Source organism: Prosthecobacter vanneervenii (assembly GCF_014203095.1).
GTDB lineage: Bacteria > Verrucomicrobiota > Verrucomicrobiia > Verrucomicrobiales > Verrucomicrobiaceae > Prosthecobacter > Prosthecobacter vanneervenii.
The window spans coordinates 1,259,248-1,316,918 of sequence record NZ_JACHIG010000001.1 but is presented as its reverse complement, the minus strand read 5'-3'; the positions used below and the strand labels follow the sequence as shown (position 1 = coordinate 1,316,918).

Below are 57,671 nucleotides of genomic sequence, written 5' to 3'. Positions count from 1 at the left end.
AGTCAACGCCCTGCCGATGAGCGCCTGAAAAAGGCCGTGCGTGGCATGGCCTCGGTGATCATCGGCAAATGCACCAACGGCACTCGTGTCAAGATGGGCAGCCAGCCGCAACAGCTCGCAGCCTTGGCGACGCTCGATGAGGAGTGATGCCACACACAGCCGAAAACGTGTCTGATCTTTAGACGCCTGCGCACCGGCTGAGAGGGATCGTTCCGATCCCTCACGCGCACGCAACGCCCAGCGCTCCTGCGCTGCCAACAAACCTTGTTTACCGCATCGCCCAGCGCACTCGCGTCATCACCCCACCAATCCGCGAACACACGCCCTGTGTGGGGATCAAGATGCTCGCCCTCCGGCGGCTCGGGCCTTCGCCCTCACGGTGCGCTCCGCCGCAGAAACTCCAGGATGTCTTTCCCCCGGCTGTGTGAATTCAGCTTTTCCAGCAGCGTGTTCAGAGAGAGCTGCAGCGGCAGCAGCTCAAATCGCTCGCTGTCCTGGCGGAGGTACAGCCCGCCGGTCTTGGACAGGCAGTTTTCAGGCCCGCCGGGGTACAGCGCCAGACGGCGGCTGCTGCCGCTGCCATGCACGGCGGTGTGCGGCGTGCCGGGCTCCGACTCGGCTACGACATAAATTAAATCATCGCCCCGGTAGCCGTACGTCACCGTCACCGTTCGCCCCTCGTCGCTTGTGCTCCACACGCCCACTCCCAGCGGCGTGGGGTTCAGGCACACCGCCAGCACCAGCAGGATCAGCGGCCACCACCCGGCCACTCTGCGCCACAGCAGACCGCGCAGCTGCAGGCGTGAGCGCGTGCGGCGGGCTGTCTCTGGAGCTGCCGCAGGTGCGGTGGCGGTGGTCATGGTTGGGTGGTTGAAAAGCGACATGCGGGTTGGAAAAGTCGCGTGCGTATTTTCTAAATCACCGCCTTGGATGTCTAGCTTTTCCACGGCAGGCAGCCTTGCAGGCCGCACAAATCAGCGTTCGATAGGTTCTATGCCGATGATTTCAGCCGCCGAGACAGCGCATAAGCCATCGGGCCATGTCCGATGATCTCCATTTCATCGAAAATCTTGAACCTGAACGCACAAGCCGCCCCATCGCCGCGCCCGGGCTCAGCCACACACTAAGCCCGCTGCCGGGCCCAGTCATGCAGGCGCTGCGGTGTCAGAGAGGGTCGGCACGACTCCACGTGTCATTCCGCGACGACTCCGCCCTCACCGCCCGGCATGACGCAGGCCTTCGAGAGAGTGAAGCATGCGCGATGAAGGAAAGTCTCAAGCGCCCGCAAAACGCCCCTCAAGCCAAGCCGCTTTTTGCGGCGCTGCCACACCTCACTTTCTGGCCGCCACGCAGACTCATCGCGCCGCCTTCACCTGGTCCCACACACGCGTGTACTTGGCCAGGTCGGCACCGAGATCCTGGATGACCTCGCAGCGGTCGCGGACCTCCGGCGCGATGGTGATGGCCGGGTTTTGCAGGAAGGCGGGGCTCACCTTTTCCAGCGCCGGTTTGTTGGGGCAGTAGTAGCCCATCCACTCCATGTTTTGCGCGGCGGTGGCGGGATCGAGCACGAAATTGATAAACGCATGCGCGAGCTCGCGATGGCGTGCGGTCTTTGGAATCACGAGCGCATCGCACCCGATCGTCACGCCCTCGCGCGGGATCAGGATCTGCACCGCAGGGTTTTCCATCTGCACCTGAAACAGATCCCCGCTGTAGCCATGCACCAGCAGAAACTCCGCGGAGTCGATCCCGGATTTGTACCCCTCGTTGTCAAACAGCGCCAGGTTCTTCTTCCAGCGGATGAGCACATCCCGAGCGGCGTTTAGTTGTGCGTCATCGCGTGTGTTGAGGCTGTAGCCGAGGGATTTGAGCGCGGCGCCGATGCTCTCGCGCATGTCGTCCAGCAGCGTCATGCGTCCGGCCAGGGCGCTGCGGTCAAACATGGCCCACGTGGCCTCCGCAGGCGGCAGGCGGCGAGCCTCCAGCTTGTCCGCACGCACTGCGATGGTGGCAAACGCAAACGTGTACGGCACGCTGTGGTGCATGGCAGGATCTGGCACCTTGGCCAGCACGGCGGGGTCAATGTGGGGCAGATTGGGGATGAGCCGGTGGTCCAGCGCGGAGAGCATGCCCTGCGCGTGCATGATCTGGATCATGTACGCCGTGGGGATGACGAGGTCATATCCCGTGGCTCCGGCCTTGAACTTGGCGTACATGCTCTCATTCGACTCAAAGGTGTCCACCACCACGCGGCAGTGGTGCTGCTGCTCAAACTGCCGCAGCACCTCCGGGCTGATGTAGTCCGCCCAGTTGTAAAGGTGCAGCACCGGCGTCTCCGCATGCCCATGCAGGCCGAGCCCCGCCAGCCCCAGCAGCACGAGCACGGCGCGGCGCAGCAGCGGCAGCAGGGTTCGGTGTTTCCAGTTCATGACAGGTGCAGGGCAGGGGAGCGGAGAGAGCCCCGTACCCTGCCGCGCATCACGCCCCCGCCCAAGGGGAAACTTTTTCAAAATCGGCGCGGCTCAATGCGCACGCGACCCACGCTGCCCCGCCGCAGCCCACCCTCGGGCGGGCTGGGATCTTCCCAATCCCTCAGGCACGTGCGTTACTCTTCACAGCGTCATCCGGTTTCAATAAATCGTAATAAAAAACCACAAATGCGTGTGAACAAAAGAGGCGCGATGTGCTTCCAATCATCATAACCAAGTCGATCAACCAACCACTGACCGATCCTATTCCCGAAACCTCTCAACCCAACCAACCCGTTATGCCTGCTCCAACCCTTCTCGACCGGGAGCCTGAACCTGGCACCTCGCTCTCAGGCGCTCCTGCCACTCCCAAAACCACTGTGGCCGCCATCCATGCAGACGAGCAGTTTTGCAGCACGCTGGTGGACCGCGCCCTGCTCAGCGGGCCGAACCGCCGCCTGAAGGACCTGCAGCTGCTCTTCAGCGTGGCAAAGGATTTCATGCAGGGCTTTCGCGCGCTGCACTTTGTGGGCCCGTGCATCACCGTCTTTGGCTCGGCGCGCTTTGCGGAAGACCACCCCTACTACAAGCTGGCGCGGGACATGGGCGCGGCGCTGGCGCGCATGGGCTTCACCGTGATGACCGGCGGCGGCCCCGGCATCATGGAAGCGGCGAATCGTGGCGCGAAAGATGCTGGTGGGCGCAGCGTGGGCTGCAACATCCGCCTTCCCTTTGAGCAGAGCCACAATCCCTACCTGGACCGGTGGGTGACGATGGATCACTTCTTTGTGCGCAAGACCCTGCTCATCAAATACAGCTACGGCTTCATCATCATGCCCGGCGGCTTTGGCACGATGGATGAGATGTTTGAGGCGCTGACGCTGATCCAGACGCGCAAGATCAAGAACTTCCCCATCGTGATCATGGGCACCGATTTCTGGCCGGAGATGCGGCAGTTCATGGAGCACATGCTGCGCGGCGCCACCATCAGCCCGGAGGACATGGACCTCATCAAATGGACCGACAGTGTGGACGAGGCGGTGGCGCATCTGCAGGAAAAGGCGGTGACGCAGTTTGGCCTGCGCCGCGACCGCGTGCCTGAGTGCAATCCGCTGCTGGGTGAAAAGGCGCTTGAAGGTGTGTGCTGATACAACTAACACCCAAGCGCGCATGTCAGAACACGTCTTCACACTCTCCAACGGCCTCAAGCTGGGCTACAGCGAGTACGGGGATCCACGTGGAGAGGTGGCGTTTTACTTTCATGGGTGGCCGTCCTCCCACGTGCAGGGCAGCCTCTTTGACGAGCCCGCCAAAAAGCACGGCATGCGCCTCATCTGCCCGGACAGGCCGGGCATCGGCCTCTCGGATTTTCAGCCCAAGCGCAAGCTCGCCGACTGGAGCACCACGCTGCAGGAGCTGGCCGCGCATGTGGGCGCGGACAACTACCACGTGATCGGCTGGTCCGGCGGCGGGCCCTATGTGCTGCTGACGGCGCTGAAGCTGCCGAAGAGGCTGCTCTCCGCCACGATCATCTGCGGTGCGCCGCCGCTGAAGTTTCTCGGCGACCGCCAGATGTTCTGGCTCTACCGTTTCATGATCCAGCTGCGGCGCTTTTTCCCCACGCTGCTGGGGCTGGTGCTGCGCCTGGGTGGCGTGGCCGCCAAGGGCAGCCCGGAGAAGGCTCCGCTCTGCTGGCTCATGCGCCTGCTGGGCCCGGAGGACCGCCGCGTGCTGCTGCAGCCGGGCATCTTTGACGTGGTGCGCGCCGCCACCCTGGGCGCGCTGGACCGCGGCCCGCGCCATGTCATCGCGGATGCCGACATTTACCTCACCGAATGGGGCTTTGAGGTCAGCCAGATCAATTTCCCCATCCGCTTCTGGCATGGGAAAGAGGACCGCAACATCGCCTGGACGTATACGAAGCAGATCTCCGAGCTGATCCCCCAGGCCGAGACCCGCTGGACCGAGATCGACGGCCACTACTCCCTGCCCATCACGCACGCCGAGAAGATCATCCTGGCCGCGCTGCAGAAGGAATAGGCGGGGGGGCTGCCAAGGCTACCCCAAGGCATCGGGGTCTCCCGACCCCGTGCGGATGGGGGGCGAATGCGGGCAGACGCTGCGCAGAGTGCAGCCTTGTTGTCTTCTCCATCTTGGAGCAGATACCTCACCGTCTGCGACTCAGAAGTGTCCGTTTTTCCAGACCTCAAAGTCTGCCAGTGTGTCCACTGTGGCCTTAGCCGAAACCACCTCTGCCAGCGCAGCAATGAAATCAGGATGCGGATGCCCGGACTCGCGAGCCACTCGCACATTTTCTTCCAAGTGCCAGCCTTCGGAGTTACCGCCTGCCTCCAGGAGGGTTTTCAACTTTCCAAGGGCATCAGGATGTCTTTCCCACAAGTGAGCGCAGGCATAGAAAAGCAGCTCAGATTGGAGATTTAGTTTTGGGGGATTTTGCTCCCAGGCTTTGGCTAGCATTATCGCCCCATCTTCAAGGCGTTTTTGGATGAATAGCAGCTTCGCATAGTTGCCCAAAGTGTCGGCATCCGTTGAGTTAGCCTCCAGAGCGCGCTTGTAAAAGACCTCCGCTGTGTCGTGATCTTTGCGCACATCGGTCAGTAAGCTCGCATAGTTGCCCAAGTTGTTGGCATCTTTTGGGTCTGCTTCCAATGCACGTTCATAAAATAAACCTGCATCGTCCATGTTCTTTTTATGAAGACGATATGCCAAAATGCCGACAGCCCAAGAATCAGCAGGTAGCGTCGCCGCTAGATATTGGCGGAGTTCACCTGCCTCGGGGCTCAGGCAGAGATTCATCAATTTGTTGGTGACCAAGCCTTCCACAGCCGTCTCTCCGTCGTCCAGCTTTTGCAGCTTCTTCAACAGAAGGATCACCAGATCGAGCCGTTTCTCATCCGCTACTTTAATGATCTCTTTTCGCAACGATGCGGCAGTCAGGCCGAGCATGCCGCTGACGGCGAGCTCAATGGCTACGTAGGCCTCGTACAAATAACCACGGCTGCGGCGGAAGATGTGGGGCTCTTCGGTGAGGGCGAGACGCGGATGGTAGGGGATCTGCAGGAAAGGCTTCAAGGGTTCTTCCCACGCCTCGGACAGAGCTGCCGCGATTTCACCCTCCCGCTTTTCCACCAGTTCATCTTCGCCATTGGGTACGGGGCTGAGGATGACCTGCAGGCTTTTAGGCTTGCCGCCGGCCATGCGCAGGGAGCGCAGAAACTCCTCGGTGCCTTCCTGATTCTGCCGGTTGAAGCCCATGACGACCACGAGGTGGTCTCCGAGATCGCGTGTACAAATGCCGGACTCGTCTGAAAAGCCGGTGCGGCTGTCGATGAAGACAAAGTCAAACATTCCCGAGGATGCGATGACGTGCTTGAACGCGGCGATGAGGGGCTGGCCGCGCCCTTCGCGGTAGAGCTGCCCCAGCGCCAGGGCATCGAGACGCTCCTGATAGTGGCCATCAAAACTGCCTGCGGGCATGATCCTGAGCAGCCCGTCCTCGCTCACGCGGATGCCGTCGGGAATGGTGTAAGGATACGAATACTTTTCGACGACAGCCTGAGGTGACAGGGCAAACAGGTCTGCCTCCATGCCACGGGTACAGGCATCGCTGAGGAGGTCTACAAAGCCGGGGAGAGTCTGCTCCATGAGCTTGGCTTCATGGCGCATGAGGTAGGAGATGCCGGGGGCTTCGAGGTCCATGTCCAGCGCGAGGACACGAAAGCCACGCCCAGCCATGATGCCTGCCACATTGATGAGAGACATGCTGCGCCCCACGCCACCTTTGAAAGAGTAAAAGGTGATGAAGGCCGCGCTGCTTGGCTGGGTGGGGTCAGGCATGGTCAGGCTGCACTGAGCAAAGTTTGTGGCGTTTGCTGCAAGAGACGCGCAGAGGCAGGACGGGGGGCATAGATCGGCCCACCTCTCTGAGCGAAGAATGAAGCCAAAGCAGTATCGAGCAACGGCCTGGAAAAGGAAGTCGTGGCCGCAGGCCTGCTCTCCACGACGGCAGGATTTTCATCCACCCAATCCTGGAGGGCTAGCTGGATCTGCGGCTGACAGGAAGACAGGAATTGTCTGGCAGTTTCCACCATCTTGGACACCTCGTTCGGGTTAAGCAGCTTGGCATGCTGCTTGAGAATAATGTAGAGGGAGTCGGCGACGGATTGCTGGTCTGGCAGGGACGGTAGTACGCACATGGCAGGCTTATACCCATGCCCCAGCAGACCAGAGACGGCAATGAGGCTCATTGCGCCGGGCAGCCTAGCTGCCAGGGATTTCCAGAACTCCAGCGGAAGCGCTGCCCGAAGATCCAGCAGGGTGAAGAGGATGGACTTGACCTGGCTCTGCGGCAGAGCTGACAGGACAGCATGGTTGGCTGCCAGCGTGTAGAGATCTGTGACGAGATCGGTGAGATTCAGCCCTTTGGCCAGACGCAGGAGAGCGGCAACGTAGGCGTCGTCGGCTTCATCCTGCGGCTGCCTGACATAGCGCCGCACCAGCACGCGGCAGGCCTCGCACAAGTCCCGCCTCGTAATCTCCGTGAGGCTCCGCTCCAGGCGCAGAATGGGGTCTTCGGGAGACTCCCCTGGCACGATCATGGGCAACGGCTCCTGAGCATGCAGGGCGCGCGCCATCCATTCAAGCACAGCCTCGAAGGATTTGCCTTCGAGGTGCTTGAGACCGAGATTGGCCAGTTCTGGTACGGACGCGCTCATGGGTTATACAGCCAAATAAAGCGGAAATGTCAGGGTGTCGCCATTGATTTCACGATGAACCATCTCCGGCACGGGGGCGAGCCCAAGAGGATTGGGGGGAAGGGGCTCGGTGAGGCCGTGGTGTGCGGCAGCATCAGGATTGGGGCGGAACCAGCAGTAGCTTCCAGCTTCGCCAATGGTAGGTCGGTGCAGAGGATTGGGCGCTCCGGTGCCGACAGACTGGTAGGTGATGAGGATGAGAGTCTCTGTTTCGGGGCACTCTCCCAAGCCCAAGGCCGTGCGGACGGCGTCAGTCGTTTTGGGAATGTGATCAAACGGGCTTTGCGTGGTGTGTGTGGCGTCAAAGGCTGCCCACATGACATACCGGCCCAGGCGTGCTTGCTGCAGGATTCGGGTCTCACGTGGTGTTGGCATTCCAGAGGCCAGGTGGATATCCCGCAACATCTGTTCGCACATGTCTGGCGTCAGAGTGATCGAAGGAGATTCGCTGATGATCTTGGCATAACCGCCGATGGGAACCGCCCTGCCCAGGTGCGTAGGAAGCGGTGGCGGCATGGCTGCGCCTCTGAACTGGTTTCTACGGCATGCATTGACCCAGCCAGACTCGGGAGAGACGGTGACACCAGCCAGCTCCGTGGCGAAATCCGTGAGCAGGGCGGTGAAATCAGCAAGCTGGAGCGCCACCTCTGCCCGGATGTTTGCAGCCACGCGGCGCCATTTGGGACAGGGGCCGGTATCCCAGGCGGACAGCTGCGTCTCCACAGCCGTTTTGTGGGCTGCAGTCAGTGAATCGAGCGCGGCAGTAAACATAGTCTGTCAGAAGCACCACTCGGGGGAAGAGCAGCACTGGATAAATGATGCAAGAAACGCCCTCAGAACAATTGCCAATTTAACTTTTTACCTAAAACAATCAAAACAAAGACAGAGGGGATAAAGCATGCCTCTGTTCGGTGTCACTTTTACTGCACTTTTAACGAAGCGGTCTTATTCTCAATGCGGCACATCCATGTAGCCACACGCCGCCGCTGGCTGCGGTGTTGCAGTGGTTGTTTCCGGTGCGGGCAGTGATGCTGGGCTTGGCTGACAAGATTTGGTTGCGGCTTTTTTCGATTTATGATTTTCTCGATTTTTTCGCCTCCCTCTTTGTGCCTTCTGACATTTCCTCCAACCGAATCGGCAAGCTGGATGCCCTGCGTGGTGCGGCGGCGCTGATGGTTTTTCTGGCGCACTGTCCGCCCGGTTTCATGGAGAATGTCTGGTGGCTGCAGCCGCTGCGGGATGGCTACGGGGCGGTGCTGATCTTTTTCCTGCTTAGCGGCCATGTGCTGGCGCTGCAGCTGGAGGGCAGGCAGCCGCCGGGCTATGCGGGCTTTTTGACACGGCGCGTCTTCCGCATCTGGCCGGCGTATGCCGTGGTGCTGGTGCTGACCTTTGCGGGACTGTACTGGACCCAGACACCCGTGAAAGGCGGCATGCCGGGTGCCGTGGCCCGGGTGCCGGGCTGGCAGGATCTGGTGGAAAATGGTCTCTTTCTGGGAGATCCCGACGCGATCAATTCCCCGGCGTGGTCGCTGTATGTGGAGATGCGGCTGTCGGTGGTCTTTCCGCTGCTGCTGCTGGGCACGCGGCGGCTGGGGTTGATGGGGTCTCTGGTGGCGGGCACCGTCTTCTCCGTGGCGGCCACACGGCTGGTGCATGTGCCGCTGCCGGGCTTTCTGCTGTCTCTGGCGGAGGCGTCCCGCTATGTGGTGCTGTTTATGGCCGGTGCCGTGCTGGCGCGTCCGCAAAATGCGGTGGAGCAGCTCTACCACAAGCTACCATTCAGTGCCAGGGCCGCGGCGCTGGCTGCGGCGGTGGCCATGATCGGCTGCAAGTTTCATCCGCTGCTTGTGGGCATTCCGTATGTCAACTACGTGGGCTGGGTGGGATATGGCGTGCTGTTTGTCTTCTGCCTGTACTCGGGGCGCGTGGGGAGGCTGCTGCACTGCAGGCCGCTGCTGTTCCTGGGTCATGTCTCCTACGGGCTGTATCTGCTGCACACACCGCTGATCCTGCTGTTGGAGTCCCACCTGCCGCCCGGGTGGAGGCCCCTGGTGGTGCTGGCTGCCAGCGTTCTGGGCGGCTGGCTGCTGCTGCGCTGGGTGGAGGAGCCCTGCATGGCCCTGGGCCGCAGGCTCAGCAAGGCAAGGCGCGTCGGCTGACCAGCATCAGGCTGCAGCAGCGCACCGATGAACGACGTGGCGCAGGAGCTGCGCGGCCATGGGGCTCGCATGCGCGAAGAGAGCTTTCTTCAAACACGGCGCGCACTCTCCTGCGGAGCTCTTTGCTGGGAGCGCCGATGTCCTCATCGGCTCCGGGTGTGCGGCCACATGGCTCGCATCCGCGAAGAGGGCTTTCTTCAAACACGGCGCGCACTCCGTGGCGGAGCTCTTTGCTGGGAGCGCCGATGTCCTCATCGGCTCTGGGCGTGCGGCCACATGGCTTGCATCCGCGAAGAGGGCTTTCTGCGAACGCGGCGCGCACTCCACGGCGGGGCTTCCCTGCGCCTGCACTCATGATTCACCCTGAGTGATCCCACGCCATTTCAGCAGGCGTGAGTTAACCCAAAATGAACTTCATTCGCGGTTCAAAGCACCCGCGCATGCAGCTTATGATGCGCCAATGCTGGAACAGCAAGAAATTGACAAAGAGACGATTAAAATCCCGAAGTACCCGCGCAAGGGCTGGATCGGCGTGGACTTGGACGGCACGCTGGCACGCACGGACACCACCCTGCACCCGCTGCAGATCGGGCCTGCGGTGCTGCCGATGCTCAAGCGCGTGCGCTACTGGGTCAAGACCGGGCGCACGGTGAAAATCTTCACCGCCCGCGCCGGAGATCCTGGCAGCGAAAGAATGATCCACCAGTGGTGCGAGCGTCATGGCCTGCCCAGGCTGGAGATCACCAACCGCAAGGACCATCAAATGATCGCGCTGTGGGATGACCGCGCCGTGGGCGTGCTGCGCAATGCAGGCGTGCCGGTGGTGCCGCTGCCGATGGGCTTATGGCAGATCGTGCGGCTGCGCCTCTCCCAGATGCTGGGAGGCAGCGCGCTGGTGCAGCATGAGTGCTGCCGGCAAAGCCTGGAGCAGGGCTAGGCGCTGCGCTGCACGGGCGCCACCACGTGCCTTCGTTGTGTTAACCCATCAGTCCACTTTATTCAGGCACTGGATTCGGGCAAGGAAGCAGCGGTGACGGGCGCGCCCCCGTCTAGAGAAGGCAATTAATCAATACGATAGCGATGACTCCCAAAAGCGTTCTGTTCGTGGATTCCCATATCATGTTCCGGGAAATTATGATCCCATTGCTGGAGCGGGAGTTTCCAGGTTACACCTTCATCACGGCCTCCAGCATCAAAGAAGCCACGCCGCTGCTCGAGCACCATGCCTTTGATCTTTTGATCACCGACATCTCCGGTCTGGAGAGCCCGTGGCTTTCGATGATCCTCCAGGCACGGGATCAATCCCCCGGCACCAAGGCCATCATCCTGACGTCTGAGATGAGCTCTTTCTGGGTGCACCGCGCCATCCGGGAGGGCGTGCTGGGCATCGTCACCAAGACCTGCCCTGTGAGCGAGCTGGTCTGCGCCATCCATTCAGTCGTGGAGGGGGGGAAGCATCTCTCGCCGGAGATTGCGCAGAAGTTCATGCAGCACATCAGCTACTCGCAGATAGGCAATCCCATGAACCTGCTCAGCCCCCGGGAGCTGGAGATTTTTGTGCAGATTGGCCATGGGCGGCGCCTGAAGTCGATCGCCAAGGAGCTGGGCCTTTCGCCCTGCACTGTCGCGGTGCACAAGCACAACATCGCCCGCAAGACAGGCATCATCACCAGCGCGAACATTGCACGCTACTGCCTGGAGCATGGCATGCTGGGGCTGAAGCCTGAGCAGACTCTGCTCAGGAGCCCCACGGCAGAGCCCGAGGCCGCAGCCGCGTAGGCTCGCAGCCGCGCTGCCTGCGCCTGCCGGCCAGAATGGAGGGGCGGCTATTTTCTAATACTCTGTGGTATGAATAAACATGGAGCACGCGGCATGTCTTGTGGCGTGGCACTCATGCTGCGCATACGCTGGGCGGTGCGGTAAAAACAAAGCTTGTTGGCAGCGCGGGCGCGCTGGGCCTTGCGAGCGCGTGAGGGATCGGGACGCCCCCTCTCCGCCATTCGGTTACTCTGGCGGACTGGGACTCTCGTGGTCATGCAGCACACGAGCAAAAGGGAGGCTTTTGCAGAGGCTTTCAGCTGGCGGCGGCAATCGCTAACCACCGCCAGCCCAACAGCCTCACACACGGGTTACACAGCCTGTGCGGAGATGTTAGAAGTTGGCGCATGCATCGCAGGCATGCCAGCCATCGCTTGGGGTAACTCACCTTGGAGAAAATGAGGTTAACCCAAGGCGGCACAAGCACTGCCGGGATTTCTTCCCGTAATATAATGGCTGTTATGATTATTCCACTCGCCCCCAACTCCCATTTTCAGGCTCCTGCGCCTTATTATGCCGAGGCAGGCCCGCATCAAAACACCTTCTCATGGGCGGCGCTCTACGCCCTGGACACCGCGTGCTCGCTGCTGGGCTGCAGGCATGCCTGGGTGACGAGCCACGCGGCGGATGCGTGCCACATCGTGCTGCGCAGGGAGCAGACGATGGAGATCGGTGCCGGGCTGGAGGAATTGATCCTCCGACAGGCGGAGACCGCCGCCCCCGACAGTGTGCAGACGGTGCCGTGGGCCGGTGGCATGCTGCTCTTTGCGGGGCTCTCCTTTGGTCTGGCTGCGGATGGCCGCAAGTATGTGCTGGGCATGCAGTTTGAGAATGTCATTGAGATGACCGAACGGCGCGCCGGTGTGCTGGATGGCCTGCGCTGCAGCCTGCAGACCTACCTCGGCCGGCTGAGGCCAGCTGCTCCACAGCCTGCCGACCCAGAAACATTGGCCACCGCAGCTCCAGGCAGCCAGCCCGTGACGTGCTGCTGCTGCCGCAAAGTGCATACGCCACAGCATGGGTGGATGCACTGGGACGACCTGCGGCTGATGACCACCGGGCGCGGCAGCTCCCATACCGTGTGTGAGAAATGCGCTGACGAGCTGTATTCTGATGTGCTGCAGAATGGATTGTAGTATTTTTAAAAATCAATGAGAAATAAAGCCCCACGTCGAGCCAAAGGCAGTCCTACGCGGATCGCACTGGTGGAGGACGACCCCGTTTACCGCGCCTACCTCTCAGGGCTGCTGAAGAACACACCCGAGGTGGAGCTGGTGCATGCCTGGGAGAGCGCCGAGGCGCTGGTGGCAGACAGGCGCTTTCTGGAGGTGGACCTGCTCTTCATCGATCTGGAGCTGCCGGGGCTCAGCGGGGTGGAACTGATCGCGAATCTGCAAAAGCTGCCCACCCCACCGCTGTGTGTGATGCTGACCTCCTCCAGCGAGCCTGAAGACGTCTTTGCGGCCATGCGCAGCGGCGCCTCAGGCTATCTGGTGAAGACGGCGGACCCGGAGATTTTTGCGGAGCGGCTGCGGCAGATCATCCAGGATGGCGTGAGCCTGAGCCCGGTGATCGCGCAGATGCTGATGAATGAATTCCGCACCTCTGCGATTTCCGCCGCCGACAGGAGGAGTTCCCTGCGCAGCCTGACCACGCGTGAGCGCGAGGTGCTGAGCTCCATGGCCAGGCACGGCAACGCCAAAGAGGTGGGCGCCGCCCTGGGACTGAGCCACGAGACCGTGCGGGTGCACATGAAGAAGATCTACCAGAAGCTGCACGTGAAGTCGAAGGAGGAGGCACTGGAGGTGCTGGCGCAGCAGAAGAAGGATTAGCACCAGGCGCGGCGGCGGACGGGGCTCATCTGGATGCCTCCATGTGAGGCGTCTTTGCGCATGTGCGGTGGTGCAGCGCCATGCGTGAGCGTGAGGGACTGTGACGATCCCTTTCCGCCGGAGCGCGGGCTGGACGCATGGGATGCTGGCTGACGCCCCCAAGCAGGAAAAATCAGGGGCCTGCCCACAGGTTTTTGGTTTTATTCTTATGGGCATGCCGCATTAATGAGTTGACACTCCCGGCATTCCCCGGGAAAAACGGCGCATGATTTTCAAAAATCTTTCTACCGGGGCCTCTCGTGCGCGAATGATGTCGGGCATGGCGGCGGCAGTGCTGGGGGCGGTGTCTCTCACGGGCTGCAGCCTCTACCGCTTCAATGTGCAGTATGCGCCCAATCCGGCCACGCCGCGCCGCTTCGCGCCGGAAGAGGAAAACGAGCCCAAGCAGATCAATGTCTTCTTTGACGGCACGTCCAACAACTGGAAAGCGCGCACGAATGTCAGGCGCAGCTTTGAGCAGCAGGCGCTGGCGGAGGACCCGCACGCCCCCTGCATCTACGTGGAGGGCGTGGGCGTGCGCACGCTCACGGGCAAGGCCTTTGGCTGGGGCATCAAAGACCGCGTGATCGATGCGTATGCCTTCCTGGCCCGGTACTGGAATGCGGGCGCCAAGGACAGGATCCACATCTTTGGCTTCAGCCGCGGGGCCTTCGAGGCGCGCATGCTCTCAGGCATGATGGCGCACTGCGGGCTGCCGGATGCCACGCACGCCTTCACCCAGGACGTGGTGCAGAACAAGCTGCGCGAAAAGCAGCTCAAGGCACTGGCCACCGCCGTGTACGACTACTGCGAGCTGCACCTGACCGACCCCGAGCCCAAGGCCGGCAGCAGCATCCCGCTGAAGGTGTGGAAGGACACCCTCAAGGCCAATCAGGCTGAGCTGCAGCGGCAGCGCTTCTGCCAGGGCTGGGTGTTTCATGCACCGGAGATCGAGCTGCTGGGCATCTGGGACACGGTGCCCGGGCTGCCTTTCACCAAGCTGCGCAACGACGGCGAAGTCATCCCCGGCAGGCCGCAGCGCTACAAGGTGCGCCCCTACCCGAACATCAAGCTGACCGTGCACGCGCTGAGCCTGGATGAGAAGCGCAGCCAGTTCCACCCGCTGATCGTGGGCCCGCCCATCGATCCCTCCTGCAAGGTGTATGAGGTGTGGTTCCCCGGCGCGCATTCAGACATCGGCGGCGGGTATGAAGACTCCAACGACATGGCGGGCACCACCCTGGCGTGGATGGACGAGGTGATGAAAAACGAGCGGCTGATCAAGCGCACCCACAGCTACTACCGTGACGCGCATGGTATTTTACACCATCCGGAAAAGAATGCGTTCAGCAGCATCGGGTCGCACGAGCAGGCACGGCATGTCCCGTATGGGTCGCACGTGGACTTCTCGGTCTTCAAGCGTGCCAATCTGGAGTCGCACCCGGAGGAGGGCCAGCCCGCCGGCGTGCTGTATCAGCCCACGCTGCATGTGCCGCAGCCTGACGGAAGCATCAAGACGCTGAAAATCGCCGGTGCTAAAAACTACCAGCCCGCAGCAGCCCGCCAGATGCTGCAGAGCGTGGGCCTGGACCTGTATGATCCGAAGCAGAACATCGAAAACCGCCCCGAAGGCGCCCCGCTGACACTGAGCCAGATGAACGTGGAGGTGAAGACCGTGGCCAAGCCCGCGCCCCCGGCCGTGCAGCCCTCCCCAGCCCCGGCCAAGCCGACCACCGCCGCAGACGCCGCGTACCCGCAGTAGGCGCGCGGTGCAGCAAAGAGCCCGGCATCCAGAGCGGCTGCCGGCCAGCAGGGAGCCACCGCTTTCGAGCGTCTCGTGGCACACGTGGGCTCCCCTGCCTGCGAGTGCACATGCCCCGCGGGAGCCTCTGCCTTCGAAAACTCCCAGGCACTCGCATTCTCATCCAGCCTCCGAAAAGCGGTAGCTGCGTTCGTTCCTCCCTCCGCGACCGCATTGATTGATTCGCTGCGCTCACCCTTCTGGCTCCTTTCAGTCGTCTGTCTCCGCTTCGCTTCGGCGCGCTGCGCTCGCCCTTCGGGCAGCCTGCGGCTGTCTATCTCCACTTCGTTCCGGTTCCATATCCTGCTGCGAAAGCACGAGGGCGATTTGGAGTGCGGTTGCGCAGATGCGAGGCGCAAGCCTGCATCGGAGCTACCGCTTTCGAGCGTCTCGTAGCCTACGTCGGCTCCCCGGCCTTCGAGCGTCCCATGCCCCGCGACAGCCACTGCCTCTCATGGCTCCAAGAAATTCGCCAGCCGTCCTGCCCACGGAAAGCGGTAGCTGCGGTCGTTCCTCCCTCCGCGACCGCACTCCATATCCTGCTGCGAAAGCACGAGGGCGATTTGGAACCGTAGCGAAGCGGAGATAGACAGCCGTAGGCTGCCCCGAAGGGGTGAGCGCAGCGAATCAATGCGGTTGCGCAGATGCACGGCGCAAGCCTGCATCGGAGCCACCGCTTTCGAGCGTCTCGTGGTTCGCGTGGGCTCCCCGACCTGCGAGTGCCACATGCCCCGCGAGAGCCTCCGCCTTCGAAAACTCCCAGGCACTCGCATCTCTACTCGGCCCACGGAAAGCGGTAGCTGCGTTCGTTCCTCACTCCGCGACCGCACTCCAAATTGACCTGCGAAAGCGCGAGTGCGATTTGGAGTGCGGTCGCGCAGATGCACGGCGCAAGCCTGCATCGGAGCTACCGCTTTCGAGCGTCTCGTGGCACACGTGGGCTCCCCGGCCTGCGAGTGCCCCACCCACACACGAAGCACCGCGCCTTTCTCCCTATCCCCGTCCTTACCCCCATCCGTCCCTCAAACAAAAAGCCCGCAGGCTCATGCGAGAACCTGCGGGCGTGAATGTTTGTCGGTCGGGTCTGAGTCTGGCTTGCAGCCTTCTCAGCCGGTCTTAGGCGGCCTGGGCTTCTTCAGCCGGGGCGGAGGAGGAGGACTCGTCGCCACGGGTGTTGGGCTTGGCGCCGCTGAGCTGCAGCGGGCGGCCCATGAAGTCCTTGCCGCTGAGTTCCTGCACGGCGCGGCGGGCTTCGTCCACGGTGCCCATCGTCACAAAGGCAAAGCCCTTGGAGCGCTGGGTGCGGCTGTTCACCACCACTTCGGCGTTCTTCACGGCGCCCACGCCGTTGAAGAGCTCAAAGAGATCGCTCTCAGTGGCGTCGTAGGAGAGATTGCCCACATAGAGGCGCTCGGTGGTGATGTCGGCCGGATTCACCGGAGCGGGGGGCTCGCGGCGCTGGCGGGGCTCCCGGGGTTCACGCGGCTCGCGCTGCGGGCGGGGATTGTCATTGGTGGAGCGCGGGGCGGAGGAGGCGGAGGCAGGGCTGCGCTCGCTGGACTGCGGGCGGCTCTTCGGCTTGGAGCCCAGGCCAAAGAAGCTCAGGATCTTCTGGAAGAGGGAGGGCGGGGCGCTGCGGCTGTCGCCACGGGCGGGGCGGGGGCCTTCAGGGCGGGGACCACGGGAGCGGTTGCGGCTGCGGCGGCGATTTCCTCCGCCATTGCGGTTCGGGTAGTCGGACATGTTTCAGTATTACGTAGGGGTGGGTTGCGTTGTCAGGCAGGGCCGGGGTGCTGAGGGGGCGGCGGGCGGGGGACGTGCGGCTAGCCTCGTCCACGGCACCGCGGCACGCGGCGGACCGCACAAGCGGCCTGCCACAGCACCACCACGGGCTGCTGCGGTTTTCAAAGCCGGACCGCGCGGGCGGTCCTGCCGGCTCAAAATTCGTCCCCGCACGCACACACACCTGCGGCGCACCGGGACTGCCTTTCGTACCTTCCATCCGCTGGAACGTTTCCTGCAGCGCATTCATGGGTCTGAAGAGGCGCATCGGGGAAAGAGGTTCGGAGGGGATGGCTTCGGAGCACTGGTTGAGTGGCCCTGAAAACAGCGCGCTGATGTTAATCGGGGCAGGGGGGTGGTCAACCGCGAATCACGCACCCCCGGCTTGCCCTTCGCCGTATCCCGTACCATCATTTCATCATGGTCAAACCTACCATCTACATCAAAACCGGCTGCCCCTGGTGCGAGGAAGTCACCGAATATCTCGATGCCCGACGCATTGATTATCAAGCCATCACCGTCACCGGCAACCGCGAAGCCATGCAGGCCATGATCGACCTCAGCGGCCAGAGCAAAGCCCCCACCATGGACTGGGACGGCGAGGTGCTGGCCGACTTTGGCGTGGACGAGCTCGTGCCCTTCCTGCGCAAAAAAGGCCTCGCCTGAGCCCGGCCCCCATCCTTGCGGGGAAGGGGGGCGAGCGTGCCCGTGGCGTGCCAGCCCGGCGCTTTTCAGCCCATCTCGTGGCGCTTACAGACCACCCAGCGCAGCATGTCCACCCAGCGCGGCGTGGTCCGCACACTCCGTGTGCGGGGCCTGGCACAGCCGCCATGCCCCCGGGTGCAGGCACGCCTCAAACCATCATCACTTGCAAAGGGGCTCACGGACTTCGAGAGCTGACAGGCCTGGATGCCTTGCTGGGTGCGATGAATTGCCAAAGTTTACCCCACCGCGCACTCTGCGTGATTCGTAGCGCATCAGTCACAATTCATCCTTTCCATACTCCCAAACACCTGCATCTTCGGCCCGCCATGACTTCCCCCGATTCCCGTCCTGCCTCCACACGCGCCCTGCTGCTGCCGCTGCTCCTCATCGCCGCTGCCGCCGTCTATCGCTGGGCCCGGCTGAAAGGTTTCATCACCACTGAAGCGCTGGAAAACTTCACCCCCTGGATGGCGCTGGCCTTCACCGGCACGCTCGTCTTTCCGCGTCGCGTCACCTTCCTGCTCATCCCGCTGATGCTGGTGGGCATCGATGCCGCCGCCACCGGCCCCGCCTCCGTGCTGCACTGGGAGGCTCTCTCGGTCTATCCATGCTTTGCGCTCGCTTCCTGGCTGGCCGGACGCTGGCGCGGACAGCTCAGCCTCGTGGGCAGCCTTCTCGGCGTCGCGGGCTGCACCATCGCCTTCTACCTCGTCACCAACACCATTTCCTGGATCAGCGCCCCCGCCTATGCCAAGACCCTCTCCGGTCTGCTGCAGGCCCTGACCACCGGAGAGCCCGGCTACGCCCCCACCTGGAGCTTCCTCATCAACTCCCTCGTGAGCGATCTCGGCTTCAGCCTCCTGCTCCTGGCCGCCTACAATACCGAAGCCTCCCTCCGCCACCAGCAGCGCATCCCCCTGCGTCAGGTGCAGCCCCTGGCTGCCTAAGCTGCTAGGATCTGGTATCATCGGCCGGGGGGATGCCCCCCCTGGACACCGCAACCCGCCACCGCCATCCAAGGCCGGGCGGTGCGCACTTGAAAGGCTGTGTGAAAACGAAGCTGCCTCAGGGCAGCCAGCCCTGCCTGCGCTGGGCATGCGCGCGCCTGGCGCGAGAGGTGGGGATGCTTGTCCTCAAGCCTCCGCCGGGTGTCTCCACGTATCCTTTTCGGAAATCTGTTTGGCCATATGCTATAGAATGTCTCGATGCCATGACTTCCGCGCCCGAGCCAATGACCAACACCAGCGCCCTGCGGCGGCTGCTGGGGTTTGCGCGGGGGCACTGGCGGATCGCGCTGCTGCAGCTGGCGCTGGCGGTGGGGGGCACGGGGCTGATCTATGTGTTTCCAGGGGTGGTGCGCTGGTTTGTGGATGAGATCATCCCCCAGCGGCGCGGCGATCTGATCTGGCGCGCGGGCGGGCTGGCGCTGCTGGCTTTTGCGCTGCGGGAGGGGCTCTTCTATGTGCGCACGCGGGTGAACTGCACCTTTGAGCAGCGCATGATCACCGACCTGCGCGGGCGGCTGCACCGCAAGATGGCGCGGCTGCCGCTGGGGTGGTTTGACCATCAGAGCACGGGAGACATCCTGACCAAGCTGGCCGATGATGTGCCTGCCACACAGCGCGTCATTTTGGAGGGCATCGAGCAGGGCAGCACCGCCCTGCTGCAGATCGTGGTCACGGCCATCGTCATGCTGGTGGCGGACATGAAGCTGGCGCTGCTGGTGCTGGCGCCCACGCCGTTCATCGCGGCGGGCGGGTGGATCTACTCGCGCTGGGTGTCTCCGCGTGCCACGGCGGCGCGGGAGGCCACGAGCGCGCTGAATGCCACGCTGCACGACACGATCACGGGCATCCGCCAGATCAAGAGCTACACGGCGGAGGAGATGCGGCAGTGGAAGTTTCTGGCGGCCAGCCAGCGGCTGCAGGAGCGGCAGACGCGGCTGATGGCGGCGTGGGCTTTTTATGCGCCATCCATGACGCTGCTGGGAAACGCCGGCCTGGTGCTGCTGCTGATGGCGGGCTCGTGGTGGTGCGTGCAGGGGGCCATGACAGCGGGGCGGCTGATGGAGTTTCTGCTGCTCGTCGGCTTTCTGTATGAGCCCATCTCCCGCCTGCATGGGGTGAACCAGACGCTGCTCAGCGGACTGGCTGCGGCCAAGCGCGTCTTTGCCATTCTGGAGGACGAGCAGGAGGAGGATCTGGATGCAGGCGCCGCGCCGGAGCCTGCGGCCATCCGTGGAGAGATCTCGTTTGAAAACGTGAGCTTCAGCTACCGTGCGGACAAGCCGGTGCTGCATGGCATCTCGCTGCACGCGGCGCGGCACCAGACGGTGGCCATCGTGGGGGCCACGGGATCGGGAAAGAGCACGGTCTTCCAGCTGCTGGCGCGTTTTTACGATCCGCAGAGCGGCCGCATTTGGCTGGACGGACAGCCTTTGGAAAAGATGAGCAAGCGCACGTTGCGGCAGGCGCTGGCATATGTGACGCAGGAGGCGTTTCTATTTGCGGGCACGGTGCGGGAGAATCTGCTGCTGGGCAGGCCGGACGCGGACGATGACGCTCTGTGGCATGCGCTGCGGGAGGCGAGTGCGGCGGACTTTGTGCAGCGGCTGCCCGAGGGGCTGGATGCCGAGGTGGGAGAGCGCGGCGTACTGCTGAGCGGCGGCGAGCGCCAGCGCCTGGCTCTGGCACGCGCCTTTCTCAAAGACGCGCCCATCCTGCTGCTGGACGAGGCCACCTCCGCCGTGGATGTGAAGTCGGAGCGCCTGATCCAGGACGCGCTGGCACGCCTGCGCGCCAACCGCACCAGCCTCGTGATCGCCCATCGGCTGAGCACCATCGTGTCTGCGGATGTGATCTACGTGCTGCATCACGGGCGCATCCTGGCGCATGGCCGACATGAGGAGCTGCTGCAAACCTGCCCATATTACCGCGAGATGGCCGCACTGGCCTTTGAGGGCGATGCGGATACAGGTTTTTTAAAAACGGCATGAGGGAGGTGGCGCGGCGTGAGCCCGTGGGCGGGTGAAGCGCTGGAAGACGGGCGGATCATCTTGATCCCCGCACGTGGGGTGTGTTTGCCGAAGCCTCCGGAAAGCAGCGCGGACTTCAGCGGCTGTGTGAAACCTCTCCGAGCATCGGTCGTCGTGCTGCCCTTCCACCGCCTCGTTGGGCAGGTGGCTGAGCCTGCGCTGCACGCCCTTGATGGCCTTGCGGAAGTCTCTTCGGCCTCACGGGCTTGCGGGCACCACCACTCGCAGGCGCACAAAGCGGCGGCGTGTGCTCTCGGGCACGGCGATGTCCACGCTCACGCTCTCGGTCGTGCCTAGATCGGCCACCACGGCGGGTGCGCCCACACCAGCGCTGCTCCAGGTGCTCAGGTCGTCGCTCCATTCCACCACGGAGGTCACGAGGCTGAAGCCCTTGCGGCGTGGGTAGGCAAACTTCAGCACACTGCCCTGCAGCGTCGTGCCGGTGGTGGCGGTGCTGCGCTGCGTGGGGGAGGTGCCCAGGCAGTACTCCAGCGCATTGGGCAGGCCATCGCCATCGTCATCCGCCGCCAGGGTGGAGGCGCTGAGGCCGTTGTCGCTCATCCAGGAGATCACCTCATTCACCACCACCAGCAGGCCGGGGCCGGTGATGAGGGCGGTCTCATGCTGCGCGCCGGAGCCGATGCCGCCCCACGTGCCGCTCAGGTGCTGCACACCCGCCAGCGTCAGCGCGCGCACGGTGTCCGTGCCGGAAAAAGCCAGGTGCAGCACCGCCCCGGCGCTGACAGAGACCTGACCGCTGTCTGCCAGGCGCGCGGAGCCGATGCTCAGCGTGCCTGCCGCCACCACGGTGTTTCCAGTGTGGCCAAAGGCACCCGCCAGGCTCAGGCTGCCCGCGCCCGTCTTGGTCAGCGTGCCGCTGCCGCTCAGCTCCGCCACGGTGGACACGGTAAAGCCATTGGTGTCGATGATGAGTCCCCCGGCCTGGATCTCCGCCGAGCCGCTGGTAAAGCCATTCAGCAGCACGCTGCTGTCTGCCAGCGCCCGCAGCGTGGCGCCATTGAAGACGATGCCGCTGGTCACCGACCACCGCGCGATCTCTCCGGTGGTCAGCGTGCCGCCATTCAGCACGGCGTTGGCGCTGCCGCCATCATGCCCCAGGATCAGCGACCGGGCGGTCACCGCACCGCCTGCCAGCACGAAGTTCCCGCTGCCCGTGCTGGCCACCACGATGTCCGCCTCCGGCGTGCTGAGCGCGCCGCCTGCCGTCACGCCCAGCGTGCCGCCCAGGACGTAAGTGAAGCCGGTAAAGCTGCTGCTGCCGCTGAGTGTCTGCGTGCCGGTGCCCGTCTTGGCCAGCGCACCTGTGCCGGAGAGGCTGCCGCTGAATTCGCCCGAGGCATCTCCCGCGCCTACGGTAAAGGTGCAGCCTGCGCCGATGGCCACCGCGCCTGCGCCGGAGAGCGCACCCACCGTCTGCGAGGCACCGCCCAGCCACAGCGTGGCGCCACTGGCCACGGCCACGCCCGCATTCGGGCTCAGCACATTCACCGCGTCTGCGGACAGCACCCCCTGCGTGATGACCAGCGCGCCGCTGAAGCTGCTGCTGCCCCACAGCCAGTGCATGGGCTCGGGGCCGCTTTTTTCAAAGGTGCCCGTGCCGGTGATGCTGCCCGCCCAGTTGTTCGTCACCGCCGCCACGTTCTTCAGCCGTGCCCCGCCCAGCACCACCGTGCCGGAGTCAAACTGGCTGGTGCCCGCGTTGTACGAGTCCAGATTCGTCACCGTCTGGTCATGGCCGTTGAGATCCAGCGTGGCATTACCGTTCAGAAACACCGCCGAGCAGGTGGCCAGCGCATCATTCACCCCCAGGCGCAGCGTGCCGGCGGAGATCGTCGTCGGGCCGGTGTGGCTGGTGGCGGCGTTCAGCGTCAGCACAGCGCTGCCGGTTTTGACAAAGCCGCCCGTGCCGCTGAGCACCGTGTTCATCGTGGCATCGGCCGTTAAGTTATACGTAGCCGTGCCTGCACCCATGGCCAGCGTGCCGTCTCCGGTGCTGGCGGGAAAGGTGTGGGCATAGCCGCCCAGGTCCAGCGTGGCCCCGGCGGAGAGCGTCACCACACTGGCTGCAGGCAGCGCAGGGGCCGCCGCCAGGCGCAGCGTGCCGGCGGAGATGGTGGTGGGCCCGGTGTAGGTGTTGGTGCCGTAGAGCGTCAGCATGCCCGCGCCGCTCTTGGTCAGCGCACTGGCCGCCGTGCCGTTCACGATCTGCCCCCTGAAGTCGCTGCTGCCTGCCCCCGCTACATTCAGCGCCGCCACCGCGCTGCCGCTGTTGGTGATCAGCCCGCCCGTGCTCACCGAATTGATCGTGCCCACCGTGGCCCCGATGCCGCGCAGGTCCAGCGTGCCGCCGATGCCTGAAAAGCTGCTGTCAAAAATCAGCGCCGTCTGGCTGGTGATGGCATCGGCGGAGTAGGAGACCACGCGCGACGTGTGGCGCAGGTTGATCGTGCCGCCATTGATCGTGCCCGTGCCTATGGCCACCAGCGTGGCGCTGTCCCGAAACGTCAGCCTGCCTTGAGTGATGGCATTTTGCGCACGAGGAGTCATGACTGAAGTGCTGGAGATGACCACTTCGTCCGTGGGGCTGGCAAACTGGAGCCCGTTGAACTGAAGGTTGCCGCCGAGGCTAAAGCCGGAGCCATTGAGCTGCAGGTTGTTGGCCACGATATCGGTCATGGCCAGGTTGCGCGCCGGACTGTTAAAGATGGCATTGAATCCACTCCGCCATACCGTGGCATCGCCTGTCCAAATGCCGGTGCCCTCAACCCAGCGTGTCAGACTGGCGTCTGCAGTCACCGTGCCCGTCGTCGGGGCGGCAGGCACTTCCGGGATGGTGCTGTCGTCGATGCGGTAGATGAAAAGGCCGGGGGTGGCCGGAGTCGTGTTGCTCAGCGTGGGCAGAGCGGTGAGGCCCGCCGTGCAGGAAAGCGGATGATTGTAGTAAGCCGCATTGTTTCCGGCATCCAGCCCCATGCAAGGATACCTGGTGCCGGTGGCATCTGCCAGCAGCCAGTTGACCCCATTCTCCGGATAGAGAAACAGCGCGTAGCACGTGACGCCGTTTGTGACGACCACCGCCTGGAAGGTGTTCAGCTTGTCCACCTTTTGGGCATAGTAGCCCACGTGGTCCCACGTGGCGATGAAGGCAAACGTGGCCTGAAACCCCGCCGCCGTTGGCACACGAGAGGTGATCAGGGTGCTGATCTGGGCCAGGTCCGCCGCATCCTGCTCCACGCGGTACCACACCGTCCCGCCGCCCACGCCGCGTGTATCCACATCGCACCACAGCGGGGCTATGATTGGCGTGGACGAATAGGGAAAGAGGCTGGCTGAATAGCTGGAGATGGCCTGGCCAAATGACAGGCAGCCGTTGTTGTTGACGTAGATGCTGCTGCTCCGCGTGCTGGCGATTTTCAAGGTCGGATTGCTGCCGCCCGGGCCCTGGCCGGTCCAGGCGATGAGTTCAGAGGCGTCATCGGACTTTCCCATGGCCGTGTCTCCCGCCGCCGTGCCGTAGGGAAAGAGGTCTGCGGCTCCTGCAGCGCCGCTCAGCAGGCAGATCTGCCACAGCAGCAAACACGGGATGAAATGCAGCGCAGGGGACAAAGGCAGACGGCAGGCAGGAGCAGGGCAGGGCATAGGTGGGGAATCTCCGCCACAGTAGGAGCCGCCATGCCGCGCTAAACCCCCCTTTGGTGGGGTGTTTTCCCGGCCTCGCCCGCATCGCCGCATTGCCAGTCGTGGCAGAGTTTGCTAAGAGAAAAGCACGCGCACCTTGAATCCCCCCATCCCACCTCTTTCCTCGCACGCCTGGAGCCGCTTGGACGCCGCTCTGCGTGCCCTTTATGCCGAGGGCCTCACCGCCGAGAGCTGCGTCCTGCGCGCCATCGACGCCGTCAAGGCGCTCGTCCCCGGGGAGTTCATCACCTACTCCAAAGCGCACGCCACCGGCGCCTTTGACATCGTCTTCTCAGACGACAACGCGCCCTCCCTCGACGTGCTCATGAACTACATGCAGGTCAAGAACCGCTACGACCTCTGGAAGTCCGACCTCTCCGTGCGCGGCGGCAGCGTGCTCTTTCTGCGGGACTACTACAGCCGCCGCCAGTTCCGCGACCTCGACATCTACGCCACCACCTACAAGCTGGCCGGGCTGGACAACCACTGCGCCATCCCCCTCTGCGCCGACGAGGCCGGCGGCGGCAGCCTCTTTCTCAGCGTACAGCGCCGAGGCCTGGACTTCACCGAGGAGGACCGCTCCGTGCTCACCCTGCTGCTGCCGCACCTGCGCAATGCGCGTGCGCTCGGCCGTGCCCGCACCCAGGCTGGCGAGCCCCACATCAGCCACTTCAGCGGCCTGGGCCTCAGCCCCCGGGAGATGGAGGTCTTTTACTGGATCGTGGAAGGAAAGCGCAATCCCGAGATCGCCACCATCCTGAAGGTGCGCATCGACACCGTGAAAGGCCATGCGGAAAGCATCTTCCACAAGCTGCGCGTGGAAAACCGCCACGCCGCCATCCGCCTGGGACTCCAGTGCGTGCTCCAGGCCCAGGCCGACGAGATGCTGCCCCACCGCCGCCGCAAAGGTACCTTCTTCCTCAGCCCGCAGTGAGGGTGGGGGGAGTAGATGCTGGCACAAGCACGAGGGCTATTTGGAAGCGAAGCGAATTTGGAACCGTAGCGAAGCGGAGATAGACAGCCGCAGGCTGCTCCGAAGGGGTGAGCGCAGCGAATCAATGCGGTCGCGAAGATGCACGGCGCAGGCGTGCATCGGAGCCACCGCTTTCGAGCGTCTCGTGGCGTGCGTGGGCTCCCCGGCCTGCGAGCGTCCCACCCCTCCCGAGAGCCCCTGCCTTCGAAAACTCCCAGGCACTCGCACTCTCATCCAGCCCTCGGAAAGCGGTAGCTGCGTTCGTTCCTCACTCCGCGACCGCACTCCATATCCTGCTGCGAAAGCGCGAGGGCAAATTTGGAGTGCGGTCGCGCAGATGCGAGGCGCAAGCCTGCATCGGAGCTACCGCTTTCGAGCGTCTCGTGGCGTGCGGGGGGCAAGCTTTTTGCGAGTGCCGTGGGAGCGTGTGGCTGAGGATGGGCTGTGGCATGTGCTGACTGACACGGCCTTCGAAAAGCGGTAGCTGCGTTTCCCCCTTCGCTCTCCGAGCTACGGAGGACGGGCTGTGCCTCACTTCGCGACCGCATTGACTCGCTGCGCTCGCCCTTCGGGCAGCCTGCGGCTGTCTATCTCCACTTCGTTCCGGTTCCAAATAAGCCAGCGCGCTGCCAAGCGCACATGCGGCTCACTTCCGCAGCCACCTCGGGATGAGAAGGATGATGGCCAGGCTGGCGGCGATGCCGAGGATGAGCGCGGCTTTGGGATTGCTGGCAGAAGGCGCGGCGGCGGTGGTGCCGGAAGAGGAATGGTCGGGAATGATGGCGACGACTTCGGGCACTGCAGCTGCTTTGACGGGAACTGCTGGCGCAGGGGCGGGCGTGGGCGCGGTGGCAGGAGCTGCGGTGGCGGCGGGGCTGAGCTTGACGTCGGCGGTGACGGCGGCGGCCATGGCGGGCGCGGGTTGGGCAGTCGGAGCAGTGTCGGCAGATGAGGGAGCGGTGGAGGCTTTGGCGAGCGCTTTTTCCCAGTCGATGTTGAGCAGGATGTCCCAGCCGGGGCTTTCGTTTTTCAGGCGGCAGCCGCAGCGGCCCACGAGGAACATGCAGGCGTCCTCCAGCGAGGCATCGTCGAGGATGGCGAGCGGCCAGGCACCGAGCACGCGGCCACGGCCAAACACCGCGCCGGCAAAGCTGGTGGTGGCGGGATCAAAGGCGGCCTGCGGCCCGGCGATCATGCGCAGCAGCAGGGCCTCGGCGGGGTCGTCGCGCCGCAGGCGGAGGGTGGCGAATTTCAGCCGCAGGGGCGGGCCGGGGCCGAGCTGACTGTCGGGGTCGTTCGGGTCCTGGATGGGCAGGGAGGCGACTTGTTCGAGGAATTTGAGCCGCTTCTCCACGCGCTCGGCTTCGGCGGTGTCCAGCGGCGAGCCGCTGTCGGCGATGACCCAGATGACGGAGTCTCCAGCGAGGAGCTGCTGCACGATCTTCTGGCGCGCAGGAGAGTCGAGCACGGCGGCGAGGCTGGCGGCGTCCAGCTTGCCGGACCAGACCTGCTTTTCGGCATCGCCCCGGGAGTAGCGCAGCACGGTGTCTTTGAGTGCGGGGTCCTTGGCGGTGGAGAAGTCGAGGTTGGCCTTGCCATTGGCACGCAGGGGGCGCAGCAGGTCCTGCACCTCAGGCGTCTGCGAAACCGCAGCAGGCATGACGAGATGGAATTTGTCGGCCTCCCAGCGGTCCAGTGCAAAGCGGAACACCGGGATGGTGCAGGCGCAGGCGGCGCTGGTGCCGAGAGCGATGAGGAGGGAGGCGAGGCGCATGGGGGGGATCGAATGACGAATGAGTAAGCCCGAATGACTAGAGAATGACGAGGGGCGAATGACGAAGGATGGCGTCTATGGTCGAATCGAGACCTTTGGCCCGGCGCGTGGCGCGTGGACGTAGGATGGGTGTGGCGCAAGCCCGCCCGTCCATCAGCGCGCTGCAAATACCACGGCGTACGAACGTCCTGATGGTCGGGCGGTTTGGCGGAGGGGGTTGCATGAGGCTAAGGAATCGGAATGCGCCAAACACACCCAACCTACGTTCCGGAGAGCGCTTCGGCATTCGGCATTATTTCGTCATTCGGATTTACTCATTAGTCATTCCCTTTCCCCCTCACTTCCCAAAGCACTGCAGCCTTCCGTCCATGGTGCTCACAAAGACGCAGCCCTGGGCCACGGTGATGCCGTCCCACACGGGCGGGCTGGTGAGTTCGAGGCCGGTGCTTTGCTCGCCGGTTTCGGTGTTCACGGCCCACATCTTGGCACCGCGTTTGCCGTCCAGGGCTTCGTCCTGCTCCTTGAGCTCCTGCAGGATGGCGGGGTCCTTGGCGGCGAGGCGCTCAAAGGCGTACTCTTCGTCGATCATGTCGGGCGCGCCGCTGACGAGCACGGTCTTGCCGGCCAGCGCCATGCTGCGGGCCACGATGGGTACAAAGCGGTCCCAGGTGTGCTTCACAAAGCTGCCGCTGTTTTTGTCACCCTTGCCGCCACCTGCGGCATCGCCTTTGAACCAGAGCGCGCCGCCCACCTTGCCCTTGCCAGACTCCACGCCTGCGCCCACGCCGTGGACTTCATTGCCGGAGCTGTCGCGGGAGTCGCCGTTGTCAAAGTTGCACACCAGCACGGCATCGGCGGGTTTGGCGTCCGGCTCTTCAAAGCGGCGCTGCACCTCGGCGGCGGTCAGGGCCTTGTGGTAGATGGCCAGCTGGTCCAGCAGGCCGCTGTAGGCTCCGGCGCTCTCCTCGGCCACGCCGCTGCCATTGCCCACGATGAGCGGGTTGGCGGGCTTGGCGGAGATGAGGTTTCCGGCGGTGCCTTCGGCCACCAGCTTGCCATCAATGTAGAGGGTCATCTTCTTGTCTGCCGCCAGCACGCCGGCGATATGGTGCCAGCCTTCGCCAAAGGCCTCGGCGGAGACGATGGTGCTGACCTTGCTGTCGTCGCGGATGTGGAACTGCGGCTTGCGATCATGGAAGTCGAGCCCCACACCGAGGCGCGGGCCGCCGTGATTGATGATCGTGCCGCTGGGCTTGTCTGGCAGCACCCAGGCCTCCACGGTGATGGCGGTTTCCTTGGGGTCGAGCGCAGGCACATCGGGGAACTGCACGCTGCCGGGGATGGGCGCGTTTTTGGCCTTGGCTCCGCCTTTGGCATTGCCCTTGGCTTCGCCGCCTTTGCCCTTGCCCTTCTTGCGGGCTTCGGCCTGGGCCTTGAGAGTTTCGCTGTGGCCCACCTGGGTTTCCTTGGCGGGCTGCACGGCCAGAGGCTTGCCGTCTTTGTCCAGCACCACGCTGTTGCCCTTGCGCTCGGTGGTGGCGCTTTCGGTGTCGTAGGCTTCGTCCGGCGGCTCCTTGGAGGTGGCGTAGAGCGTGTACTCCATGGTGGTGGTCCACTTGTAGTACTGCGCCTCGCGGCCGTAGGAGTACACGTTCTTGTCATCGTGCACCAGGATGCGGCCTGCAGGCGCGTACTTGCCTGCCTGGAAGTAACCGCCGTGGCCACCGGCAAAGCTCTTGCCATAGACCCAGTAGCTGCGGTGGAAATTGGAGTCATCCAGGAAGCCCATCGGCGCAAAGAGGTGCTTGCCCTCGCCTTTGTGCGCGCCGCCCTGCTTGTCAAAATCTCCGCTCACAGGGCCGACCTCCACGCGCAGTCCGGCGGGGTCGATCTTCTGGGTGCGGAGGAAGGTCCACTTGCCATCGCTGCTGAGGATGTCGTTCAGCGCCACGGGCATCTGCAGGGTCTTGTGGCGGTCGTTCAGATCGCCGCCGGTTTCGGGGTCGCGGTCGTCGTAGTTCACCTTCACCTTCATCTCGCCGGTCTTGGCATCGATGCGGTAGAACCACAGGCCGCCATCGAGGAAGCAGGAGTGGCCGGAGACAAAGCTGACGAGGCCGTTTTCCACCAGCACGCTGCCGTGCACGGGCCACACGCTCTCCATCATTTCCCACGCGCCGTGGCTCATCATCACGGGTGCGCCCTGGAATTTCCACACCAGCGCGCCGTCCTTGGCGCGGAGGCAGTACACATTGCCGTCATTGCCACCCACATACACGCGGCCCTGCCAGTAGGTGGGCGGCGAGTCCATGCGACCACCGGCGATGAAATGCCAGGCCTCTTTCCCCGTGGCAGAATTGAAGGCATGCAGCGTGTGCTTGTCCACCTCTGACACAAAGGTTAGCCCCGCAGCCGTGGTGGTGGTGCTGAGCGGCGGTGTGAGCTTGACCTCCCAGGCCATGCCGAGATCCTTCTTCAGATCCTGATTGGAGTAGCCGCTGCGCGCATTGTCTGAGCGGTAGGTCGGCCAGTCCTTGGAGTCGGCGGGCTTTTCTTCGATGGGCTCGGCATACGCGGGGCCTTTGGTCAGGCGGGCGCTGTCGGCGGTGTGCGGTGGCATGGGGTAGCGCGGGGCGGAGGCCATGGCGGCCATGCCGTCCAGCTTGGCCTCGGGGTAGCAGGCGCAGTTGTGCGGACCTGCGTAGGTCAGGCCGTTGCAAGGCAGCACGCCGTAGAGGCAGGCACCGCGCACCCAGTGGTTGAGGTCCCAGTGCTGCTTGTCCATGTCCACATACTCGATGCCGGTGCGGGAGGGGATGATGTACTTCTCCGTGGCCTTGGCCATGTAGCAGCGGTGGTGGAACCAGTAGGTGCCCTGCGGCACGTCGGGGTAGAACTGCTTTTTCACCGCACCCGTGAGCGGATCGCGCCCGGTGTACTCGCCGGTCTGATTTCCCTGCGTGGTGCCGGCATTCCATACCAGACCCTGCGCTACAATGACATCTTCCATGCTGCGGTAGCCGCTCTTCTCATGGGAGGAGCTCCACAGCTCCTTGCCGGTGTCCGCATTGATGCCCTTCATCAATCCATCGCCACCGGCGTAGAGGATCACATCGTCATTGAGCACCACACGGGGGGCGAAGTTGAACTCATAGAGCTTGCGGCGGGCCTCGGGCACATCGGCAAAGAGCACCTTGCCCGTCTTCACATCGCGGCTGGTCAGGCCGTCGCCATTGTAATAGACCATGCGCTTGTCATCCAGCGCCAGGGTGATGGGCCCCACCTTGTCATCCACAGACCAGACGGTCTTGCCGCTCTCGGCGTCCACGGCCATGAGGTGGCGGGTTTTGCCGTCCCAGTTGAATTCCGTCTCCACGCGCTTCTGGTCGCTCTGCTGCTTCACGGCGAATTCCTCATTGAGACGCCAGGGCTCGGGATTCACCAGCGCGTAGAGGGTGCCATTGCGGTAGAGCAGCTCCTCAGCGCCCTTGGTCTGCGGGTAGTCGCGCACCACCTCCCCAGTCGCGCCATCGAGGCAGGTGATGGGATCGCTGATGCCGAGGGTGACGTACACTTTGTCGCCGATGGCTGCCAGTCGGCGTGCCAGCTGGGTGGGGCCGGACTTGAGCGGCCAGAGGTGGGTGCTCCACTGCGGGATGGGCTTTTTCCACAAGACGGTGCCGTTAAAGGCATCTCGCGCGATCAGCGCAAACTTGGCCGGCATGAGGATGGAGATGCGGCTGCCCTCGTCCATGATGTAGAAAATGCGGCCCTGGGAGCTGACCTCCGCGCTGACGGAGGACATGCGGTCGTGGTGGCGGCTCCAGCGTGGATTTCCCACCCACTGCATGCGCGAGGGCGGGCCGGTGAGCATGTCCTTGGAGGTGGGATTGCCCTTCGAGTCATACGCATAGTGCGTCCACTCATCCATGCCCTTGGGCCAGGGCTTCACGATCTTGTCCCAGCCGCCGCCTTTCTTCCGCACCATCGCCACGCCGAGGGGCGTGAGCACGCGGTCGATCTCCGCCTTGGAAACCGCGGCCGCGTCTTCCACCACGAGGAGGTTCACGTAATTCTCGATGTAGGGCAGGTGCTGGCCCGTCCAGGTGTCCACGGCCACGGGGCCGTACTTGCCGGTCTGGTGGATCGACTCACGGATGGCGGGCAGCGCCGCTGCATCCTGCGTGAGGCCCTGCACCTGGTAGCGCTCGCTGGCACGCAGAGCCAGGGTGGTCTTGCCATCGCCACAGCCCACATGCACGACGATCCCGCCCTTCACCCCGGACTGGGAGATCAGATCGGCGGCATCATCCGCACGCAGCGCGGCGGTGGAGAGAAGGAGGCAGGTGAGGAATCGTTTCATGCAGTTGAGGAACAGCGCGTAACGATGCCAGCGGGGCGGATGTTTCCGGGGTTTTTTCAGGACAGGAGCGCGGAATTTATTCCGCAGCTCTCCGCTGCCCGCAGAGCTCTTATTCCACCCCGGCGCTCTCCACACCGAGGATCACCGTGCTTGTGCGCCACGCAGGCCACGCAGCACTGGCGCCTGACCGTCTTCAGCACGCTATGTCCGCGCCCCCTTCCATGATGTTTATGATGCCATCGCTCTCAGGTGGCCTCCGTGCCGGGCTTTGCGGGGGGCGGACTTCGGCTAAGCGCCTTTGGCCGCGAGTGCTTCGAGCTTGCAGAATGTCGCCTCATAAGCTCGCAATTGCCCGGCAGTCGGCTTCTCAGCATCTGAGATCGCCTCCTCATCTGATTCTGGGCCACTCTGAGCACTTTTACGGGCATCCAGAACAGCTTTGTAAAAAGCATCAATGCGGTCAGGAGCTTTCGTAGCCAGAATTTTCAGCAATCGATCTCCAAAAACGAAAAGCATGGTGTTGGTCTGTTGCCAGCTACCCTCCGAGGTTTGCGCAGGATTGCCTGCGTAAAACCGAATCATCGATTCCATCTCCTGGTCACCAACAACGTCAGCAGCAAAGGTCATCCTGGCTGTGAAGATACCATCAATGAGATAGTTCAGCGTGCTCTGAGCTGATGCATTACTGATTCCTGGCAGGATACGCGGGCTTTCATCTGTGTTGTTTGAGTGCAGCAGATTGACAAGAGAGAGCAAACTGAATGTACCTCCAGCATCCTGGCGTTGCATGATCGCATCCAGTGATTGCAGTGATGCATCAATGACGGTTTTTCGTTCACCGCTGGTTGTTGCTTGAGCTGCTCGAAGTCCATCACCGATGATGCGAAGTTCATTGGCATAGCCTTCGATTGTCGCAGTCATTATTTTGTGCATCGCAACCCGATCTCCGAGCCAGCGCGTGGACATTCTTATTGGCAGGTCACTAGCAAAAAGGGGTAAAGCCGCGAGCAGTTGGAAAAGGTGAAGCAGCGGTTTCATGAGTCCACAAGGAGTCGGGGTTGGAAGTAGTGGCGCACAAGATACAAAGCTTAGGCACAATGCGTCTTGCACATGCATAGATTGCCAGTCATCTGAGCGACATCAAGTGCTGCAAATCATTGCGTGAGAGCGTGGAACTCGAAGCTGAGGGCGGATGTTTCCGGGGTTTTTAGGGGGCTGGGAACTGCGCAGGCAAACAGCACCCCGGGAGCGCGGAATTTATTCCGCAGCTCTCCGCTGCCCGCAGAGCTCTTATTCCACACTGGCGCTCTCCACACCGAGGACCACCGTGCTTGTGCGCCACGCAGACCACGCATCACCGGGCTCGTGTTTGCGACCTGCTGCGGACTAAAGTCCGCGCTCCTGGGCGGCGTGGCACGCGCATGCGGCGGTGCCGTTTTCGATGCACTGCATCACCTCCCCACCTCCCTTAAGTCATATTCCAGAAAGTATCATTGACACCGCGCCCTTCGTCCCCGCATGATGCGGCCTCTTCTACCCCCGCATGCTTCGCTTTCATCTCCTCGGCTTTCCGGTGCAGATTCATTGGATCTTCTGGTTCAACACCGCGCTGATGGGCGGGGCGCTGGAGGCCAACACCCCGGCGGAGCTGCGCAGGCTGCTGGCCTGGGTGGCGGCGGTGCTGGTGTCCATCCTCATCCATGAGCTGGGGCATGCGCTGACCATGCGGAATTTTGGCGACCGCCGCGTGGAGATCATCCTCTTTGCCTTTGGCGGCATGGCCATGGGCAGCCGCATGCGCTCGCGCAATCAGTCCCTCATGATCACCGCCGGCGGGCCGGTGCTGCAGATCCTGGCCGGGCTGGTCGTGGGCTGGAGCCTGACGCTGTGGCGGCCGCCCACGCTGTGGCTGCACCAGTTTATGGATGCCTTTACCGTGGTGAGCCTCTTCTGGGCGCTGCTGAATCTGGTGCCCGTGCTGCCGCTGGATGGCGGGCGGCTGTGCCAGACGGCGCTGGGCCCCGCCCGGCACAAGGAGACGCTGACGATCAGCCTGGTGTGCGCCGTGGTGCTGGCGGGGCTGTCCTTTGAGCGGGAGCTGTGGCTGGGCCTGCAAAACGGCGTGCTCAATCTGCTGGACATCCACGCGGTGAACCGCATCGGCGGCGGCCTCTTCACCCTCATCCTCTTTGGCATGATGGCGATGAACAATTGGCGCCAACTGCGCGAAGAGCCGCAAATTCCGTGGATGAATGGACGTTGAGGGTGCATGGACTGTTTTCGTCCGCCCATGCGCTTTCCCCGATCCCTTTTTATCCTTCCCCTGCTGGCCGCAGCCACCTGCGCCCGCGCCGAGACCGCCAAGCCGGAGCTGATCTCCCCGCAGGTGAAGGCCGCCGTGGACAAGGCCGTGGGCTGGCTCATGAAGCAGCAGAAGTCCGCCGGACTGATCGTGGATGAAAAATCTGATGCCAAGCCCAAGCGCGGCGACCTGCCCTCCCACAGCGCGGCGATGACGAGCCTGGCGCTGATGGGGCTGGCCTCCGTGGGCCACATGCCGGACGATCCCACACCCGAGGGCCAGGCCTGCGGCCGCGCCCTGCGCTATGTGGTGGAAGGCGTGGAGCCTGACGAAAACGGCTACCTGGGCCGCAGCGACCGCTCGCGCATGTACGGCCACGGCATCATGTCTCTCATGATGGCCGAGATGATCGGCCACGCGCCGGACGAGGCCACGGACAAGCGCCTGCAGCAGCTGCTGAAAGGGGCCGTGCAGCTCATCATCCGCTCCCAGCAGGTGCCCAAGAGCGAGGCCAACCGCGGCGGCTGGCGCTATGAGCCCAGCTCAAGTGACAGCGACATCTCCGTGAGCGTGTGGCAGGTGATGGCCCTGCGCGCCGCGAAGAACGCCGGATTTGACGTGCCGAAGGGCGCGATCGACAACGCGGTGGCCTACATCAAGCGCAGCTACCGCGTGGAGCGCGACTCCAATGGCAATCCCAAGGCCGACAACGCGGCCTTCAGCTACGAGCCCTACGGCGGCCGCCAGACCTTCTCCACCACGGCTGCGGGCCTGCTCTCCCTGCAGGTGTGCGGCCAGTATGAGGCCCCCGAGGTGCACGGCTCGGCCAACTGGCTGGTGAAATCCCCGCCCGAGATCAATGAGCCCTGGTTCTTCTACGGCTGCTACTACTACGCGCAGGGCATGTACCAGCGCGGCGGAGACTTTGCCGCCGCCGCCCGCCAGAAGACCGAGCAGACCCTCATCTCCGCCCAAGGCCAGGACGGCAGCTGGTACCCACGCAATGGCAACGAGAAGAGCGCCGGCGCTGTGTATGCCACCTCACTGGCCCTGCTGAGCCTGAGCGTGCATCACCACTTTCTGCCGATTTATCAGAAGTAAGGGCGGGGGGGAAGTTAGACCACGCAAAGTTAAAAACAGGTCTGCTGGGTGAGGCCGCCATCACACGCTGCCAGCCCGCATTCTGGCGGAGAGGGATCGTCCCGATCCCTCACGCTCTCACAACGCCCAGCGTTCTCGCGTGTCCACAAAGCCGGGCCTCCCGCATCATCCAGCGCCTGCGCACATCCACGTCAACACGCTGCCCCGAAGGGGTGAGCGCAGCGAGCCGAACGAAGTGAGACAGACGACTGAAAGGAGCCCGCAGGGTGAGCGCAGCGAATCAATCAATGCGGTTGCGCAGATGCGAGGCGCAGGCCTGCATCGGAGCCACCGCTTTCGAGCGTCTCGTGGCACACGTGGGCTGACCAGCCAGCGAGTGCCCCATGCCCTGCGAGAGCCTCTGCCTCTCATGGCTCCAAGATATTCGCCAGCCGTCCGGCCCACGAAAAGCGGTAGCTGCGTTCGTGCCTCACTCCGCGACCGCACTCCATATCCTGCTGCGAAAGCACGAGGGCGATTTGGAACCGTAGCGAAGCGGAGATCGACAGCCGCAGGCTGCCCCGAAGGGGTGAGCGCAGCGAGCCGAACGAAGTGAGACAGACGACTGAAAGGAGCCCGCAGGGTGAGCGCAGCGAATCAATCAATGCGGTTGCGCAGATGCGAGGCGCAAGCCTGCATCGGAGCCACCGCTTTCGAGTGTCTCGTGGCACACGTGGGCTGACCAGCCAGCGAGTGCCCAATGCCCCGCGAGAGCCTCTGCCTCTCATGGCTCCAAGGTATTCGCCAGCCATCCCGCCCACGAAAAGCGGTAGCTGCGTTCGTGCCTCACTCCGCGACCGCATTGACTCGCTGCGCTCGCCCTTCGGGCAGCCTGCGGCTGTCTATCTCCACGTCGTTCCGGTTCCATATCCTGCTGCGAAAGCGCGAGGGCGATTTGGAACCGGTAACAGCGCAACGAGTTTGCCACCAGACTGTTACAATTAATTTCGAGACATTCAGGCACCGTTTATGCTATTTCTCAGAGGTTGTCTTAAATCCTAAATCCAACATCCAAGCCCCACTTTCCATGACAGCCCATGGCGACAAATGCCACAACTAGCGCTCCTTTCGCCAGCTTCTTCCAGCTGATCCAGCGCACGCTGTGGGCCCTGCGCCAGTTCGCGCCCTCGCGGCAGGCGCCGGAGGCGATTCAGCGGACGCAGCAGGAGCGCCTGCGCGCGCTGCTGGCCCAGGCACGTGCGGGCTCCGCCTTTTACCGGGAGAAATTCCGCCACCTGCCGGAGGACTGCACGGACCTGCAGGCCTTTCCCATCACCACCAAGGCGGAAATGATGGCGCATTTTGATGCGGTGGTGACGGACCCGGCCGTGACACGCGCGGGGGTGGAGGGCTTCATGTCAGACGCCGCGAATGCGGGCCGCCTCTTTCTGGGCAAGTACGCAGTGGCGCACACCTCGGGCAGCCAGGGGCAGCCGGCGCTGATCGTGCAAAATCAGCAGGTGCTGGACCTGCTGTATGCCTTTCAACTGACACGCGGCCAAGCGGCCGGCGCAGGAAGCGCGGTGGGGCGCCTGGTGCAGACGGTGCGCCGCCTGCTGCGGCCCACACGGGTGGCGGTGCTGAGCAGCGCGCAGGGGTTCTTTCCCTCCGCATGCGTGTGGCAGCACCTGCCGCGCTACCTGCACTGGTGCATGCGCTTTCTCTTTGTGCCTGCCAATGACCCGCGCCTGCTGGACAAGCTGAATGAGTTCAGCCCCAGCGTGCTGACGGCCATGCCCTCCACCCTGGAGCTGCTGGCGCTGAATGATGAGGAACTGCACCTGCCCCGCCTGGAGCGGCTCATCACCTGCAGCGAGCCCCTGACCGCCAAGACGCGCGAGCGCCTGCGCCATGCCTTTGGCGTGCCGGTGCTGGACAACTACGCCTGCGGCGAGTGCCTGTTTCTGAGCAATGGCTGCCCCACCGCGCCCGGCGCGCATCTCAACAGCGACTGGGCCATCCTGGAGGTGGTGGACGCACACAACCAGCCCGTGCCGCCCGGCCAGCCAGGCCACAAGGTGCTGCTGACAAATCTGGCCAACACCGTGCAGCCTTTCATCCGCTACGAGCTGGGAGACGGGGTGACGATGGCCACGGAGCCCTGCGGCTGCGGCAGCCGTCTGCCACGCCTGCAGACGATCCGGGGCCGCACGGAGGATGTCTTCTGGCTGCACATAGCCCAAGGCTACCGCGCGCTGCTGGAGTATCCGTTTCAGCATGCCTTTGACCCGCTGCGCGAGGTGCGGGAATGGCAGGCTGTGCAGGTGGAGCGCAATCACCTCATCATCCGTCTGGAGTCGATCCCGGGCACCGTGGTGGATGTGGAAGCCGCACGCCGCCGCCTGGAGGAGCGCCTGCGCACGACCGGTTGGCCGCTGGCGGAGCTGCACCTGACCTTGGAAGCCGTGCCGAACCTGACCCCGGACGAGCCCACGACGAAATTTCGCCACATGGTGTCCCACACCGGCCCGCCCGCTGATCTGGACACTGAACACATGGACCTCCAGGCCGAGAGCACCGGCAGCCCATGTGCAGGTGAGTGAGGGGGGCGAGGCGCTGCGCTGAGGGCTTGGATGGGTGCAAACAAGCGCCCTGTGTGGGGACCAAGATGATCCCCCTCCGTCGCTGGGACGAAGCTGCCGTGGGCGAAGCCTCCGGCGGAGAGGGATCGTCCCGATCCCTCACGTGCACGCAACGTCCCACGCACCCGCGTTACCGCAAAGCCCCCGCCTTCCAGCGCTTCACTCGCCCACGGGCTCACGCCGCGCCACCTACCTCATGCCGTTTTTAAAAAACCTGTATCCTCATCGCCCTCAAAGGCCAGTGAGGCCATCTCGCGGTAATGCGGGCAGGCTTGCAGCAGCGCCTCATGCCGCCCATGCGCCAGATCAGATCGCCGCGTCGCTGCGGGATGATCTCATCCACAAACCAGCGCACAATCCCCGGAAACACATAGATCAGCCCCGTGCCCCCACTGCCAGCGCCAGCTGCAGCAGCGCGATCCGCCAGTGCCCCCGCGCAAACCCCAGCAGCCGCCGCAGGGCGCTGCTGTTGGTCATGGGAGCGGGCTTGTCTTCCATGCAAAGGCTAGACGAGCGAGCGTGGCGCGGGATTCAAGCGGATGTGGAATCCAAGCACATGTTGGTGTTCGTCGCGCAAACCTGTTTGGAAGAGGAATAGTCGAGCCGCCATGCAAAAAGCTGGCAGTTCAACCGCCAATATGACATCCTCAGTTTCTGATGAATTCATGCGCATTTCGCAGCGTTCCCTTGCTGACGATCATCATTTGTTGGGTTGGGGTTGTTGCGCAAGGTGTGGTGGCTGAAGAGCACACACCTGCCGCGCTCACCCTGTCCGAGTTTTACAAGGTGACGGCCAGCGAGGTTCAGGACGCATGGAAGGCACTGGGCAATAACTTCATCGCTCCGGTGGATCGATGGCCGATGTGTGACGTCACCGTTCGAGACGGCAAGCTTGCCGTTCGGGTTCGCAGGCTCGCCTATCCAGAAACCCAGGAGTGGCGTCCGCAGAAGGTCAGCTTCGATACGGACATGACACGCATCAACAAAATGTTCAAAGAACCCACTCACATGATGCCCGTGGGAAAAGACTGGCTCTGCGCCTATGCCTACGGCGAGTTTGGCAATCGCTGCTGGCTCTTCTCCAATGCAGGAGAAAGGAAAACTTTGCTGACAAAGAACCAAATTGTCACACTGGCGACCGTAAAAGGCCGGTATTTCGCGACGACATATGATTCAGAAAAGTATGCTTTTGATTTTTTAGAGCTTGTTCCAGGCGGGACTCCTCAGCTCAAGCCGCTGAATGCGTTTCAAATCAACGGAAGCGGCTTGTTAAAAATTCTGCCCAATCCAGACAAAGAAACTCTGTTTCTGATCGATCAAGCTCAGCTGTTTCGCTGGAATGTGACTACCAATGCAAGCAGTGTCATTCGCGTATCGGATGAATGCTTCGCATATTTGGCCCCTGACGCTCACTCTGCTTGCGAAGCCGAGGGGTGTTTTTGGATTGGTGGTCCAGGTTTCGTTTGTGGGATCGATCCCACAGCCGCCGGTCTCGCACTCCGGCTCTTCGTTCCCAAGGATTGGCTGAGTGGCGCCAAATGATTCGCTCTCAGCACAAACCTTGGCTTGGAAAAGCAGCTCAGCCCACCAGATGCACCTGCGGCATCGGTACCACAAACTTGCCGCCCATGCGCCGGATCAGATCGCCGCGTCGCTGCGGGATGATCTCATCCACAAACCAGCGCACAATCCCCGGAAACACATAGATCAGCCCCGTGTCCCCACTGCCAGCGCCAGCTTCAGCAGCGCGATCCGCCAATGCCCCTGCGCAAACCCCAGCAGCCGCCGCAGGGCGCTGGTGTTGGTCATGGGAGCGGGCTTGTCTTCCATGCAAAGGCTAGACGAGCGAGCGTGGCGCGGGATTCAAGCGGATGTGGAAGGGATGCGCTGCAGCCGCATTCATTTCCAGAACTGCCACCACTTGCGCTTTTTGGACACACTGGCCACGTTTCCGGTCTTCCACGCGGCATAGCGACTGTCCATCACCTGCCTGAGACGCCCATAGGTATCCTCGTTGAAGGGGATGTGATACTCCGAAGGCAGGTCTCCTTTGAGGGTGGCAAGTAGATCGTCGATGTAACGTCCGGTTTCGTACTCAAAGTAAGCCGAGGCAAAGGCATTGCCCTCATCCGTGAGCATGTCATCGATGAGGCAGAGGTCCAGCTTCTCAAAGTAGTCCAGGGCACTGAGCTGGCCGTCGCGCACTGCGGCATAGTCTTCAGGCCATTCGGTTCGCAGCCACTCGCTGACGAAGTCGTTTTCAATGCACCAGCGAAAGAAAAAGACGATGTGATGCGAGGCATGCTCCTCGGGCAGCCCATGCTGGTCCACGGTCTCAAAGTGCCACTTTGCTTTGTCGTATACCTTGGGCTGGTTCATTGCAGAATGGGTGAAAGGGTGAGGGGGCGGGGCCGGGCTCAAGAGTGCCGTAAAGGTGGCGCAAGCACGAGCGCGAATTTGGAGTGCGGTTGCGCAGATGCGAGGCGCAAGCCTGCATCGGAGCCACCGCTTTCGAGCGTCTCGTGGCCTGCGTGGGCTCCCCGGCCTGCGAGTGTCACATGCCCGGCGAGAGCCTCTGCCTTCGAAAACTCCCAGGCACTCGCATCTCTACTCGGCCCACGAAAAGCGGTAGCTGCGGTCGTTCCTCCCTCCGCGACCACACTCCAAATAAAAAAGCTCCGGTCCTTGCGGCACCGGAGCTGTTTTGAAAAGACCTATCTGCGCGCATCACGCACCCACCAGATGCACCTGCGGCATCGGTACCACGAACTTGCCGCCGCGCGCCAGGAAGTCGCTTTCGCGCTTCAGGAACTCGGGCATGAAGTGCCACGGCAGCACGAGGTAGTAGTCCGGCTTGGCAGCGCGGGATTCCTCCTCGGAGATGATCTTGATGTGCGTGCCGATGGTGTAGCTGCCCCACTTGATGGGATTGCGGTCGGCGATGAAGGGCACCAGGTCGGGCGTCACATTGCAGTATTGCAGCGTGGTGCTGCCCTTGGTCGATGCACCATAGCCGTGCACCACCTTGCCTTCGGCCTTGGCCTTTTGCAGGAAGGCGGTCAGATCGGTGCGGATGCGCTCGATGTTGTCGCGGAAGACGGCGTAGGGCGCGTCGGAGTCCAGCGCCATCTCAAACTCGCGGATGCGCAGCTCCTGCACGCGGGCGGCGGCCTCGCGGGAGGGCTTGACCTGGCCGGCGTTGGCCACCACCAGGCGGAAGCTGCCGCCGTTCACATCATTGAGATGAACGTCGATCACTTCGAGCCCATGATCGCCAAACAGGCGCTCCAGCACGGCCAGCGAGTAATATTCCAGATGCTCGTGGCAGATGGTGTCAAAGCTGTTGATGTCCAGCATGGCGGGCAGGTAGCTCTGCTCCAGGATCCAGATGCCGTCCGTGGCCAGCACATCGGCGATGTCCTGCACAAAGGCGTGCGGGTTCTCCAGATCGTAGAACATGGAGATGCTGGTGACCACGCGGGCCTTTTCCGTGGGGTGCTCGCTGCGGAAGGCGCGGGCGGTGAAAAAGTCATTCACCACGGTGAAGCCCTTGGCGCGCGCCTTGAGGGCCACGTCTGAGGGGTCGATGCCGATGTGGCGCAGGCCCTGCGTGCGGTAGCTGGAGAGCAGGGTGCCGTCGTTGCACCCGATGTCGAGCACGATGTCCTTGGGCTTCAGCGTCACGGTTTCCTCCACCAGCTTGGTGATGCCGGTGAGGTTGTCGATCATGGACTGATTGATGCCGGACTCGTAATAGTAGCGGTGGTAGAGCACCTTGGGCGGCACGGAGTGGCGCATCTGCACCAGGCCGCAGGCGTTTTCGTCCTGGGAGGGGTCGCAGCGCACGAGGTCCAGCGGCACCTTGCGCTTCACCAGCGCACTGCCGTCTGCACTCGCCAAAACTCCGCCGATGAACTGATCTCCCAGGCTGACGACAGGGGTGAGGCTGCGGGAGCCGCAGATTCGGCAGGTATTGCGGGTAATGAGGACAGGACGGAAAGCTTGGATGGCCATGGGTGGTCCTCCAATTGGCATTGCTGCGCTGGAGTGTCCAGCCTGACTTTGCAGCTCGGATGAAAGTTAGACCTGTTCTCGAATAGCCTGTCACCTTGCCCGGGCGGCGGAGCGGCCCAATGGGCTGCGTGGGTCGCTTGCCTGTTATTTTCAAATAGCAGGCGGCGCTCCCGCCTTGCCACTGGGGCCGCTGCGCTCGCCGGTTCAATCGGACATTCTGTTCGAGAGCAGGTCTAGACCCGGGCGGTGGCGCGGTTTTCCAAAAACCACTGGTAGGTGCGGGCCACGCCTTCGCGGAAGTCGGTGCGGGCCTTCCAGCCCAGCTTTTCCATGCGGCTCACGTCCAGCAGGCGGCGGGGGTTGCCATCCGGCTGGGTGGTGTCCCAGCGGATCTCCCCCTCGTAGCCGACGATGCCACGGATGATCTCCGCCGCCTCGCGGATGCTGACATCCCAGCCGCAGCCCACATTGATGATGTCGGGGCTGCTGTAGTTTTCCAGCAGGAAGCCGCAGGCGGAGGCCAGATCGTCCACAAAGAGGAATTCCCGCTTCGGATTGCCGCTGCCCCACAGCGTCACGCTGGGGGCGCTCTGCAGGCGCGCCTCGTGAAAGCGGCGGATCAGGGAGGGCAGCACGTGGGAGTGCTCGGGGTCAAAATTGTCGTAGGGCCCGTACAGATTGGCCGGCATGGCGCAGATGAAGTCGCGGCCGTGCTGGTGGCGGTAGCCCTGGCAGAGCTTGATCCCCGCGATCTTGGCCACGCCGTAGGGCGCATTGGTCTCCTCCATGGGGCCGGTCATGAGGCTGTCTTCCCGGATGGGGATTTCAGCGGCCTTCGGGTAAATGCAGGTGCTGCCCAGAAAGAGCACCTTTTTCGTCTCAAAGCGGTGCGCGGCGGAGAGGACGCAGTTTTGGATCTGCAGGTTGTCCAGCAGGAAGTCCACCGGGTGGGTGTAGCTGGCCTTGATGCCGCCCACCTTGGCGGCGGAGAGGATCACGGCGTCCGGCTTCTCGGCGGCAAAGAAGGCGTCCGTGGCATGCGGATCGCGCAGGTCCAGCTCCTCGCGGGTGCGGGTGATGATCTGCCACTGGGGCTTGTCCTCATAATAACGCAGCAGCGCGCGCCCGACGAGACCCCGATGACCTGTGATGAAAAGTTTGCCGCCTGTGATAGCCATGCCTTCTGCCTTAGCGGAGGCGGCTGCGGTGTCCAGCAAAGGTTGGCAGGAAGATGCAGGCCGGGGCAGGGGAGGGCATCTCAGGCGGGGCTGCCCGTCCCCAAGCCGGGGGCGACGCCGCTCTCCAGCCGGCGGGCTCTCTCATACCCTGATGCGATGAAAATGGGTCTGAAGGCTGAGGCGCGTGCCGACGGAGGGTGATCATCTTGATCCCCCTACCTGCAGCGGCTTCGCGGAGACGCGCGGGCGCTGGGAGGGGCGGGAGGCTCGGTTTTGTGGAAAGGCGAGAATGCGGGGTATTGCGAGAGCGTGAGGGATCGGGACGATCCCCCTCCGCCAGACAGCGGGCCGGAGATAGCCCCCCTTCCCAAGCACCCAGGTGCGCGGCGCATGCCGGGAGCAGGGTTGGGCTGCTTGTCCCCAAGCAGCCGCCTCCCGCAGGCCCCCCAGCCCACTGCCGCCCGGCGCGGAGTGGTGCGCTCTCTCCGAGAGCGCCATCGCACGTCCTGTGTTCTCCTTAGCTTGGGGTAAAATGAAACGATATTATGGTAACGTTTTGGGGTCGTCCCTGACAAGCCTCCGCTCATTCCTGATCCGCACACCCGACACCCTCACTGCTGCCCTTTCCTTGGGTGCCGAGCCGCTCCGGCCTGCGATTGCTGGGCAAGGACGAGGCGAGAATTGAGGAAAGTGTATCGTTAAAAACGTTACTCTTGAGGCGTTCCAAAGGGGAAGTATTCACAGCTTGTTAGTCTGTGAACAGTCTGCAGCTTTCCTGGGATTTGCTGCCATCAGTAACTTTTATGTAACGCTGTGATGCCTGAGGGTTCTTATTCACAAGATTGGTAATGAATCGTTTAAGCATCAATGATAACGTTTTTCAAACCTTTCTATCATTACAATGGGGCCGCTCTCGTTTCAGTCCGCAAGGTGAGTAACTTGTCCATTCCGACCGGTGCCCGTCACAGGCCCGAGATGATGCCTGCGATCAGTCCCCAGCGTGGCTGCCGCGTGGGTGGAAACGATGAAGTGGCTGGCTGGGCGTTATCCGAAATACAGCCCCCACGCTGTCTCATCCAGGATCCGAAGGGATGGGTTGCAGGTGCCGAAGGCTGTGGGAGAGGTGGGAACCATATCTTGCTTTGGGGGCGCTGAGAGTGGGTGGGTTTTGCCGGTGGATGGCTTGGGAGGTGCTGGTTATAGAAACGGGTAAAACGTTACAATTCGAGATGCAGCAATGGCTAGCGGCTGCCAGTCGGGTCCTGGCTTGGGCATGGTTGGGCTGCTGCGGCGTTTGATCAGACGGGGCAGGAATGCCCCGGATACTGGATGACCGGCTGCGTCCGCTAGCGGTGAATTCCGTGGGAATGCGGCCTTTAATGAAACGAAATAAGCGTTTCATTATGGGTGTGCTGAGTCACGGCTCCGCTTGCCGCCTCCAACAAGATCAGCTCAGGGGGCGTGATGAGAACTTGGGATGATGCTGGAGCTTGAGTGGCAGATCTCAGGGCTCGACACGCCCCGGTGGTTTCAACGGCGTGCCTCCATCCTGCCCCTTTCAACGGCTCAGAGTGTATTGGCTCCTGAGTCACCGATGTGCGTATTGATCCTCAATGAGGTGCGGAATTGTGAAACGGGCGAAAAGTTACCAAATGGTGCAGGGCACTACGTTTGGACTGCGCAAAGGGGAGTTTCACTCCCTGAGTTGGGGTAATTAAAAACTAACGATTAAAGCGTTTCTTGAATCATGGGGCAGCCGCTTTTTTGGCATGATGCCATAGCAGTCCGCCTGTCGAGTGACTTGAAGGTGAAACGATGCAATCGTTCCACATTGGTGCATATGAGCGGCACGCTCTTGCTCCTGGCAAGAGCCTGAGACTAGACCTTAGTTGAGCAGCAGAGCGCAGCCCCGGGTATCTGGGACGATGAGTCTTTGCAACTCTGTCAGCGTTACGCAGCCACTGCAGTAGTCCCAGGCCAGGCCGCTGGAGGCCAGCAGGTGGGGGGCGATTTGGGCTTCCTTGAGCTTGGCCGTGCGGTCCACATCAAAGCATCCGGCGCGCGTGTAGGCGGCGGCATCGCCAGGGGAAAAGCCTGCTTCCAGCCATTGCCGGGCGGCGATTTGAGTGCCGCCGATTGCTGATGCCATTTCGCAAATATCGTGGATGCTGTGTCTCATTCCGCAAGTATGCATTCATTTGAATGCTGTTCAAGTAAACAGTTGTTTGTTTTGGAGAGGTTAAGGATTCCTCGCCAAGGCGGGAGGAGGGGCAGGGCGATTCGAGTCTTGGCGGGGCTGGGGAGCAGACATGCTTCTGGGTTACACGAGCATGCGCCAGCAAAGTGGTCCGCACAGTCCTCTGTGCGGCACGCGCTGCCCAGTACGTGCTTCTCTGCCCACACCCTCCGCGCAGGCCCTTCACCACAACATCAGACAATCAGCATTGGGTTTCTACGAAGCTCGCTCATGTCTAGCAGTTCAGGGGGCTCACTAACCGCACAGAGGATTGCCTTCGGCTGGCTTCGCGTTGTGCGGACCACTTTGGGGGCGCGCGCCTAGGCGCTGGGCGTGTATGGGCCGGGTGGGGAGGAAGAGCGGCGGGTGGGAGGTGTGTGCCAGGCATGGGGTCAGGAGACCCCGGCGCCTTGTGGCCGCGGGGGCCCTAGCTCAGGGCCAGCGCGCCGCCCTCGCACAGCTCCTTTTTGCCAAAGGTCTGCAGGTCGTGGCCCATGCCCTGAGCCACGGCCATCCAGAGGCGGTTGTGGGCGGCTTTGTCAAACTTGAGGCTGCGGCCCATCTTGAATCCGCATCCGCCACCGATCATGATGTAGGGGATGTTGTCCAGGGTGTGGGTGTTGCCCTTGCCGAGTTCGTTGGTCCAGACGAGCAGGGTGTTGTCCAGCATGCTGCCGCCGCCGGTGGCTTCGGGGGTCTCGCTGAGGCGCTTGGCCAGGTAGGCGAATTCTCCGGCGAACCAAGTGTTGATTTTGAGCAGCTTTTCGTAGCTGTCCTTCTTGTCGTCGGGGTCGTGGGAGAGGGAGTGGTGGCCCTCCTCCACGCCGAGCCAGCGCATCTGCGCCATGCCCACGCTGCGCATGTACTGCAGAGTGCCGATGCGCGCCATGTCGTTGGCCAGGGAGTTGACGAGGAGATCGATCTGGATGCGGCTGATCTGCGGGGTGTTGTCGTTCACCAGCTCGATGCTGGGGTCCACCTGCGGCACGGGGTGGGCCAGCTTGCCCTGCTTGTCGGCTTCGGCAAGGTCCTGCTCCATGCTGCGGACGAGGGTCATGTGCTGGTCCAGCAGGGCTTTGTCGCGCGCACTGAGCTTGGAGGAGATGCGTTTCAGGTCGTCGCGCACGTCATCCAGGATGCTGACGAGGCTGTCCTTGTCCTTCATCTTGCCGTACACCTTTTTGAGAATCTGGTGCGGGTCGTCGATGGGGGCCACGGGCTGGTTGCCGCCGGCGTAGCACATGCGGGTCCAGGGATCGGCGCGCTCCGGCACGGCCACGCCGAATTCCAGCGAGCCAAAGCGGGTTTTGGTTTCCTTGCGGCTTTGCAGGAAGTTTTTCAGCTCCTGGTCGATGGAGATGCTGCTGGCCCAGCCGGCGGGATTGCCGCCGCCGCCCATGATGTTGCCCTTGAGCAGTTCGTCGCAGGTTAGGAGGCAGCTCATGCCGCGCATGTGGCTGTCGCCATCGCCCTTCACCTTGTTGGCGATGCCGTGGAGGATGAGCATCTTGTCCTTGAATGCCTCCAGCGGCTTGAGGATGGACTTGAAGCTGAAGTCCGCCCCTTCCTGGTCCGGCCAGAACTCATTCGGCAGCGTGCCGTTCGGCGAAAACATGATGATGAGCCTCTGCTTCCGCTGCGGCGTGGGCGCACCCGTCAGACTGGGCAGCCCGGCAAGAAACGGCAGCGCCCCGGCGGAGATGCCGAGGTCGCGGAGAAATTCGCGGCGGTAGAGGTTTTTCATGGGGGGATGGGGGTATGAAAGCTACGCCACGCAGCGGCGCATCTTGCGCACACCTCATGGCCGTACGGGGGTGAAACTCAAGCATAATACGGGGCTGCGTCAGCCACAGCCTCCCAGAAGGAGAAAAGCGGGCGCTTGGCGTGAGTGGAGCATGCTTCCGTGCGGATTTGTCTCGCTATTCAAAGACGCTGCCGGTAATACGCGTGGCTGTGTCTTTGAAGTGGATGACGTGCAGAGAAATTGAGCAATGAAAACGATCATCAAAATCACTTCGGCTCTGCAGAATCGTCAGGACATCCTGTTTCTTCTCAACCGAGGGCGGCGGATCGGCCTATGAGGTTCTCTTTTTTTCAGGCCTTGGGCATTCTGAGCGTGGGAGCCCTGCTCGAATCGTGCGTCCCTTTTCGCGGTGGCCGCATGGCAGAGCCCGAGGCGCTGCCGCTGAGCCAACGGGATATGCAGCGCGCCACGGCCATTTTGAATGCACGGCGGCCTGCCGGCCTCAGGGAATGGACACATCGGAAGATCGGAGACGCCAGGGCGCTGGACTATGCGGCCCTCCGGTGGGCGGTCTTGTTTCAGTCCCGCAGCGCCATGGACGTGACCCTCGTCAAAAGCGCGGAGACAGACAGGTCAAAAACCTTTGAGATTGTCGCGGAGACGAAAGGCGCGCTGGGCAAAGGCATGGCGGTGCCGGTGACATCGGATGGCTATTTCCTGACCGCGAGTCATTGCGCGCACAGGCCCAGGCTTGCCCTTGTCGCCCTGGCTTCGGACGGCGAGCTCCATTGCCTGACGCCGGACATTGTCTGGCGCGGTCGCGTCGAAAAGGGCGAGCCCGATCTCACCCTGATCCACGCTCCCGTGACGCCGTACCAGACTTACAAGCTCGCTGGATTTGACGAACTGAAAAACGGCTCGCAGATCTTTACCTGCGGGAATGCGAGCGAGAAACGCCCTGTGATCGCCTACAGTGGCGGCTCAGTGACCCGCCTGGGCCCCGTGATGGCAAATCCTCCCGGTGCCCGCTGGCGGCCGCTGGAGCACACTGCGGAGCTGACACCCGGAGACAGCGGCGGCCCGTTGATCGAAAAGCACGGTCTGGTGCTCGGGATCAACACGCGGGCCAGCTTCGAGCTCGGGCGTGACAAGATGCGGCATTATCGCGGCATTTCCGTGGCTCCCGACTCCGCGTGGATTCAATCGCTCATTGAGAAGCACCGGGCGCGGCACCGGGCGTTTTTCTTTCTGGCTGGAAAACGTGAGAGTTCTGGGGCCCGCTGATCTGGGTGTGTCCTGCCTCCGCCTGCTGCCTGCGCCTATTCATCCGCCACGGCGGAGATGCCGAGGTCGCCGGGAAATTCGCGGCGGTAGAGGTTTTTCGCTGGGGGATGGGGGGCGGGCTGCCAGAGAGGCTCAATATTGATACCACCGCCGAGGAGCCTATCTAGCACGGAGGCGGGGGCATTTATGATTTATGATTTATGATTTACGATTGATGATTTCAGAGCCGGAGTGCATGGCGGTCTCAGCCAAATAATTAATCAAAAATCGTAAATCTGCCCGCATCCCCCTCGCTCACTTCTCCTCTCACGGCACTTCCTTGATCTGGATATGCCGGTACTCCATCACGCCGCGGTCTCCCTCCAGGCCGATGGGGCCGGTGGCGGGGAGCTTGAGAGCGTCTTCTAGGACTTCGCCGTTGCAGGTGCAGTGGGCCACGCCGTCTTTCACAGTGACTTCGATCTGGTTCCACTCCTGGGGCTTGTAGGCTTTCAGTTCTTTATAGGGGCCGGCCACCAGGTAGTCGCGGCACTGGAGCTGGGGCTTGCGGATGAAGATGCCGCTGTCGGCGTTCACGCTGGCGCGGAATTCGAGCTTAAGGATGAAGTTCTTGGGGAACTCGGCCACGGTGTAGAGCTGGCCGGTGAGCTTGTCCATCTCGGTGGGGAAGGTCACGGCGATGACGCCGTCCTTGACGATGTACTTGCCCGCATCGGCGGCCTCGGTCTTGCCATCGTGCTTGGCGGTGATGGCGCCGGGGTTCGGATCGTCCTTCTTGGTTTTCTCGCGGAAGCACCAGCCGGTGAGGTCCTTGCCATTGAAGAGGGAGGTGAAGCCCGCCTCAGGCTGCCAGTCCTCGGCATGCAGTGGGAGAGTGGCGAGGGCGAGGCAGAGGGCGGCGATGCGTTTCATGGTCGGAGTGGTGGGTGGAATGAGAGAGCAGATAAACGCAGCTTTTTCTGCGGACCTGCGGAAAAAAGCAAAACAAAACGAGATGGGGGGCACCTCAGAATATGGAGTGCGGTCGCGCAGTGAGGCACGAACGGAGCTACCGCTTTCCGTGGGCCGGACGGTGGGCGAAGGCCGCGAGGCATGCGAAGGAAGGCTCCGCATAGTGGTCCGCACAGTCCTCTGTGCGGCACGCAAGCACCCTGATGAACAAGCCACAACATGCAGCGCAGAATCCAGCGCTCATTTCTTGTCATGCAGGAAGCATGCAAAAAAGCAGGCGGCACAGGCTTGCTATTTCACGTAGAAAAACGCGCGAATGCCAAGGGGCTGTGAGAACGCTGGGTATATCGAGCCGCACAGAGGATTGCCTTCGGCTGGCTTCGCGTTGTGCGGATCACTAGGCTGGCGCCCACGCGGGAGAGCTGGGAGGGATTGGTTTTCGCAGGGAGCCGCGACTGTTGGTGAGTGAGCGGGCTATGGGTGCGCGGGGGCTGGGGGGAGCGTGCGCGGGCTGCGAGACGTTCGACGGCGCTTGGAGGACCAAGCGCCCTACCTTGTGCTGGGTGCGTGGGGGCTGCTGACCTCACGCACGCCACGAGACGCTCGAAAGCGGTAGCTTCGTTCGTGCCTCACTGCGCGACCGCAGTCCAAATTTGCGCTCGGGCTTTCCCAGCCTCACTTCGGCACCACGGTAAAACCTTCCTTGCTCGACCGCAGTCCAAATTTGCGTTCGTGCTTTCGCAGCCTCACTTCGGCACCACGGTGAAGCCTTCCTTGCTCGACCGCAGTCCAAATTTGCGCTCGTGCTTTCGCAGCCTCACTTTGGCACCACGGTGAAGCCTTCCTTGCGCGACCGCAGTCCAAATTTGCGCTCGTGCTTTCGCAGCCTCACTTCGGCACGACGGTAAAACCTTCCTTGCTGTCCTTGATGAGCCAGCCGGCGGCTTCGAGTTCTTTGCGCAGCGTGTCGGCGGCGGCCCAGTCTTTGGCCTGCTTGGCGTCCCAGCGCTGCTGGGCTTTGGCCTGGATCTCGGCGGGCACGTCGGCCACGGCGTCGTCGGCCACGGGGGGCAGCACGATGCCGAGGGCGCCGAGCATGAAGTGCAGTCCGCTGCGTGCGGCGGCGGCTTCGTCGGCGGAGAGCGCGGCGGGCTTGAGCTTGTTCAGCACGCCAAAGATGCCGCCCATGGCGCCGGGGACGTTGAGGTCATTGAGCAGCACCTCCCAGGCTTCGGCAAAGGGGCCGGCAGAGTTTGCAGCGGAGAGGGCAGGGGAGACGGCGGCGAGTGCCTTGTCCGCCTTGGCCAGCTTTTGCAGGGCCTGACGTGCGGAGTCCAGGCTGTGCATGGTGAAATTCAGCGGGGCGCGGTAGTGGCCGGAGATGAGCACGTAGCGCACCTCGGCGGCGGTGTAGCCGCGCGCGGCCAGATCGGCCAGCGTGTAGAGATTGCCGATGCTCTTGCTCATCTTGCCGCCGTCCACCATCAGGTGGGCCACGTGCATCCAGTGATGCGCGAATTTCCCGTGCGTGCTGCAGCAGCTCTGGGCGATCTCGTTTTCATGATGCGGGAAAATGAGGTCCACGCCGCCGCTGTGCAGGTCGAAGTCCTCGCCGAGGTATTCGAGAATCATGGCGCTGCACTCCAGGTGCCAGCCGGGGCGGCCTTCGCCCCAGGGGCTGGGCCAGTAGTTGGCGCCGTCTTCGGGCTTGCGGGCTTTCCAGAGGGCAAAGTCGGTGAGCGAGTCCTTGGTATATTCGTCGCTGTCGGTGGCGCTGGCGGCCTCGCTGGCACCGAGGCGCAGCTCGCGGTCTTCCAGGTGGCTGAGGCGGCCGTAGTCTTTGAAGGAGGCCACGCGGAAGTACACGCTGCCATCCGCAGCGGCGTAGGCGTGGCCGCCGGAGATGAGCTTTTCGATCATGGCCACCTGATGCGGGATGTGCGCCACGGCGCTGGGCTCCACGTGCGGGGGCAGCAGATTCAGCGCGGCGCAGTCGGCGTGGAATTTCTGCGTCCAGCCCTGGGTGAAGTCGGTGAGGCTCTGCCCCGCCTTCTGTGAGTCGCGGATGGTTTTGTCGTCCACGTCGGTGATGTTGCGCACATGGAGGGTGGGCGTGCCGGAGGCCTCCACCACGCGGCGCATCACGTCCTGCGCCACGAAGGTGCGGAAGTTGCCGATGTGCGCCGGGCCGTACACCGTGGGTCCGCAGCAGTAAAAGCGCAGGGTCTTGCCGTCGAGTGGCGTGACAGCGCGGTCGGTGCGGGAGAGGGTGTCGTGGAGTTTCAGAGCGGACATGAGGGGCGGTGAAGGTGAATGACGAATGCGGAAGGTCAAGGCGTCAAGAGGAGGTCAGGAGGTCAAACAAGGGGCAGGCGGTCAAGAAGCGGCATCGAAGCGCCATCGTCCTCGTCCTCCTACTCGAACTCGTCCTCGGTACTGCCACTTTATCCAGGTCAACGGCGCTCAGGCGTCCCCTAAGCCTCACAAAGGCCTCTTCCCACGACCACCCATCGCCATTCATAGTCCTCATCCGCTGGCGGAAGTTCAATGATCGAGGACGAGTAGGAGGACGAGGACGAACCAGACACCGAACCACCTTGACCCTGGGCGGCGATGGGGTATCCTGAGTCCTCTCCAAAACGGGGGCGTACTGGTTTCGACGGGTCGTCTTAGTTCGGAGCTGCATGCCGAGGATGATTCGTTGGCCTCGTTAAACACCGGATCAAAAACATAAATGCAAACTCTAACGAGCTAGCACTCGCAGCTTAAGCACTGCGACATCCTTCAGGCAATGTCTGGTAGCCTGAACGATGCCACTACCAGGCTGGTTTGGCGGCCGGGCGACCGGGTCACAAACGAGACCAAACAGGACGCTGGGTGAAGAGTAGGCTGTCTCAAGCCGCCTCCCACCGAGACCAAAGATGAGACTGAGCATGGAGACGCTACGGGCAACGGTGATTCGGACAGGGGTTCAACTCCCCTCGCCTCCACTTTTTCTATTTATATCACTAATCATCAGTCTAAAGCACTGATAGATCGCGGGGGGAATCAGATGCTTGGCTGGAGCTAGGCACAGCTCGTTGCCAAACCCATTGATGCCTTCCATAAGTAAGTGGTTTTGATATTTGAAAATGAGCTGTTGAAAGGTGATTTTTCATCGGGCATTCTTTTCCTTTGGGGTGGAAAAAGATGTTGCTTATGTTCCGTTGAAATGGGTACTGTTAATAAGGAACATGAGCCTAGCACAGTTGTCTCAAAAGCTTCGTCAAGCTCGCTTGGTGATGCGGCAGCATTCATCCGAGGAAGCTTATGCTCAAATGGATATCCTCATGGGGAAGTCGATGACTTTGACCGCTTCGAAAAAGAGTGGGAAGCGCTCATCCAATGGGCAAAAGAAAGCGGCTCGATTTTAGCCGCAAGCTCTGCTGACGATGCTCGTCCCGGTGGCAGAGAACACGATGTGAGATTTGACGACGGCACTGGATTATGGTGGAAGTATACCAAAATTAATTCGTCGGGATATACTGTCAGTTGGAAAGAAGATGCTACGCCCTACATGCACAATGCGAGTCCCCTTGAGTACTTCTCAAGAATGCAAAGACAGAACGAGCATTTTGGTGATGATGTGATTTTGGCAGGTTTGTGCAACGCTGCAGCGCACGATTGGAGGATTGTGACGACTCAACCTGGAGTGAGTGGGAAAAAAGCTACTCTCTTGGAGCTGAAGGAGGCTTTCGAATTGGCGGAGTTCGAGCTGCTTCCTTGGACAGGTATTGGCTATGAGAACTCTTTGTCTTTTCGCAAGGAAGGAATCGATGTGTGGGATATACATCCCGCCAACGTGTTGATTTCACCCATCGATGGGCTGCCGGTGCCGTTCGACGTTATGATTACAAACACCCCTTGATCCCGACAGTGATTCTGGGTGACTTTTTTCAGCTTAGGGCTGGCCTGCGATGGAGAAACACCCTGGCTGGTTCGAACCAATCAGCGGCCTGTTGTTTATGTGGTTCGATCACTCATTTAATTTCACGCAGCGGAGGTGGCTGTGCTGATTTGCTGCGTGGTTCGCGCAGGCGCTGCCTCATAATCCTACTTGCCCCGTGGGGCTTGGGGCTGCATACTCATGGGCACAAACCATGCGACTGACCAAACGAGGTGAATATGCACTGCGCACCCTGATCCGGCTGGGCATTGCCGAGCGCCAGCAGGAGGGGGTCATTTCTGTTTCCACCCTGGCGGAGCAGGAGCATCTGCCGTTCAAGTTTCTGGAGGCCATTCTCTTTGAGCTGCGCACCGCGGGTTATGTGGAAAGCCTGCGTGGCAAGTACGGCGGCACCCGGCTGGCCAAGCCGATGAAATCCATCAAGATGGGCGAGGTGGTGCGCCTGATCGACGGCAAGCTGGCCCCCATCGGCTGCGCCAGTGAGACGGAGTATGAAAAGTGCACCTGCCCGGACGAGACGCACTGCGGGCTGCGCATGCTCATGATCGATGTGCGCAATGCCATCGCCAATATTCTGGACCGCTACACTCTGGAAGACGTGGTGGAGGTGACACTGCGAAAACAGCAGCAGCATGCCGCAAAAAAGACGGCCAAGAAAAAAACCGGACGCGAAAAGCATGCGGACCCGGCCGATGGCTTCCTGGCCACGCTGCTGGATTCCGTGGCCTGAGCCGCAGGCGGTCCAGCACAGGACGGTGCGATCTTGAGGCTTGTCCGGCAGGAAGGCCCACCAGTTCCGCTTCAGCACCGGGGGGATTGAAAGCCCATGGCACCACGGAGTTCTCAGAGTGGCTGTGGTGTGGTTTCGGAGGATAAAACCCCTGTTGCATGGCGCGAAACTTTTTCTTATTCATACTTGCACAGTGTATATTTAAGAATAATACATCCGTTGTAACTGCTATTAGAGCCCGTTCACCGGCACGCCCATCCGCAACTCCCAGCTTCCTCCCGAAAGCCATGTCCCATCAGCCCGCAGAATCCGAAGCCGATTCCTGGATCGAGATCGTCAGACAAAAGGTGTCCGCACTGCGCTTCGGCTCGGTGCAGATCATCGTGCACGAGGGCCGCGTGACGCAGGTGGAGAGCACGGAGAAGACACGGCTCGCCGCAGACAGCACTCCTGCGCAGCTCAAGAGATAAACCTCCGCCTTTCCGCTCCACTTTTCCCATCATCCTCAACCCCGCCAGCACCACCATGTCCTACTACAACAGCATCGTTGAAACCATCGGCCGCACCCCGCTGATCAAGCTGAACCGGATCGCCGCAGGAGTGAACGCCACCATTGCCCTCAAAGGCGAATTCAAAGAGCCCCTGGGCAGCGTGAAGGACCGCATCGGGCGCGCCTTGATCGAGGACGCTGAGGCTGCCGGAGTGCTCACGCCGGGCACCACCATCATCGAGCCCACTTCGGGAAACACCGGCATCGCACTGGCCTTTGTAGCCGCCTCCAAAGGGTACAAGCTCATCCTTACCATGCCTGAGACCATGAGCCTGGAGCGCCGCACGCTGCTGGCCCTGCTGGGTGCCGAGCTGGTGCTGACTCCCGGCCCCAAGGGCATGAAGGGGGCCATCGAGCGTGCCAACGAACTGCATGCCGAGATCCCCAACTCCTGGATCCCGCAGCAGTTTGAAAATCCGTCCAATCCTGCCATCCATCGCAAGACCACCGCCGAGGAGATCTGGGCGGACACTGAAGGCAAGATCGACATCTTTGTGGCTGCCGTGGGGACCGGCGGGACCATCACCGGCGTGAGCGAGGTGATCAAGGAGCGCAAGCCCGCGCTGCAGTCCATCGCGGTGGAGCCCGCCGCATCGCCCGTCATCACCCAGACGCGTGCAGGCCAGCCGGTGGTGCCCGGCCCGCACAAGATCCAGGGCACTGGCGCTGGCTTTGTGCCGAAGAATCTCAATATCAGCATCCTCGACGACGTGATCACCGTCACCAATGAGGATGCCATCGCCACCGCTCAGCGCCTCGCCCGCGAGGAAGGCCTGCTGGTGGGCATTTCTACAGGAGCCAACGTCTGGGCCGCGCTGCAGGTGGCGGCGCGCCCCGAGAATGCGGGCAAGCTCATCGTCACCGTAGGATGTAGCACGGGTGAACGCTACCTCTCCACGGCACTCGCCGACGAAGCCCGCAGTAAAGTTGGATCCTAGAAACACACCGCACCATGTCAGCCCTTCCTTCACCCATTCTTCATACCGGGGACAGCATTCCCCGCCCCCTCATACGCCGCCGCCATTTCGTGCTGCGTGAAGACACGCCCGAGATCGAGCGCAGCACCTTCATCCCCAAGATCATCTCCAAGCCGGTGAGACCCGGTTTTGGATTCAAGTTTGCCATCTTCGCCGGCATTCATGGCGACGAAGAGGCAGGCACCCTGGCCGCCTTTGAGCTCATCCGCTGGGCCTCCGAGCAGCCGGTGGAACTGCATGACTACGAGCTGCACATCTACCCCGTGTGCAATCCCACGGGCCGCCGCTCCAACACGCGCCACTCCAGCAACGGGCTGGACCTCAACCGCCAGTTCTGGAGCGAGTCAGACGAGCCCGAGGTGCAGTATCTGGAGAGCGAACTGCGGCGTGAAAAGTATGACGGCATCATCTCGCTGCACTCGGACAGCGAGAGTGACGGCCTCTACGGCTTTGTCGGAGGCTCCTTCCTCAGCGAGCATCTGCTGGAGCCCGCCCTGCAGAGAGCCGCAGCGATCCTGCCGCGCAATGAATCGCATGTCATCGACGGCTTCCTTGCGGACCGTGGCATCATCCGTGAGGGCTACCTGGGCATGCTCACCTCTCCGCCCGAGCAGAGCCCCAAGCCGCTGGAGATCGTCTTTGAAACGCCCGCTCTGGCCCCCATGCCCCACCAGGTGGCAGCCACGGTCAGCGCGGTGAAGACCATCCTGGCACGCTACCGCCATCTGCAATCCTACGCGCCCAATCTCTGATCCTGCGCGCATAAGCCACCAGCAGCCATCTGGTGTTAAACAATCCGGCCCGGTGCGCCCAGAGTGTGCCGGGCCGGATTTTTTTTCATCGCTGAGAAGCGTGTGCGGTGAACAAGTTTTTTCTAAATCCTACTGGACAAAGATGATATTGGATTTAACCCATACAACACAGGTAGGATATTTAATCCCCGCACAGGGGAAAGGCAGAAGAAAAGCACCATGCTCCAGATGACACACAGTTCTCTTTGCCGGCTCTGCGCCATATCGCAGGCCGCGAGCTGTCGTGCCTGAGCCTATGCGTGAGCCCCGGCAGGGCAGCGCCTCCATCCCCTGAGCAGGGCAGCCTGAGATGGCTCCCGCTCCCCCAGAGACTGATCCGCACACAGGAAGGTCTGCCTCAAAAAAACACCGCGCGCACTTTCTCCCGAAAGACGGCGGAGGCCGCCCCAAGGCCACCCCCAGACCATGAATCCCCCCTCTCATCCATCCTCTTCATTCACACGTCCGGCCATTGGACGCGCACAGCATTCTTTACTGCTCTTTTCACTGCTCCTGCTGATGGTGGCCCAGGCTTCAGCCCAGACCAGCGGCACGTGGACCAACAGCACCGGCGGCATCTGGGGCACGACCAGCAACTGGTCCGGCGGCATCATCGCCAGCGGCACGGATGCCGTGGCCGATTTCAGCACCGTGGACATCACCGCCGCGCGTACGATCAATCTGGGGGCCAGCTTCACGGTGGGCACCTTGAAGATTGGCGACTCCGCTCCGTCGAACAACTGGACGCTGGCCAACGGCACCGGCGGCCCTTGGACGCTGACGCTGGCTACTTCCACCGGAGTGCCCTCCATCGTCGTCACCAGCAATGTGACCATCATATCGGCATCCCTGGCCGGCACACAGGGCGTCAGCATCAGCGGCCCTGGCTCACTGAGGCTCACCTCCACGACGAACACTCTCACGGGCGGCTTCCGCCTGCAGTCAGGCGCGGACCTCCAATTCGCCACAGGCTCTCTCGGCACCAATCTGGTGGATTTTCAGGGCTCATCCACGCTGACCTGGAACGGCACCAACACCCAGGACTTGTCCGCGCAGATCAAAATCGAAGACGGAGTCACGGCCACCATCGCTCCTGGAGCCAATAATGTGACCTTTGCCACCGCCATCCAAACAGGTGCGCTTGGTACTGGCGCGCTTACCAAGACCGGCGCGGGCATCCTCACCATCACCGCAGCCAATACCTACACCGGGCTGACAAAGATCAGCGTGGGCCGCGTGGTGCTCAGCGGCGGAGACAACCGCCTGGCTGTCACCGGCACCATCGGTCTGGGGCAGGGGGCCAACAACGGCGTGCTGCAGCTGGGAGATGCCAGTGCCGCGGTGAATCAGACCACCACCTCTCTCACGATCGCCGGTAGCGGCACCACCAATGCCGTGGTGGGCGGCAATGCAGCAGTGTCCACCCTCACCATCAACAACTCCGCCGCCGTCACTTACGCGGGGCTGCTCGGCGGCTCCGGCACGAATGAAAACAATCTCGCGCTGAGCAAGACCGGCTCCGCTGCGCTCACGCTCAGCAATACCGCCAGCACCTTCACCGGCGGTGTCATTCTCAATCAGGGCACGCTGAATTTTGTGAATGGTGCTCTCGGCAGCAGCGGCACCATTACCTTTGCCGCAACCTCCAGCTTGCAATGGGGCACCGCCACCACGGTGGATCTCTCCTCCAGAATCAAAATCGCCGACGGCATCGTGGCCACGGCGGACACCAATGGCAACAACGTCACCTTTGCCACGGCGCTGCAGACCGGCACGCTGGGCACCGGTGCGCTGACCAAAGGGGGCGCAGGGACTCTGACGATCACCGCCGTCAATACCTACACCGGCAATACGCGCATCAACAACGGCCGTCTCATCCTCACGGGCGGAGACAACCGCCTGTCCTCCGCCACGGCGCTGCAGTTTGGCAATGCGGCCAACAGCGGCGTGCTCCAGCTCGGAGACGCCAGCGGCGCCAGCAATCAGACAGTTACGGGGCTCTCGATCAGCGGAAACGC

Annotated in this window: 45 protein-coding genes and 1 other RNA gene (2 of these 46 only partly in view); 25 read left to right on the top strand and 21 right to left on the bottom strand. The window is 62.5% G+C overall.

Annotated elements, in window-relative coordinates:
- Positions 1-147: the final stretch of a hypothetical protein gene (locus tag HNQ65_RS05005; RefSeq protein WP_221306032.1), read on the top strand. The gene continues 1,245 nt to the left of window position 1, outside the view; only the last 147 of its 1,392 coding nucleotides appear in the window; its start codon lies off the left edge, out of view; the stop codon is at positions 145-147.
- A gap of 227 nt (positions 148-374) precedes the next feature.
- Here HNQ65_RS05005 and HNQ65_RS05000 read toward each other — a convergent pair whose 3' ends face one another.
- Together HNQ65_RS05000 and HNQ65_RS04995 are read right to left on the bottom strand one after the other, a co-directional pair.
- Positions 375-860 (bottom strand): hypothetical protein, encoded by a 486-nt coding sequence (locus HNQ65_RS05000; protein ID WP_184338368.1) that lies wholly within the window; start codon positions 858-860, stop codon positions 375-377.
- A 495-nt stretch (positions 861-1,355) separates the two neighbouring features.
- Positions 1,356-2,432 carry a polyamine ABC transporter substrate-binding protein gene (locus HNQ65_RS04995; protein ID WP_184338367.1) on the bottom strand — a complete coding sequence of 359 codons (1,077 nt, stop codon included), beginning with the start codon at positions 2,430-2,432 and terminating at the stop codon, positions 1,356-1,358.
- A gap of 338 nt (positions 2,433-2,770) precedes the next feature.
- On the opposite strand from HNQ65_RS04995, the gene HNQ65_RS04990 reads away from it, so the two are divergent.
- Both HNQ65_RS04990 and HNQ65_RS04985 read left to right on the top strand, forming a co-directional pair.
- Positions 2,771-3,619: an LOG family protein gene (locus HNQ65_RS04990; RefSeq protein WP_184338366.1), complete on the top strand. Its 849-nt coding sequence runs from the start codon at positions 2,771-2,773 to the stop codon at positions 3,617-3,619.
- Positions 3,620-3,641: 22 nt separating this feature from the next.
- Positions 3,642-4,511, top strand: a complete 870-nt coding sequence (locus HNQ65_RS04985) for an alpha/beta fold hydrolase (protein WP_184338365.1) — start codon at positions 3,642-3,644, stop codon at positions 4,509-4,511.
- Between the two features lie 141 nt (positions 4,512-4,652).
- On the opposite strand, the gene HNQ65_RS04980 is transcribed toward HNQ65_RS04985, so the two are convergent.
- The 3 genes from HNQ65_RS04980 to HNQ65_RS04970 are packed head-to-tail and all read right to left on the bottom strand — an operon-like array spanning position 4,653 to position 8,017.
- Positions 4,653-6,329: a KGGVGR-motif variant AAA ATPase gene (locus HNQ65_RS04980; RefSeq protein ID WP_184338364.1), complete on the bottom strand. Its 1,677-nt coding sequence runs from the start codon at positions 6,327-6,329 to the stop codon at positions 4,653-4,655.
- Between the two features lie 2 nt (positions 6,330-6,331).
- Entirely contained in the window at positions 6,332-7,207 is an 876-nt protein-coding gene (locus tag HNQ65_RS04975; protein ID WP_184338363.1) for a hypothetical protein, read from the bottom strand.
- Between the two features lie 3 nt (positions 7,208-7,210).
- On the bottom strand, positions 7,211-8,017 hold the full coding sequence (locus HNQ65_RS04970; protein ID WP_184338362.1) for a hypothetical protein: 807 nt from the start codon (positions 8,015-8,017) through the stop codon (positions 7,211-7,213).
- 335 nt (positions 8,018-8,352) lie between these two features.
- Between HNQ65_RS04970 and HNQ65_RS04965 the strand changes: the two genes are divergently transcribed.
- The 6 genes from HNQ65_RS04965 (at position 8,353) to HNQ65_RS04940 (ending at position 14,859) form a co-directional block, all read left to right on the top strand.
- Positions 8,353-9,408, top strand: a complete 1,056-nt coding sequence (locus HNQ65_RS04965) for an acyltransferase family protein (protein WP_184338361.1) — start codon at positions 8,353-8,355, stop codon at positions 9,406-9,408.
- Between the two features lie 460 nt (positions 9,409-9,868).
- On the top strand, positions 9,869-10,345 hold the full coding sequence (locus tag HNQ65_RS04960) for a hypothetical protein (protein ID WP_184338360.1): 477 nt from the start codon (positions 9,869-9,871) through the stop codon (positions 10,343-10,345).
- A gap of 143 nt (positions 10,346-10,488) precedes the next feature.
- Complete coding sequence (locus tag HNQ65_RS04955; protein WP_281382064.1) at positions 10,489-11,187, top strand: LuxR C-terminal-related transcriptional regulator; 699 nt, start codon at positions 10,489-10,491, stop codon at positions 11,185-11,187.
- 500 nt (positions 11,188-11,687) lie between these two features.
- On the top strand, positions 11,688-12,362 hold the full coding sequence (locus tag HNQ65_RS04950; RefSeq protein WP_184338358.1) for a hypothetical protein: 675 nt from the start codon (positions 11,688-11,690) through the stop codon (positions 12,360-12,362).
- A gap of 15 nt (positions 12,363-12,377) precedes the next feature.
- Entirely contained in the window at positions 12,378-13,058 is a 681-nt protein-coding gene (locus HNQ65_RS04945) for a response regulator (protein WP_184338357.1), read from the top strand.
- 265 nt (positions 13,059-13,323) lie between these two features.
- Entirely contained in the window at positions 13,324-14,859 is a 1,536-nt protein-coding gene (locus tag HNQ65_RS04940) for a phospholipase effector Tle1 domain-containing protein (RefSeq protein ID WP_184338356.1), read from the top strand.
- A gap of 1,155 nt (positions 14,860-16,014) precedes the next feature.
- On the opposite strand, the gene HNQ65_RS04935 is transcribed toward HNQ65_RS04940, so the two are convergent.
- Positions 16,015-16,641 (bottom strand): RNA recognition motif domain-containing protein, encoded by a 627-nt coding sequence (locus HNQ65_RS04935; RefSeq protein WP_184338355.1) that lies wholly within the window; start codon positions 16,639-16,641, stop codon positions 16,015-16,017.
- A 459-nt stretch (positions 16,642-17,100) separates the two neighbouring features.
- Here HNQ65_RS04935 and HNQ65_RS04930 point away from each other — a divergent pair, with 459 nt between their 5' ends.
- The 3 genes from HNQ65_RS04930 (at position 17,101) to HNQ65_RS04920 (ending at position 20,380) form a co-directional block, all read left to right on the top strand.
- Positions 17,101-17,346, top strand: coding sequence for a glutaredoxin family protein (locus HNQ65_RS04930; protein ID WP_184338354.1), 246 nt, complete (start codon positions 17,101-17,103; stop codon positions 17,344-17,346).
- Positions 17,347-17,711: 365 nt separating this feature from the next.
- Positions 17,712-18,332, top strand: a complete 621-nt coding sequence (locus tag HNQ65_RS04925; RefSeq protein WP_184338353.1) for a DUF6580 family putative transport protein — start codon at positions 17,712-17,714, stop codon at positions 18,330-18,332.
- A gap of 263 nt (positions 18,333-18,595) precedes the next feature.
- Entirely contained in the window at positions 18,596-20,380 is a 1,785-nt protein-coding gene (locus HNQ65_RS04920; RefSeq protein ID WP_184338352.1) for an ABC transporter ATP-binding protein, read from the top strand.
- Positions 20,381-20,617: 237 nt separating this feature from the next.
- Here the strand turns inward: HNQ65_RS04920 and HNQ65_RS04915 are convergent, their stop codons facing one another.
- Positions 20,618-24,079: a nidogen-like domain-containing protein gene (locus tag HNQ65_RS04915; RefSeq protein WP_184338351.1), complete on the bottom strand. Its 3,462-nt coding sequence runs from the start codon at positions 24,077-24,079 to the stop codon at positions 20,618-20,620.
- A gap of 136 nt (positions 24,080-24,215) precedes the next feature.
- Between HNQ65_RS04915 and HNQ65_RS04910 the strand changes: the two genes are divergently transcribed.
- Positions 24,216-25,052, top strand: coding sequence for a helix-turn-helix transcriptional regulator (locus HNQ65_RS04910; RefSeq protein ID WP_184338350.1), 837 nt, complete (start codon positions 24,216-24,218; stop codon positions 25,050-25,052).
- Between the two features lie 685 nt (positions 25,053-25,737).
- Here the strand turns inward: HNQ65_RS04910 and HNQ65_RS04905 are convergent.
- From HNQ65_RS04905 to HNQ65_RS04895, 3 genes are all read right to left on the bottom strand, one after another.
- Positions 25,738-26,865, bottom strand: coding sequence for a hypothetical protein (locus HNQ65_RS04905; RefSeq protein ID WP_184338349.1), 1,128 nt, complete (start codon positions 26,863-26,865; stop codon positions 25,738-25,740).
- A gap of 337 nt (positions 26,866-27,202) precedes the next feature.
- Positions 27,203-31,228, bottom strand: coding sequence for an outer membrane protein assembly factor BamB family protein (locus HNQ65_RS04900; RefSeq protein ID WP_184338348.1), 4,026 nt, complete (start codon positions 31,226-31,228; stop codon positions 27,203-27,205).
- Between the two features lie 288 nt (positions 31,229-31,516).
- Positions 31,517-32,266 (bottom strand): hypothetical protein, encoded by a 750-nt coding sequence (locus tag HNQ65_RS04895; RefSeq protein WP_184338347.1) that lies wholly within the window; start codon positions 32,264-32,266, stop codon positions 31,517-31,519.
- Between the two features lie 505 nt (positions 32,267-32,771).
- Between HNQ65_RS04895 and HNQ65_RS04890 the strand changes: the two genes are divergently transcribed.
- The 3 genes from HNQ65_RS04890 to HNQ65_RS04880 all read left to right on the top strand — a co-directional run bounded on the left by HNQ65_RS04890 (position 32,772) and on the right by HNQ65_RS04880 (position 37,213).
- Positions 32,772-33,491 (top strand): site-2 protease family protein, encoded by a 720-nt coding sequence (locus HNQ65_RS04890; RefSeq protein ID WP_184338346.1) that lies wholly within the window; start codon positions 32,772-32,774, stop codon positions 33,489-33,491.
- 27 nt (positions 33,492-33,518) lie between these two features.
- A complete protein-coding gene (locus HNQ65_RS04885) occupies positions 33,519-34,631 on the top strand; it encodes a prenyltransferase/squalene oxidase repeat-containing protein (protein WP_184338345.1) in 1,113 nt (370 codons plus the stop codon).
- 1,076 nt (positions 34,632-35,707) lie between these two features.
- Positions 35,708-37,213: a phenylacetate--CoA ligase family protein gene (locus HNQ65_RS04880; RefSeq protein ID WP_184338344.1), complete on the top strand. Its 1,506-nt coding sequence runs from the start codon at positions 35,708-35,710 to the stop codon at positions 37,211-37,213.
- A gap of 414 nt (positions 37,214-37,627) precedes the next feature.
- Here the strand turns inward: HNQ65_RS04880 and HNQ65_RS26805 are convergent, their stop codons facing one another.
- Positions 37,628-37,750, bottom strand: coding sequence for a hypothetical protein (locus HNQ65_RS26805; RefSeq protein ID WP_281382063.1), 123 nt, complete (start codon positions 37,748-37,750; stop codon positions 37,628-37,630).
- A gap of 189 nt (positions 37,751-37,939) precedes the next feature.
- Here HNQ65_RS26805 and HNQ65_RS04875 point away from each other — a divergent pair, with 189 nt between their 5' ends.
- The gene (locus HNQ65_RS04875) at positions 37,940-38,794 is read left to right on the top strand and encodes a hypothetical protein (protein ID WP_184338343.1); all 855 of its coding nucleotides are present in this window, start codon (positions 37,940-37,942) and stop codon (positions 38,792-38,794) included.
- 37 nt (positions 38,795-38,831) lie between these two features.
- Here the strand turns inward: HNQ65_RS04875 and HNQ65_RS26800 are convergent, their stop codons facing one another.
- The 7 genes from HNQ65_RS26800 to HNQ65_RS04850 form a co-directional block, all read right to left on the bottom strand.
- Positions 38,832-38,954, bottom strand: coding sequence for a hypothetical protein (locus HNQ65_RS26800; protein WP_281382062.1), 123 nt, complete (start codon positions 38,952-38,954; stop codon positions 38,832-38,834).
- A gap of 5 nt (positions 38,955-38,959) precedes the next feature.
- Complete coding sequence (locus HNQ65_RS26795) at positions 38,960-39,082, bottom strand: hypothetical protein (RefSeq protein ID WP_281382061.1); 123 nt, start codon at positions 39,080-39,082, stop codon at positions 38,960-38,962.
- Positions 39,083-39,151: 69 nt separating this feature from the next.
- Complete coding sequence (locus HNQ65_RS04870) at positions 39,152-39,631, bottom strand: DUF7832 domain-containing protein (RefSeq protein ID WP_184338342.1); 480 nt, start codon at positions 39,629-39,631, stop codon at positions 39,152-39,154.
- A gap of 348 nt (positions 39,632-39,979) precedes the next feature.
- Positions 39,980-41,266 carry a class I SAM-dependent methyltransferase gene (locus tag HNQ65_RS04865; protein WP_184338341.1) on the bottom strand — a complete coding sequence of 429 codons (1,287 nt, stop codon included), beginning with the start codon at positions 41,264-41,266 and terminating at the stop codon, positions 39,980-39,982.
- A 233-nt stretch (positions 41,267-41,499) separates the two neighbouring features.
- Entirely contained in the window at positions 41,500-42,444 is a 945-nt protein-coding gene (locus HNQ65_RS04860; protein WP_221306031.1) for a GDP-L-fucose synthase family protein, read from the bottom strand.
- Between the two features lie 1,885 nt (positions 42,445-44,329).
- On the bottom strand, positions 44,330-44,593 hold the full coding sequence (locus tag HNQ65_RS04855; RefSeq protein ID WP_184338340.1) for a hypothetical protein: 264 nt from the start codon (positions 44,591-44,593) through the stop codon (positions 44,330-44,332).
- Between the two features lie 514 nt (positions 44,594-45,107).
- Positions 45,108-46,424, bottom strand: a complete 1,317-nt coding sequence (locus HNQ65_RS04850) for a DUF1552 domain-containing protein (protein ID WP_184338339.1) — start codon at positions 46,422-46,424, stop codon at positions 45,108-45,110.
- A gap of 333 nt (positions 46,425-46,757) precedes the next feature.
- Here HNQ65_RS04850 and HNQ65_RS04845 point away from each other — a divergent pair, with 333 nt between their 5' ends.
- Positions 46,758-47,708: a S1 family peptidase gene (locus HNQ65_RS04845; RefSeq protein WP_184338338.1), complete on the top strand. Its 951-nt coding sequence runs from the start codon at positions 46,758-46,760 to the stop codon at positions 47,706-47,708.
- A 35-nt stretch (positions 47,709-47,743) separates the two neighbouring features.
- Here the strand turns inward: HNQ65_RS04845 and HNQ65_RS26790 are convergent, their stop codons facing one another.
- From HNQ65_RS26790 to cysS, 3 genes are all read right to left on the bottom strand, one after another.
- A complete protein-coding gene (locus HNQ65_RS26790; RefSeq protein ID WP_281382059.1) occupies positions 47,744-47,878 on the bottom strand; it encodes a hypothetical protein in 135 nt (44 codons plus the stop codon).
- Positions 47,879-48,014: 136 nt separating this feature from the next.
- Positions 48,015-48,620 (bottom strand): 3-keto-disaccharide hydrolase, encoded by a 606-nt coding sequence (locus tag HNQ65_RS04840; protein ID WP_184338337.1) that lies wholly within the window; start codon positions 48,618-48,620, stop codon positions 48,015-48,017.
- A 927-nt stretch (positions 48,621-49,547) separates the two neighbouring features.
- Positions 49,548-50,954: a cysteine--tRNA ligase gene (gene cysS, locus HNQ65_RS04835; protein ID WP_184338336.1), complete on the bottom strand. Its 1,407-nt coding sequence runs from the start codon at positions 50,952-50,954 to the stop codon at positions 49,548-49,550.
- Between the two features lie 346 nt (positions 50,955-51,300).
- Between cysS and ssrA the strand changes: the two genes are divergently transcribed.
- From ssrA to HNQ65_RS04800, 7 genes are all read left to right on the top strand, one after another.
- Positions 51,301-51,652: a transfer-messenger RNA gene (gene ssrA / locus HNQ65_RS04830) on the top strand.
- A gap of 125 nt (positions 51,653-51,777) precedes the next feature.
- Positions 51,778-52,566 (top strand): hypothetical protein, encoded by a 789-nt coding sequence (locus tag HNQ65_RS04825; protein WP_184338335.1) that lies wholly within the window; start codon positions 51,778-51,780, stop codon positions 52,564-52,566.
- Positions 52,567-52,798: 232 nt separating this feature from the next.
- Complete coding sequence (locus HNQ65_RS04820; protein WP_184338334.1) at positions 52,799-53,335, top strand: RrF2 family transcriptional regulator; 537 nt, start codon at positions 52,799-52,801, stop codon at positions 53,333-53,335.
- Between the two features lie 287 nt (positions 53,336-53,622).
- Positions 53,623-53,805 carry a YezD family protein gene (locus HNQ65_RS04815; RefSeq protein WP_184338333.1) on the top strand — a complete coding sequence of 61 codons (183 nt, stop codon included), beginning with the start codon at positions 53,623-53,625 and terminating at the stop codon, positions 53,803-53,805.
- Positions 53,806-53,860: 55 nt separating this feature from the next.
- Positions 53,861-54,823 carry a cysteine synthase A gene (cysK, locus tag HNQ65_RS04810; RefSeq protein ID WP_184338332.1) on the top strand — a complete coding sequence of 321 codons (963 nt, stop codon included), beginning with the start codon at positions 53,861-53,863 and terminating at the stop codon, positions 54,821-54,823.
- A gap of 14 nt (positions 54,824-54,837) precedes the next feature.
- On the top strand, positions 54,838-55,614 hold the full coding sequence (locus HNQ65_RS04805) for a M14 family metallopeptidase (RefSeq protein ID WP_184338331.1): 777 nt from the start codon (positions 54,838-54,840) through the stop codon (positions 55,612-55,614).
- Positions 55,615-56,079: 465 nt separating this feature from the next.
- Positions 56,080-57,671, top strand: partial view of a beta strand repeat-containing protein gene (locus HNQ65_RS04800; protein ID WP_184338330.1) — the start only. 4,174 nt of this gene lie beyond the right edge of the window; the window shows 1,592 of its 5,766 coding nt (coding positions 1-1,592); its start codon is at positions 56,080-56,082; the stop codon falls past the right edge of the window.

Coding starts and splice junctions, on each gene's coding strand:
- HNQ65_RS05000 (WP_184338368.1), bottom strand. CDS start 860: ATGACCACCGCCACCGCACCTGCGGCAGCTCCAGAGACAGCCCGCCGC.
- HNQ65_RS04995 (WP_184338367.1), bottom strand. CDS start 2,432: ATGAACTGGAAACACCGAACCCTGCTGCCGCTGCTGCGCCGCGCCGTG.
- HNQ65_RS04990 (WP_184338366.1), top strand. CDS start 2,771: ATGCCTGCTCCAACCCTTCTCGACCGGGAGCCTGAACCTGGCACCTCG.
- HNQ65_RS04985 (WP_184338365.1), top strand. CDS start 3,642: ATGTCAGAACACGTCTTCACACTCTCCAACGGCCTCAAGCTGGGCTAC.
- HNQ65_RS04980 (WP_184338364.1), bottom strand. CDS start 6,329: ATGCCTGACCCCACCCAGCCAAGCAGCGCGGCCTTCATCACCTTTTAC.
- HNQ65_RS04975 (WP_184338363.1), bottom strand. CDS start 7,207: ATGAGCGCGTCCGTACCAGAACTGGCCAATCTCGGTCTCAAGCACCTC.
- HNQ65_RS04970 (WP_184338362.1), bottom strand. CDS start 8,017: ATGTTTACTGCCGCGCTCGATTCACTGACTGCAGCCCACAAAACGGCT.
- HNQ65_RS04960 (WP_184338360.1), top strand. CDS start 9,869: ATGCTGGAACAGCAAGAAATTGACAAAGAGACGATTAAAATCCCGAAG.
- HNQ65_RS04955 (WP_281382064.1), top strand. CDS start 10,489: ATGACTCCCAAAAGCGTTCTGTTCGTGGATTCCCATATCATGTTCCGG.
- HNQ65_RS04950 (WP_184338358.1), top strand. CDS start 11,688: ATGATTATTCCACTCGCCCCCAACTCCCATTTTCAGGCTCCTGCGCCT.
- HNQ65_RS04945 (WP_184338357.1), top strand. CDS start 12,378: ATGAGAAATAAAGCCCCACGTCGAGCCAAAGGCAGTCCTACGCGGATC.
- HNQ65_RS04940 (WP_184338356.1), top strand. CDS start 13,324: ATGATTTTCAAAAATCTTTCTACCGGGGCCTCTCGTGCGCGAATGATG.
- HNQ65_RS04935 (WP_184338355.1), bottom strand. CDS start 16,641: ATGTCCGACTACCCGAACCGCAATGGCGGAGGAAATCGCCGCCGCAGC.
- HNQ65_RS04930 (WP_184338354.1), top strand. CDS start 17,101: ATGGTCAAACCTACCATCTACATCAAAACCGGCTGCCCCTGGTGCGAG.
- HNQ65_RS04925 (WP_184338353.1), top strand. CDS start 17,712: ATGACTTCCCCCGATTCCCGTCCTGCCTCCACACGCGCCCTGCTGCTG.
- HNQ65_RS04920 (WP_184338352.1), top strand. CDS start 18,596: ATGACTTCCGCGCCCGAGCCAATGACCAACACCAGCGCCCTGCGGCGG.
- HNQ65_RS04915 (WP_184338351.1), bottom strand. CDS start 24,079: ATGCCCTGCCCTGCTCCTGCCTGCCGTCTGCCTTTGTCCCCTGCGCTG.
- HNQ65_RS04905 (WP_184338349.1), bottom strand. CDS start 26,865: ATGCGCCTCGCCTCCCTCCTCATCGCTCTCGGCACCAGCGCCGCCTGC.
- HNQ65_RS04900 (WP_184338348.1), bottom strand. CDS start 31,228: ATGAAACGATTCCTCACCTGCCTCCTTCTCTCCACCGCCGCGCTGCGT.
- HNQ65_RS04895 (WP_184338347.1), bottom strand. CDS start 32,266: ATGAAACCGCTGCTTCACCTTTTCCAACTGCTCGCGGCTTTACCCCTT.
- HNQ65_RS04890 (WP_184338346.1), top strand. CDS start 32,772: ATGCTTCGCTTTCATCTCCTCGGCTTTCCGGTGCAGATTCATTGGATC.
- HNQ65_RS04885 (WP_184338345.1), top strand. CDS start 33,519: ATGCGCTTTCCCCGATCCCTTTTTATCCTTCCCCTGCTGGCCGCAGCC.
- HNQ65_RS04880 (WP_184338344.1), top strand. CDS start 35,708: ATGGCGACAAATGCCACAACTAGCGCTCCTTTCGCCAGCTTCTTCCAG.
- HNQ65_RS26805 (WP_281382063.1), bottom strand. CDS start 37,750: ATGGAAGACAAGCCCGCTCCCATGACCAACAGCAGCGCCCTGCGGCGG.
- HNQ65_RS26795 (WP_281382061.1), bottom strand. CDS start 39,082: ATGGAAGACAAGCCCGCTCCCATGACCAACACCAGCGCCCTGCGGCGG.
- HNQ65_RS04870 (WP_184338342.1), bottom strand. CDS start 39,631: ATGAACCAGCCCAAGGTATACGACAAAGCAAAGTGGCACTTTGAGACC.
- HNQ65_RS04865 (WP_184338341.1), bottom strand. CDS start 41,266: ATGGCCATCCAAGCTTTCCGTCCTGTCCTCATTACCCGCAATACCTGC.
- HNQ65_RS04860 (WP_221306031.1), bottom strand. CDS start 42,444: ATGGCTATCACAGGCGGCAAACTTTTCATCACAGGTCATCGGGGTCTC.
- HNQ65_RS04855 (WP_184338340.1), bottom strand. CDS start 44,593: ATGGCATCAGCAATCGGCGGCACTCAAATCGCCGCCCGGCAATGGCTG.
- HNQ65_RS04850 (WP_184338339.1), bottom strand. CDS start 46,424: ATGAAAAACCTCTACCGCCGCGAATTTCTCCGCGACCTCGGCATCTCC.
- HNQ65_RS04845 (WP_184338338.1), top strand. CDS start 46,758: ATGAGGTTCTCTTTTTTTCAGGCCTTGGGCATTCTGAGCGTGGGAGCC.
- HNQ65_RS04840 (WP_184338337.1), bottom strand. CDS start 48,620: ATGAAACGCATCGCCGCCCTCTGCCTCGCCCTCGCCACTCTCCCACTG.
- cysS (WP_184338336.1), bottom strand. CDS start 50,954: ATGTCCGCTCTGAAACTCCACGACACCCTCTCCCGCACCGACCGCGCT.
- HNQ65_RS04820 (WP_184338334.1), top strand. CDS start 52,799: ATGCGACTGACCAAACGAGGTGAATATGCACTGCGCACCCTGATCCGG.
- HNQ65_RS04815 (WP_184338333.1), top strand. CDS start 53,623: ATGTCCCATCAGCCCGCAGAATCCGAAGCCGATTCCTGGATCGAGATC.
- cysK (WP_184338332.1), top strand. CDS start 53,861: ATGTCCTACTACAACAGCATCGTTGAAACCATCGGCCGCACCCCGCTG.
- HNQ65_RS04805 (WP_184338331.1), top strand. CDS start 54,838: ATGTCAGCCCTTCCTTCACCCATTCTTCATACCGGGGACAGCATTCCC.